Raw genomic sequence first — 46913 nt, 5'->3', positions numbered from 1 at the left:
CCCGGCCCCGTGCCCGGGCCCGACCAGGTGCTCGCCGGTCACCTCGCGACCGCTGCGGCGACCGGGATCGTCCACCACCGCGCTCAGCGCGAGGTCGGGACCGTCAACGAGCAGCTCAAGCACGCGCTGGCCAGCCGGATCGTCATCGAGCAGGCGAAGGGCCTCCTCGCCGAGCGCCACCGCCTGGACCTCGCCGTCGCGTTCCTCCGGCTGCGCAGCCACGCCAGGAGCAACAACCAGCGCCTGGCCAACGTCGCCCGAGCGGTCGTCGAGGGAACTCTCGACCTGCACTAGGGCGTTGCCCTCGTCCGCGCCGCCTGGCCCGCCTGACGCGGGCTCTGTCTCACGGCCCTCCGAGAAGTCCGCCGAGCATGTGCTCTGACCGTGCCTGGATGTTCACCATTCGAGGATCTCCGGGGCAACGGTCGGTGCGGCAGGTTTCGAGAAAGACGAATTGCGCGCCCGTCGGTCCTCCCTTTCGCCAAGCGTCCGTTTTATTGTGGGTCGGCTCGCCGGCGCCCCGTGGGGCGAAGGCGGGATGCACCGGCGTCGTTCCGGACCCCGACGACGTGTCCTCACCATTGCGACGCGTTCGGGGGAGAGCCGTGGTGACTGCACGCATCGTCACGATGTGGACCGACGACCACAAGGTGCACGTTCGGCTGGGCGGCGACGCCGACGCCGACCTGCCCGTCCGACTCGCCAGAACGATGGCCGGCCTCCTGCGGGCCGGCGCGACACATCTGGTCGTGCACCTGGACCTCCTCGGCGGTGACGAGACCGCGGTCCTCGATGTCCTCGCGACCACGTGTCGGCAGCTCTGGCTCCGCATGGGGGTCATGGAGACCGTGGGACTCCGCACCTCCCGCGACCTCGAGACCGGGAATACCGAACCGGCCCGGAGCTCCCATGGCTGAGGCTGCTCAGAACTGCGCGGAGAACGCGATGTGGGTGTGCGCGCTGATGGTGCCGGCGAGGGCTGTCGCGCTGTGGGAGACGGTGTCGTTGCGACGGCCGGAGACCTGCTGCACGGCACCTCCGATGACCCCGGCCGCCTGGGCGAGCTCCTCGAGGACGCTTCGCGCCCAGGCGGTCCGGTCGCTCCCGGCGGGACACAAGCGGTCACCGTGCTCGTCGAGGTCCCGGAGGACGTGGAGTGCTTCCCGGATCGACGCGGCACTGCGTTCTTCAGGCGCCATGACTCCTCCTTCGTGAGCGCTTCTTCCTGGGGTGATGTCGTCGCCGCGGCGCCGACCGCTGAGTGATCACGGGCTGCGGCGACGCCGTTCTTCGAAATGTCCCCGCGTGAGCCCCACCGCCGCGCTCATGAGCCGAGCCCGGTCGACAGCTCGGGGAGGCGGCGCCGGCGCGTCGCAGGGATTCCATCGGTTTCCTCCGGGCTCGGCTCTCGCGGTCGGGATCGTGGTCACGACAGGTTGACGATCCGACCGTCGGCGTCGATGTCGATCTCGTGGGCGGCGGGGTGGGTGCCCAGACCGGGCATCGTCCGCATCTCTCCGCAGAGCGGGTAGATGAACCCGGCACCCACCGACGCACGCACTTCCCGGACGGGCAGGCGCCAGCCCGTCGGTGCGCCCATGAGCGCCGGGTCCGACGAGATCGAGAGGTGGGTCTTGGCGATGCAGACCGGGAGCCGGCCGAACCCGTTGCGCTCGTACACGTCCAGGGACGCGGCCGCCGACGGGGCGACGTCGATGCCGTCCGCGCCGTAGACCTGACGGGCGACGACCTCGATCTTCTCCCGCAACGGGAGGTCGTCGGGATAGAGGAACCGGAAGCCGGACGGCTCGTCCGCCGCCTCGGTGACCGCCTCGGCGAGCTCCGCGGCACCCTTGCCGCCCTCGGCGAAGTGGGTGCACACCGCCGAGCGGGCGCCCGCGGTCGCGGCGATCTCGGCGATGGCGGCATGCTCGGAGGGGTGGTCGCCGGGGAACGCGTTGATCGCCACCACCGGGGGAACGCCGTGGAGCCGGATGTTCTCGATCTGCTTGCGCAGGTTCGACCCGCCGGAGTGCACCTCGTCGGGGTTCTCGACGAGCAGCGCCTCGGGCAATGCCCTCCCGGCGACGATCCGGTGGTTGCCGCTGTGGGCCTTCAGGGCGCGGACGGTCGTGACGACGACGGCCGCGTCGGGCACGAGGCCCGAGGCCCGGCACTTGATGTTGAAGAAGCGCTCCGCGCCCATGTCGGCGCCGAACCCGGCCTCGGTGACGAGGAAGTCGGCACCGCGGATACCGATGAGGTCGGCGACGATCGACGAGTTGCCGTGCGCGATGTTGCCGAACGGACCCGCGTGGACCAGGACGGGCGTGTTCTCGAGCGTCTGCATCAGGTTCGGCTTCAGCGCGTTCACCATGATCGCGGCCATGGCGCCGGCGCCACGGACGTCCTCGGCGGACACCGCCGTTCCGTCCCGGCGGTAGCCGACGACGATGCGCCCGAGGCGCGCACGCATCTCGCTCAGCGACCCGGACAGCGCCAGGACGGCCATCACTTCGGACGCCGCGGTGATGTCGAACCCGGTCTGGCGGGGGACCCCGTCGAGCCGCCCACCCAGCCCGGTGATGATGTTGCGCAGGGACCGGTCATTGGCGTCGATCACCCGCCGCCATGTGATCTGGTGGGGGTCGAGGTCCGAGGCGTTGCCCTGGAACAGGTGGTTGTCCAGCACCGCGGAGAGCATGTTGTGGGCCGCGGTCACGGCGTGGAAGTCGCCGGTGAGGTGCATGTTGAGGATGTCCATGGGGACGACCTGCGCGTGGCCGCCGCCCGCCGCCCCGCCCTTGATCCCGAAGGTGGGACCCATCGAGGGCTGGCGGATGGCGACGGTCGCGCGCTTGCCCAGGTGGGAGAAGGCCTGTCCGAGCCCGACCGTGGTGGTCGTCTTGCCCTCGCCGAGCGGCGTCGGGGTCACGGCGGAGACCACGACGTACCTGGCCCTCGGGCGGTCGGCGAGCTCCTCGATCGCGTCGAGCTTGATCTTCGCGACGTCGTCGCCGTAGGGCTCGAGCAGGTGGGGCGGGATGTCTATCGACGCGGCCACGTCGCGCAGGGGCACGAGCCGACCGGACCGGGCGATCTCGAGATCGGACGGGAAGGGCATGGGGGTGTCCTTTCGGGAGTCCCGGGCGCGGCATGCTCGGGCGTCGACCAGCAGGGGAGGGGCTCGTCCGTCCGCGGTCAGTCGACGTCGGTCTCGAGGCGGCCGTCGTCGGTGAGGCGGAAGCGTCCGGCGCTGATCGCGCTCGCCCAGGTCGCCGTCGGGACCACGGCGCCGAAGGGGAAGAAGTGGACCGTCGTGAGGAGGCTCTCGGCGTCGTCCGCCACCGCCCGCGCGAGGCCCGCGAGGGTCTGGGCGGGCCGGTAGACCTGCGTGGCGAGCTTGAGGACGCTGCCGCCCTGCTTGCGCAGCACCGACAGCGAGGGCCCGATCCCGCAGCTCAGACCGAACTTGAGGAGTCGGGCGGGCGAGGTCAGGCCGGGCAGCCCGACGTGCACCGGCAGCCGGTTGCCGGCGTCGCGCATCCGCCGCTCCCAGGCGACGACCGGGTCGGCGGAGAAGCAGAACTGGGTGACGAGGTGCAGGGGCAGTCCCGCGTCCGCCGCGATCTTGTTCTTCTGGACGACGGCGTCGTCGACGGCGCCCGGGTCGACCCCGGGGTTGCCTTCGGGGTGTCCGGCCACCCCGATGCTGGCGAAGCCCCGACGTTGCAGGGCGGGGGACTCGAGGACCTGGAGGGTCCGGTCGAGCGACCCGGCCGGCTCCGCGATCGACCCCGCGACCAGCAGGATGTCGGTGACCTCCTGGTCCGCGAGCTGCCCGAGGGTGCGGTCGAGCGCACCGAGGTCCGCGATGGCGCGGACGGCGAGGTGCACCACCGGCCGCAGCCCGACCTCGCGGGCCCGCCTCGCCGTGGCCAGGGACCGCTCGAACGGCACGTTGCCGAGGAACGTCACGTACACGGCCGTCCCCGGGGCCAGCACGCGGGCAGCCTCCTCGAGCTTGTCGGTCTCCCGCGGCGTCACCTCGATGCTGAAGCCCTCCACCAGCCGCCGGGCGGTCCCGAGCGCCGTTGTGGCGCTGCCGTGCTCGTCGGTCATGACTTCTCCTCCTGGCCGGTCGCGGCGACGAGCACCGGGGCGATCTCGTCCCGTAGAAGGACGCGATCTGGCAGGTCCTCGTCGCTGGTACACGTGAAACGCGCCGTGCCCGCCGTTGCCGACACCTGCACCGCGTCGCAGTCGACGCCGTGCGCCTCCGGCCATTCGCGGTACGTCGAGAAATCGGTTCCCGCGGCACCGACCAGCAACGGGTGGTGGCCGAGGACGCCCAGTCCGAACGCGATGTTCGCGCCGACCCCGCCCCGGCGGCACGTCGAGATCGTCGACCAGGAAGCTGAGCGAGAGGCGGTCGAGGTGTCCGGCGACGAGGTGCTCGGAGAATCGACCCGGGAAATGCATGAGGTGATCGGTCGCGATCGACCCGGTGATCGCCGTTCTCGTGACCGCCACGGGAGCTCCTGCATCGATGGTGATGGTCCACCGATCCTCCCCGGGGAGCGGGGAGGTCCTCATCGGTCAGGAGGACAACGCTCCGGCCACGCCTTTGTGCCGGGCCACAGGGCTTGCGTCGGCACCGGGCCGCGGCGTGACATGCAGAAATGCCGGGGCCCGGGCGAGGAGATCCTCGCCCGGGCCCGGGGACCGCGACGTGTCAGAGGCCGAGCTTCTCGGCGGCCGCGCGGACGCCCTCGACCCGGTTGTGGATCTTCTGGAACGCGACCTCGCGGGCGAAGTCCGGCGAGCCGTGGCTGGGCTTCTCGTCGATCGAGAACGGCGAGAACCCGCAGTCGTCCGTGGCCCCGAGCTGCTCGCGCGGGATGAAGTTCGACGCCCGCACCAGGGCGTCACGGACCTCCTCGGGGCTCTCCACCCGCGGGTTGAGCGGATTGATGACCCCGACGAACGCGGTCTGCGCCACGCCGTTCGCGTCGCTGCGGACGTGCTTGCCGATCGACTCGTACACCGGGTCCTTGTCCCGCTCGCTGGCCAGTTGGATCAGGAAGTAGCCGGCGTTCATCTCGAACATCTTCGGCAGCAGGTTGTTGTAGGGCACGTCCGCCGAGTGCACCGAGTCCCGGTCACCGCCGGGGCAGGTGTGCACGCCGATGTTGACGCGCTCCTCGGGGGTGAAGCGGTCGAGCACCCAGTTGTTGATCTCGATGAAGTGGTCGAGCAGGCCGGCCCCGGTCCACGGGTTGCGGGGGTCGTTGCGGGTCGCGAGCCGGCCCTCGGTGAAGTCGATCGACACCCGGGCGGCACCCGCCTCGAAGGCCTGGCGGATGTCGCGCTCGCACTCGTCGGTGAGGTCCTTCTCGAACTGCTCCTTGGGGTAGCCGGGGACCTCCTCCTCCAGCGGGTAGAGCAGGTAGAGCATCGAGGGTGCGATGACCGCCTGCTTCATCGGCCGGTGCGCGTAGCCGATGGACTTCTTGAGCGTGTCCGCGGCGTAGGTCTTGTAGTGGAACGGGCCGCCGGTCAGCCGTGGCAGCTGGCGGCCGTGGCCGTCGGCGAAGATGGCGAAGAACTGACCGCCCTCGCCGGAGAGGTTGTCCGCGAGGCCGGTGCCCGCGAGCGTGTCGGTGATCGGGTAGGTCGCGAAGCTCGACCACCGCTGCTCGCCGTCGGACACGATCGGGGACCCGGCCGCCTCCTGACCGGCGATGGAATTCTTGACCGCCTCGTCCTGGACGGATTCGAGCTCGTCCTTGCCGATCTCGCCGCGGTCGTACGCGGCGTAGGCGTCCTGCAGCTTCTGTGGCCGGGGAAGCGAGCCGACCTGTTCGGTCGGGATGCCCGTGGCCTGCCTGGGGTCGTAGTCGCTCACGGTGTGCGTACCCTCCGGTGTCCTCGTCGACCGTGCGGTGGGCGTCCGAGGCGGCCTGCGCGGCGAGAACTGACGTCGTGCGAGACAGACCGGTCTCATCAGCACTGCGACCGTAGGACGTGATCTGCCTCACGTCAAACGTCACGTCCGGTCCGGGCGCCGGCTGCTCGACCGCACACCCCGATCAGGTCCCGGACGAAGTCGATGTCCGTGGCCCCGTCGCCACAGACCACGAGGCCGTCGGCACGGGCGGCCACCCCGACCGCGAGCTCGGTCGCCAGGCGCCGACCGACCGTGCGGGCTTGCGGGCCCGCGCGTTCCAGCTCGAGCACCGTCTGGTCGGGGATGCGGACGTCGGGCACCTCGTGACGCAGGTAGTCGGCCTCCTCGAACGTCGTGAGCGGCCGGAGCCGGACCAGGACCGGCGTCCGCGTCCCGACCGCACGCAGGAGGCGATCGAGGCCGTCGGTTTCGAAGACGGTCTCCGTGACGAGGAACGACGCACCCGCGTCGATCTCGGTCTGTGCCTCCTGGACGGCGGCGTCCAGATCGTCACGCCCGAGGTTGACCCGTGATCCGATCTCGAACGCGGTCGGGGTCGTCAGCCCGACGCCGTGGTGGTCGCGGCCCTCGTTGAGCCCGCGCAGCAGCCGGACGAGTCCGAGGGCGTCGACCTCCCAGATGCCGTCCGTGCTCGGGTAGTCACCCAGCAGCGGCGGCGACCCGGTCTCGCACACGATGCGGTGGACGCCCAGGACGGACGCGCCGAGCAGGTCCGCCTGGAGCGCCATGATCGTGCGGTCCCAGGTGGGGACGGCGACGATGGGGTCGATGCCCACCTGGTCGCTCAGGTGGACGGCGAGGTTGATCGTGTTGACGCGCGCTCGGGGTGCTCGGGAGGCGGAGACGACGACCGTGTCGACGCCGACCTCGCGCAGGGCGCGGGCACCGTCGACCGTGGTCGCGGTCTCGCCCGGCGCCGGCGGGACGAGCTCGGCGGCGACGACGAACCTCCCGGGACCCTCCGCCTGCGCCGCCGCGGCCGGTGCCGTCCGCGCGGGCGACCGCGGCGACGTCGTCGGGCGCGTCCTGCGGTGATCGCGCACGATCTCGACCACGGCACCGATCTGGCTCGGGGTCGTCCCGCAGCAGCCGCCGACCACGGCCACGCCGGCCGCGAGCAACTGCCGGACATAGCGGACGAGGTAGTCGGAGTCGATCACGTACTCGAACCGTGACGGGCCGACGCGGCGGGGCAGCCCCGCGTTGGGCTGGGCGGCCAGGGGCGCCGAGGTGTGCTGGGCGAGCTCCCGGATGACGGCGAGGCAGCCCTGGGGTCCGAGGGTGCAGTTCATGCCGAGTGCGGCGACCTGCTCCGGCGGGATCGCGCGGGCGAGGTCGACGACGGTGTGTCCGCTGAGGGTCCGGCGGTCCTCGGCGAACGTCGCCTCGGCGATCACGGGGATCCCGGTCGCCGAGGCGGCGTCCACCGCCTCCACCAGCTCGTCGAGGTGTCCGAACGTCTCGAGCATCAGCAGGTCCACCCCGGCGCTCACCAGGACCTCGATCTGCTCCTGGAGGGCGTCCCGCCGGTCCTGGGCGGGGATCGCGCCGCGCTGGTGCACCGTGACCGCGGGCGAGACCGATCCGGCGACGACGACGGCTCTGCCCGTGGCCACGGCCGCCTGCCGGGCGATCTGGGTGCCCACCCGGTTCATCTGCTCGGTCGCGTCGGCCAGACCCGCGCCGGCCAGGCGGATCCGGCTGGCTCCGAAGGTGTTCGTCTGGACGATGTCGACCCCGGACGCGAGGTAACTGTCGTGGACCGCCCGCACGACCCCCGGGTCCGAGAGATTGAGGTAGGGGAGGTGCTGGTCGAGCGGATGACCTGCGGCGTGGAGCATCGTGCCCATGGCGCCGTCGCAGACGAGCACGCCGGCCCGACCCGGTATCACGGAGTCGTTCATCGGGCCTCCGAGGGAAGGAGGATCTCCACGGCCATCTCGGCGAGCAGCCGGTCTCGGTGCACGTCCAGCGAGAGGCCGGTGAGCTCCTCGATGCGCCGGATGCGGTAGCTGACCGTGTTGGGGTGGATGTGCAGGCTGGCGGCGGCGCGCCGCGGGCTGCAGTTCACGCCGAAGTAGGCCGAGAGGGTTCGCAGGTGCTCGGACCCCCCGGCGGCGTCGTGCTCGAGCAGGCCCCCGAGCACCTCCCGCGCGAACTCGCGCAGATCGGTGACGTCGGGGACCTTGAGCAGCAGGCGTTGTACCCCGAGTTCGGCGAACGCCACGACCCCGTCGGCCGGCGCGATCCGCAGCGTCGTCTCCAGCGATCGCCGGGCCTGGCTGTAGGACTCGCTGATCTGCGGGGCGTGACGGCACGGCCCGCCGACCCCGATGGCGACGACCACACCGCTGTGACGGTCCTGCGCCACCCGCCGGCAGCGGACGGCCAGGTCCTTGACCTCGCCGAGGGTGTCCGTGCCGCCCGGGCACCGCAGGATCCCCACCACCTCGTCCCCGCGCGTGGCGACGATCGCGCCCGGCGCGTGGCGGAGGAGGAACCCCTCGACGGTCGCGTGGGCGGCGGCCACCGGCCCGGACCCGGACTCGCCCCCCGGAGCCGGGTCCGCGGCGGGCCGCGCCTGCACGGCGAGCACGTGGTGTTCGCGTCCGTCGTCGAACCCGAGGTGGCGGGCCCACCGGTGTATCTCGCCGTCGTGGGGGCCGCGGCCCTGCAGGATGCCCTCGATGAGGTCCCGGCGCGCCCGCCCGGCCGCCGCGGCCACCACCTGTTCCCGTCCCAGGACGACGCCGCAGATCATGGCCGCGTGCTCGCTGAGCAGGAGTCGGACGTCGTCGCCGAGTCCCTCGCCGCCGGGCCCGAAGGTGACGAGGTAGGCGGTCAGCTCGTCCCCCGAGGTGATCGGCGCGACGACCACTGCCGACGACGGATCGGAGGACCCGGGCAGCGTCACCGCGCGCCGTGCGCGAGCCACCCCGGAGAGCACGGGCCCCAGCCCGCGTCTCCCGGCGTGCGACCGGAGGACCTCCACGACCGGCCGGTCGTCGTCCGTCTGGCCGGCGGTCGCCATCACGTCGAGCGCGGCGGACAGCACGGCGACGCGGGCCCCGACCGCCCCCGCCAGCTGGCGGGTGACGGCGGACAGGTCGGACCGGTCGGTCGCCAGCGCCGACAGCCGCCCGTACACGGTGACGATCTCGCGCAACGCGGTCGCCTCGGTGCGCTCCGCGGAGGGCGCGAGGGGCTCCGGCTCCTCCCGGTGACGCCGCGGGCGCATCGGACGTCCGACCACGGCTCCCTCCTTTGTGGCGTGGGCACAATCCGAGGGTCCAGTTCTTGTGACCCAGGTCCTATGGACCCTCGGTGCGACGGCGGGGACGCACGTGCTGACGGCTGGGACGACGGTAACCCCTGCTCACGGCCGCGTGGCCGGCGGTCGAGCGGAGCGCCGGCACCGGCGAGGAGCGGTTCTTCACGGTCCCACCTTTGTAGCCGGGCCACAACGGAGTCGGCGCAACCTTGACCTCGCCGACGATGACGGCTCGGGCGGGATTCCTCCACGCTGCTGGCGGGACCGTCACAGGAGGCCCGGATGCTCGTCGACTTCCGCCCGCACGCTCGGCTGCGCAGCACGAACCCGGTCACGGTGGAGGACTCGCTCGGCCCGGTCGTCGATGCGCTGAGCAGGAGCGCCATCGACCTCTCCCGGGTGCGGGTGGTCTGCGACTGGGTGCAGTACCGCCACAGCTTCCGGGACGCGGTCCAGATACGGCCGATCCTGTCGGGTGCGCCCGGCGACCCCGTACCGGGAGGGGCCCGCGAGGACGACCTCGAGGTCGCCGTCGATGTCCGTCGGGCTGCGACCACCGCGCTGCGCGACGTGACCGGTGAGCTCCTGCGCGCCCACGCGGCGGGGCCCGCGGCCGCCCCCGTGGCCGCTCCCGAGGCCGCGGACGTCGTCCTCGAGGACTGGGGACCGACCCGGCAGAGCTGCATCTGGGGCTTCAACGCCCTGTACTGGACGGCGCTGGACCTGTGGGAGAAGGCCACCGGCCAGGCCTACGAACAGGCCCTGCCCGGCGGCGAGAGCGACGCCCGCAACCAGGAATCGGCCCGGGACGTCATCCTCGAGCTGTTCTCGGTGTGGGACGGGCTGGCCGACCGCAGCGCCCTGCCCCCCGAGCTCTACGTGGTCGAGCTCGGGGTGGGCAACGGCGGCCAGGCGCGGGTGTTCCTCGACGAGTTCCGCGAGCTCGACGCCCACCACGGCCGCGGCTACTACCGCCGCCTGCATTACCTGATGTGCGACTACTCCGCGCACGTGCTCGACCTGGCCCGCGAGGCCGTCGCCGAGCACACCGACCACGTGAGCTCGTTCGTCCTGGACGCCACGAAGCCGCGCTCGGCGCTGGGCTTCCTGCAGTTCCGGGTCTTCCTGATCTACATCTCCAACGTCTACGACAACCTGCCGACCGACGAGGTGGCCCAGCTCGGCGGGCGCACCTACCTGGTCGAGTCCCGCGCACACATCCCCGCCGCCGACGCGGCCGACCTCGCCGCCTCGGTCGACGCGCGGCCCGACCAGCTCCCGGAGCTGGTGCACAAGCTGCTGCGCCTCGGCCCGACCCTGCTCGCCGAGGCGGCGCCGGCCCACGTCGACAGCCCGGAGGCCGCCGTGGAGTTCTGGCGCCGGACCTGGGCCGCGGTCCGGCTCGCCGAGCGCTACGTCGGGCTCGCCGGCCTCGACACCTACCAGCTCGCGCCCGCGGTCAACGGCGAGGTGCTGCGCCCGCTGCTCGAGTCGGGCGCCGACCTGCGCATGCACGTCAGCAACGGCGCGGTCGCCAGCTTCACCGAGACCCTCCCGCTGCTGCACCCCTACGGGAAGCTCGTCTGCCACGACATCTTCGCCCGCGACCTGGGGGCCTACCGCCACGGCTTCCGGGGCCCCGGCAAGTACGACGGCTCCGTCGTGAACTGGGTCAACGGTCCGCTGCTCGCCCACGTCGGGAGGCGGCGGGGCTTCGACGTCGCCTACACCCCGTTCGCGCACCGGGTCGGGACCAACATCGTCACCATGAGCGCACGGGTCAGGGACTGACCATGACACCGCCCCGCCGCGCGGACCTGCCCCTGCTTCCGACCACCGTCGTCGGGTCCTGGCCGGTGCCGGAATGGCTCGAGCGTCTCAAGACCGACCGGTTCAGGAACCGGGTCAGCGGCACCCAGCTCGCCGAGGTCCACGACTGCGCCGTCACCGCGGCGATCAAGGACCAGGAGCTCGCCGGGCTCGACATCGTCTCCGACGGCGAGCTGCGCCGCGACAACGACGTCGACTACCTGCTCTCCCGCATCCCCGGCATCGAGCTCCCGGTGACCACCAAGGACTTCTACTACGACTACTACGACACCCGCGTCGCGTCCTCGCCGCGGCCGTCGCCCACCGACCCCGGGCTCGGCCTCGACGACGACCTCGACTTCGCCCGGGCCCGCACCGACCGCCCGATCAAGTTCTCCTTCACCGGACCGTTCTCCCTCGCCCGGCGGGTGGTCGACGACGTCCACGGCGAGCCGGCCGACCTGGTCCGGGCGATCGCGCACGTGCTCGCGGAGGCGGCAGCCGCCCTGGGCGACGCGGGGGTGGACCTGCTCCAGATCGACGAGCCGTTCCTCGCCGGCTGTCCCGAGCAGGTCGGCCTCGCCGTGGAGGCGGTCAACATCATCACCCGCGACGTCGAGGTGCCCTGGGCGCTTCACGTCTGCTACGGCAACCGCTACGCCCGGCCACTCTGGGAAGGCCACTACGACTTCCTCTTCCCGGCCGTTCTCGACGCCCGGGTCGACCAGCTCGTGCTCGAGTTCGCCCGCAAGGGCGACGAGGACCTCCCGATCATCGAGCGCTCCGGGTGGGACCGCTCGATCGGGCTCGGCGTCATCGACGTCAAGTCGACGACCGTGGAGACCCCCGAGCTCGTCGAGGCCCGGATCCGTCGCGCGCTCGATCTCGTGCCACCCGACAAGTTGATGATCAACCCCGACTGCGGACTGCGGAACCTCCCCATCCCCGTCGCCACGGCCAAGCTCCGCGCGATGGTCGACGGCGCGGCACGGGTCCGGGCGGACCTCGCCTGCGCCGCGGCCGAGCACACGTCCCCGGAGACCAACGGGCACATCTCTTCCGCCGCGGTCCTCCCCGACGCGACCCGCGGCGACGGGGCGACCCACCCCCTCCGGCCCGACCCAGCAGCTGTCCCAGGAGGCCCCGGATGATCCAGGCACCGACGTCGGAATACCTGTTCACGTCAGAATCGGTGACGGAAGGACACCCGGACAAGATCGCGGACGCGATCTCCGACGCCGTCCTCGACGCGGCGCTGCGCGACGACCCCGGCTCCCGGGTGGCCTGCGAGACCATGATCACCACGGGCATGGTCGTCCTCGCCGGGGAGATCACCACCAGGAGCCAGGTCGACTACACCCAGGTCGTCCGGGACACGGTCAACCGCATCGGCTACGACGACGGGCGCTACGGGTTCGACGGGCACAACTGCGCGGTCCTCACCGCGCTCGACAAGCAGTCCCCGGACATCGCCCAGGGCGTCGACCGGGCCGCCGAGGCCAGGGCGCTCTCCGAGGACGAGCTGGACTCCGCCGGCGCCGGCGACCAGGGGATGATGTTCGGGTACGCGTCCGACGAGACCCCCGAGCTGATGCCGATGCCCATCGCGCTCGCGCACCGGCTGGCCCGCCGACTCGCCGCGGTCCGCAAGGACGGCACGCTGGACTACCTCCGCCCCGACGGCAAGACGCAGGTCTCGGTCCGGTACCGGGACAACGTGCCCGTCGGCGTCGAACGCGTGCTCCTGTCCACCCAGCACGCCGAGGACGTCACGACCGAGCAGATCCGTGAGGATCTGTGGTCGCAGGTCGTGACCGCCGAGCTGCCCGGCGACTTCTACGAGGCCGACGCCCTCCGGCGCGACCTCCTGATCAACCCGACCGGTCGCTTCGTCGTCGGTGGACCCGTCGGCGACGCCGGGCTGACCGGGAGGAAGATCATCGTCGATACGTACGGCGGTTTCGCCCGGCACGGGGGCGGGGCGTTCTCCGGCAAGGACCCGTCGAAGGTCGACCGGTCGGCGGCCTACGCCGCCCGGTACGTGGCCAAGAACGTCGTGGCCGCCGGGCTCGCGAGCCGCGCGGAGGTCCAGGTCGCCTACGCCATCGGCGTCGCCCGCCCGGTCTCGCTGTTCGTCGACACCTTCGGCACCGAGCAGATCGATCGCCCGGTCATCGAGAAGCTGGTGGCCGAGCACTTCGACCTCCGCCCGGCAGCCTTCCGGCGCTACCTCGACCTCCACCGTCCCATCTACTCGGCCACGTCGGCCTACGGGCACTTCGGGCGAGAGGACGGCGACTTCTCCTGGGAGCGCACGGACCGGGCCGACGGGCTGCGGGCCGCGGCCGGTCTGTAGGCGGTCGACGGTCCGATCAGCTCGTCACGTGGGCACGCAGGAGCAGGCCGCCCATCTCCTTCGCGGCGTCGGCGGCGTCCCGGTCACCCTCCTGAGCGGCGATGATCGAGCCCTTCATCAGGATGTGCCACTGCCGCGCCACCAGGGTCGGATCGTCGACACCCGCGGCCTCGGCCTGCTCCCGCAGGTAGCCCCGAATCCGCCGGAGGTGCTCGACCGCTGCCTGGAACACCGTGTCGGCGGGATCGTTGATCTCCATCATCGTCGTGAGGAAGACGCAGCCCTCGAAGTCGGGTCGAGCGAACCACTCGCCGAAGAGATCGAAGATCGACAGCAGCTGTTCCTGAGGGGTGCGTCCACGCTGTCGGCTCTCGTGGATGAGCCACTGCTCGGTCCAGCACCGCTCCCGCCGGGACAGGAAGTCCAGGATGAGGTCGTTCTTGGACGGGAAGTTGCGGTACAGCGTCATCTTCGCGGTGCCCGCGTGCGCAACGACCGCGTCGACCCCCACCTCCCGCACACCGTGACGGGTGAACAGCTCGTACGCCGCGCGGCCGATCCGTTCGCTGCCACGAAGCTGCGCCGACTCCGACGGAGTCCCGTCACCAGTTGCGTCCACGTCCTCACCTCCGCCACGACGATACGTCGGGACGCGTCCAGCTCCCCCGAGGAGTGGCGCCGACGCTGCTCCGGGGGCAGACCTGCTCTGCGTTGGGGACGCCGCCGACGGCTGGAGGTCCACCGCGTCGCTCGTCTCGGGCCGGTTCGGGGGCGAGGTCCGTGCCGGTTGGTGGCGGCCCGGGTTCTCAGATGCCGGGTCAGGTCTGACCCTGGAGCGGGAGACGGACGTTGAGTGTCGGGTTGCCGCAGGAGCTCAGGGGGAAGGTCCGGCCGATCCGCTCCGCACCGGGGGTGAGCAGCTGGATCGTGGTGGTCAGGTCGCGACCGATGATGGCGTCGACGTCGACCATCAGGTCGAGGTTGATCGTTCCTTTCTCGCGGCATCCGATGCATTCGCGGGGACGGATGGGTTGGAAGAACGCTTGCCGCGCGACCGGGACACCGTCGGCGGACAGAACGGCCTCGAAGGTGCCCGGGATGGCGAGGCGATCGATGCCCTTGAGCCGCACCGAGGCCTGCCGTTGCGGTTGGACGGTGATGGCTCGGGCCGCGGCGAGACTGCCGAATGTCAGAGGAGCGATCGAAGGACGGGGCGGGCCCGGGGGCGGTGTCTGGGCGAGGGCGTAGCCGACGCCGGCCGCGGCGAGGTCGATGGTGTCGGCGACCTTGGTGGTGAACGGGGGCAGATCGTCGAATCCACTCGTGAGGAAGTCGGACTGTCCGTCGGTGATGGTGCTCCGGAACGTCCACTCGGTGGTGGCCTGCATGGTCTGTTGCCATTCCCACCACAGCCGGTCCCAGTTGGCGTGGAAGAACCAGAAGATCGGGTCGTAGGTGGCGACCTCCGGGTTGGACATCGTGGCTCCGGTCGACGGGTGGCCGTTGTCGTGGCCCCCGCCTTCGAGGGTGTTCCTGAACGTGCCCCAGTCGAACTGGGACAGGGCAGCGTTGATGTTCGCCGGGATGTTGCGCTTGTTGACGTTGGTGAGCACGTCGGTGGCCGAGTTGCGCTGGGTGCTGTCGCCGGCGGCGAAACCATCGCCGATGTCGCGGGGCAGGGTGAAGGAACTGAAGGGCGCGGTGTAGAGGAACGCGGGGGGTTCGGCGGTGATGTCCCAGAAGGGCAGGGTGACGTGTTCGCAGCCGGGCACGCTGCGCAGGGCGTCCTCGAAGCCGATGAGCATGGGCCGGTGCCACGGCAGGAATCGGTCCTCGTGGTGCAGGCACTCGAACGGGTCGGGTAACCCGTGGACGCTTGCCCACCCGAAGTAGTTGTCGTCGGCCGTGGGTGCGCGATCAGTCACGGCGTCGCCGGGTCGGTCCATCAGTCCTTGGAACGCGGTACGCAACGTGGTGATCTCGTCATCGGTAAGATCCCGGGCGTCTTTCCGGATCCGGTCGCCGGTACCGGGCTGGACCGGTGCGGTGTCGGGGGTGCCGAGTGGGAGTCCGGTGGTGATCCAGTTGCGGAACGTGGTGGAACGTTCCTGACTCCATCTGCGGGCCGGATCGGGCGGCATGTCGGCGTTCGGTGGCCGCGTGTGCTGGAACACGCGGGTGGCCGCGGCCCTGAGTGCGGGATATGTGGTCAGGTCGATCCCACGCGCGAGCATGTGCTCGAGATCGACTCCGTCGAAGAAATGGCGGATGTCTCGCATGTAGGTGGGGGCGTCAACGACTACGTCGGCCATGTGGTGGTCTCCTTGATGTCGAAAGGACTGGGGGTGTCTCGGCGACGGCCCTCGCGGGCGGGGCGTGACCTGCCGCGCCAGTGAGCGGCTGGCGCGGTTGGGGCCGGGCCGTGCCGCATCAGGCGGTGGCGGGCGCGACGAGAGGCAGCAGCCCTGACACCCTGTGCTGCTGGGCCTGCTCCCCGGCCTCGGGTGCCCCGATGCGGTAGCTCACGTCGAGCAACATCAGGACCAGCCAGTAGTGCAGGTCGGCCGACCAGGCGAGCCGGCGCTGGCCGTGGTCGTCGGGGAGCTCGCGTGGGTGACCGGGAACGGCGCTGGGGTTGGCGCCAAGGGGGACGGACGGGTGGGCGGGGTCTGTGGGCGCCAGGCTCCACGGGTCGTGCATTCCGTGGAATCCCTGGTGGGTCCCGAGGAAGACCGATTTGAAGAACTCGAAGTGGCCGTGTTCGCCCTCCTCCAGGATTGCCGTGAGCTCGTCGGGCCACTCGCTCAGGTGGGGGCTGGCGAGAGCGAAGCCTCGTAGCTTCGGATAGGCCGTGCTGACCGAGAACATCGAGTACAGGTACTGGACCATCAGCGCATGCTCGATCTCGGAGGCCTCACGTAGTAGCCGGATCAGCTCGAGCAACGGATGGGCGAAGTCCCGGACGATTCCTACGGTCGCTGGTGCTGCCTGGTCGGTCGGGGGGCCGGCCTGGAGTTGAAGCACGACGATCCCGCCCCCCGCGATCACGAGCCGCGCTACTCGGGCGGCGATGTGATTATCGAGGCGCGGTCAGAAGGGTAGGAGCCGCCGTCCGTGCGATGGTGAATGCATCGAGCATCGCTGGGTTGCCGCAGGATGGGCGGGTGCGCACTCCGCTGGCAGGTCCGTCTGGCTGATCCGACGACTCTGATGATTCAGCCGGCTGCCCTCGCCGCCGGACTCACCTTCCGACACGCGAGGTCAGGATTGTGTGGGGTGGTCGATCAGAGAGGCTGCTGCCGTTTCCCTGCAGCAGCACCAGACGGACGGTGAGCCCGGCGGCGGGCAGGCACACCGCCTGAGGTTCCCCCGCTCACCACACCCCGGGGCGCTTCAGACCGTTTCTGGTGGGCTCGCGGCGTCGATGGCAGGAACCGGGCCGCGCCACTTCTCGATCTCCACCAGCGCCCGGGCGCCGGCGCAGCCCTGGGAGAGGCGGGAGGACCCGACGTCGCGCGTCAGGACGTTGACGTTGCCCGCCGCGCACAGGAGGGGTTCCACGTCCGGGACCGGGGAGAGCCAGGCACCCGTCGACATCTGCACGACGCCCGGGGAGAGGTCGGCGTCGACGACGACGCCGGCGAGGCACGCGCCACGATCGTTGAGGACACGGACCAGGTCGCCGGACCGCAGTCCGCGTCGTGTGGCGTCCGCCGGGTGGATGCGTACCGGCTCCCGGCCCGCGACCTTGGACTCCCGGCTGTGCTCCCCGAAATCGAGCTGACTGTGCAGGCGGGCGGCCGGGTTGTTGGCCAGCAGGACCAAGGGAAAGCGGCCGGCGCGCTCGGAGCCGTGCCACTCGACGGGCTCCAGCCACGTGGGGTGGCCGGGGCAGTCCCGGTAGCCGAACGACGCCACGACCGCGGACGACAGCTCGATCCGCCCGCTCGGGGTCGCGAGGGGATGCGCCGCGGGGTCACGGCGGAAGTCGGCCAGCAGCACGCCCGGCGGTGGCGAGGGGACCCGCACCTGCCCGGCCGCCCAGAACGCATCGAAGTCCGGTCGTGCCGCGTCGTCGGCGCGCCAGCCGTCGTAGAGGTGACGCAGCCAGTCGGCTGCACTGCGCCCCTCGGTGTACTCCTTCTCCGTTCCCAGCACGGCGGCGACCGCCGAGAAGGCGGTGTAGTCGTCCCGCGCCTGTTCGTAGGGCGCCGCGCCCGCGTGCATGGCGGTCAGGAAGGTGTCGGTGCGCGAGGCACCGATGTCGTCGCGCTCGAGGGTGACGGTCGCGGGCAGCACGATGTCGGCGTGCCGGGCGGCCGGGGTCCAGTAGGGCTCGTGGACGACGACGGTGGGCACACGGCGCCAGGCGGCGCGCAGCCGCGCGAGGTGCTGGTGGTGGTGGAACGGGTTGCCGCCGCACCAGTAGACGAGCTCGATGTCGGGGTAGCGCCGACGGGCGCCGTCGTAGTCGTACTCCGCGCCGGGGTGCAGCAGCATGTCGGCGATGCGAGCCACCGGGATGCGCTCGCGGACCGGGTTGTGGCCCTGGGGGAGGGTCGGCAGCGTCGTGGTGTGGGCGGGGTGCCCGTTGTCGCCGATCGAGCCGTACCCGTGTCCGAAGCCGCCGCCGGGGAGTCCGATCTGACCGAGCAGCGCGGCGAGGAGCACGCCGGCCCAGACCGGCTGTTCGCCGAACTCGGCGCGCTGCAGGGAGAAGGTCAGTGTGATCATGGTGCGCCGCGAGGCCATCCGATGCGCCAGCGCCGTGATCGCGTCGGCGTCGACCCCGCACAGTTCCGCCGCCCACCGCGGAGACTTGGGCGTCCCGTCGGACCGGCCGAGCAGGTGGTCGAGGACCTGGTCGCTGCCCGCGCAGTGGGTGGCCAGGAACGCCTCGTCGTACAGGCCCTCGGTCACGAGCACGTGGCAGAGGGCGAGGAGGAATGCGGCGTCGGTCCCCGGCCGCACCGGGAGCCATCGCGACGACACCTCCGCCGGCAGGTCCCGGCGGTCGGGGCCGACCAGGACGAGCTCGGTACCGCGGGCCGCCATCGCGGCCAGATGACCCTCGGTGGTGTGGGCGGTGACCCCGCCCGGAGCAACGGCCATGTTCTTGGCGGGCACCCCACCGACGCAGACCATCAGCTCGGTGTGCTCGAGGAGCACCGGCCAGCTGGTCAGCGATCGCAGGATCTCCGGGCCCGCGCCGAGGACGTGGGGCAGCAGCACCTCCGAGGTCCCCGCGCTGTAGGTGTTGACCGAGGCGACGTAACCGCCCAGCGTGTTGAGGAACCGGTGGACCTGGCCCTGGGCGTGGTGGAACCGGCCGGCGCTGGACCAGCCGTACGAGCCGCCGAACACGGCCTCGGGCCCGCGTTGCGAGTACACCCGCCGCAGCTCGTCGGCCAGCCGGTCGACCACCTCGTCCCACCCGACCGGGACGAAGGGCTCGTCGCCCCGTCGCGGGGCCGGTCCGGGTCCGTCGCGCAGCCAGCCCTCGCGCACCATCGGCCGGGGGATCCGCAACCGGTGCCGCAGCGACCCGACGAGGTTGCCGAGCAGGGGCGACGGGGCCGGGTCGAACGGCGAGGGGTGCACGGCGGTGACGTCGCCACGCTCGATCCCCGGGGTGAACGCCCCCCAGTGGGAGGTGTGGAAGTGGGAGGTGGAGGAGGGCGGTCCGGCGGTCACCGGGGCGCCCTGAGCACACCCAGCGTGCTCCACGCCCGGGTGGCGAGGTGCAGGTTGAACCAGATGTCGGGGTCGCTCAGGTCGAGGTCGGCGATCTGCCGGATGCGCTGGAGCCGGTACTTCAGCGTGCTGCGGTGCACGATCAGCGACTTCGCGGTGAGCTCGTAGTTGCCGCCGCGCTCGAGGTGGTGGGCCAGGGTGCGGACCAGTTCGGAGCCGCGCCGGGCGTCGTACTCGAGCAGCTTGCCGAGCCAGTGCTCGACGAACCGGTCGATCTCCCCGAGGTCCTCGATGCCGATCAGCAGGCGGTACACCCCGAGGTCGTCGAAGCGGATCGCGGCGGCGTCGCGCTCCCAGCGGTCCGGCAGCCGCAGCGCGAGCTTCGCCTGCCGGTAGGACCGCGGGAAGTCGACCACCTTCTCGCAGCGCTCGCCGATGCCCATGCGGGCCCGCCGGTCCCCCAGGTCGCGCACGACCGCGCGACGCAGGTGCTCCCAGTCGGACTCGGTGTCGGCGAGCAGCACCACCTCCGCACCCCGGGCCACGAGGAGGGAGCCGGCCGGTTCGTCCCGGGCGGCTCGTCGCACGGCCTGGAACAGCGCGTCGTTGTCGCCGGTGTTCTCGGGTCCCTCCACGACGACGACCCGGTGGGGGCGCTGCAGGTCGTAACCGAGGGCCATCGCACGGGCCAGGCCGCTCTCCTCGTCCGTGCCGTTGAGCAGCTCGTCGACGACGTCGCGGCGCAGGCGCAGCTTGCTCTCGGTGAGGCTCTGGACCCTCGCCAGCTCCATCGCGAGGATCGTCGCGCCGTGCTCGAGGGCCATCAGCTCCTGGTCACCGGCCCGGCGGTCCGGGTCGACGAGCACGATCACGCCCAGGGTGTCGCCCCGGGGCTGCGCCACCGCCAGCACCCGCGCGCCCTCGCGGAGCGGCCGGGCCTCCCGCTTCGCGCGGGCGATCAACCGGTCGCGGCAGGCCGCGGAGTCCTTGGGGTAGGGCTCGGGACGATGTGGCCCGGCCCACGCCTGCAGGTTGCCGTACCGGTCCTCGATCGCGACCTGCAGCCCGGTCAGCTCGTGCACCGCCAGCGCGATCCCTTCCTGCCCTTCACCCGAGACGGCGACGGCGGTCAGCCGGGTGTGGATGTCCATGCTGTGCTGCAGGGCCCCGACGGTGCCGCGCAATCGCTCGTTGAGCACCGACAGGGTGGCGGCTGTGGCCTGTTCCTGGGCGTGCAGGCGTCGGTTGGCCAGGGCACCACCGGTCTGTTGGGCCAGGGCCCGGAGCAGGAACTGTTCCTCGTTCGTCGGCTCGCACCCGGCCCCGACCACGAGATGGCCGAGGTGGCCGGACTGGCTGCTCAACGGGAAGGCCCACGCCCATCCGGTGTCGGGGAGTCCGACGGAGCCGCCGGAGGTACCGACGTGCGTGAGGTGATCGAGGAGCCCGACCGACGGCGTCTCGCCCGCCAGCTCGATGGTGACCGTCGTGCACCGGGCCAGCGACCGCGCGGCCGTCGTCGCCAGCATGAGGATCTGGTGCTCGTCGGCCCCCTCGGTCATCAGCTTGCCCAGCACCAGCAGGCTGCGCATGCTCGAGAGGAGCCCACGCTCGCGCGGTGTGGACGCGGCTACGGCGGTCACCGTGGTGCCCACGCCGCATCGAGCACGGCGGTCGGCGACGCCACCGTCGGCTCGGGGTGCCGGTTGAGGTACACGTCCGGCTCGATGTACCACGGGTTGTCCATCAGCTGCCCGCTGATCAGCACCGCGGGGTGCGTCCGCAGGATGTCCACCAGGATCTCGCCGTCGGTGAACCGCGCGAGGTCGTAGAGGCAGAGGACCACCTGCGGGTAGCGGGGGAGGAAGTCGTTGAGCCGGGACTCGTAGGTCAGGAGGTCCTCCGCCCCCGGGAGACCGCTCAGGGCCCAGGTCATCTCCCCGACCGCGCGCACGAACCCGAAGCCCTCGCGGTCCACGGCGCCACCGACGGCGCTCTCCCAGAACCCGATCATCCGCTCGATGCCGAAGAACCCGTCGAGGAGATAGCTCGACTCGCTGTACAGGTGCTGGAGGTGCCCGAACGCGAGATCGGGGTCGGTGGCACTCTCGATGGCGAGGGCCCGGACGGAGTCGCTCGCGAGGGGGTCGTCGGTGACGCAGATGCACTTGTCGCCGGCCCGGAGGCCTTCGCGGAGATAGGGGACGAGGATCTCGTCCCGCTCCGCGGACCCGCGGTAGAACGCACAGATGTGATCGCCGGGCGCGAGGCTCACGCCCGGAAGCCCCATCGACATCGATGTCGTCATGTGTGGCTCCCGCGTTCGAACTACCGACCGTAGCGTCGGGCGTGCTCGACGACCAGGGCGTCCGCATCGAGGGCGCGAGGCGCGACGGGGCCTCGGACGCTACGCGGACCGACGGCGCGCATCCTCGACCTGCGAGGACGGAGTGCGACTCGGCTCTCGTCCACTCAGGGCGAGAACTTCCAGTCGACGGCGATCGCCCCGTCCCGGGTGGACAGGACGGGGTTGAGGTCGAGCTCGGTGACGTCGTCCGCGGCTAGCAGCGCCTGGCCCGCGCCGACGACCACGTCCGCGAGCGCGTCGAGGTCGACCGCGGGTCCGCCGCGCGCCCCGCACAGGATCGGGTGGCCGCGCAGCTGGGCGAGGAGGTCGCGGGCGTCGGCGCGGTCGAGCGGGGCCAGCGCGAAGGCGACGTCGCCGAGCACCTCGACCCAGATGCCTCCCAGGCCGACCATCACGGTGGGGCCGAACACGGGGTCGCGGAGCGCGCCGACGGCGACCTCGATCCCGGCCAGCTGGGGCTGCACGAGCACCGGTCCGAGCGCCAGCAGCTCGGTCGCGGCCGTCCGGACGTCGTCGGGGCCGTCCAGCCCCGTCCGGACGCCGCCGATCTCGGTCCGGTGGGCGGCCGACCCCACCTTCACGACGGCGGGGTAGCTCGTCGCCGCCCGCACCGCCTCCTCCGCGGACGTGCACAGGACCGAGGGCGCGGTGCGGACACCGCAGCCGGCCAGGAAGTCGGCCGCGCCGAGCGGATCGGTCGGTCTCGGGGAGCCGCCTGGTTCCGGGCCGGGCGGGAGTGGGGTGATGCGTGCCCGGGCCCGCGCGTAGCGGTGCGCGTGTCCGATCGCCCGGGCGGTGCGCGCGGGCCACTCGAAGCAGGGCACCCCGCTCTCCTGCAGCAGGTCGGCGTGGGGTCGGGCGTCGCGCGGCGCGACCCAGCACACGGCCACCGGGACCTCGACGGCGTCGGCGCGCAGCCCGGCCACCGCGTCGCGCAGCGCCTCGACCGTCGGCAGGTCGGTCGCGGCGCGCTGCAGGAGCACCGGCACGACGACGTCGACCTCGCCGCTGCGCGCGAGGAGGTCGGTGAGCGCGGGATAGAGCTCGGCGTAGCGCGCCCATACCGGCGTGACGTCCACCGGGTTCACCGGGCTCGCGAAGGCCGGGAGCATCGCGCGGATGCGCTCCTGGAGTGCGGGGGAGAGCGCCGGCACCGTGAGGCCCTCGTCGGCGAGCAGGTCGCAGAGCTCGACGCCGACCCCGCCGGAGTTGGTCACGATCGCGACGCGGGGTCCGGCCGGGCGGGGCTGGCCGTCCAGGGCCCGCGCCACGTCGAGCAGTTCCAGCCCCGAGGACACCTCCACGATCCCGGCCTGGCGGAACACCCCGCGCCAGACCGCCTCGGTCGACGCCAGCGCCGCGGTGTGGGACGCGGCGGCGCGGGTCCCGGCGCTGGAGCGTCCGGTCTTCGCCACGACGACGGGCTTGTCCGCGGTCGTGCGCCGGGCCTGCTCGACGAACGCGCGCCCGTCGGCGAGGGACTCGAGCAGGAAGCACAGGGTCTGCGAGGCGGGGTCGTCCGACAGTTCGGTGAGCAGCTCGGCGATGGTCACGTCACAGGTGTTGCCGGGCGCGAGGATCTTCGCGAACCGGGCACGCTCGTCGGTGGCCGTGGTGTGGATCGCCATGCCGTAGGCGCCGGACTGGCTGACCAGCGAGATGCCGCCCCCGCCGCGGGGGAGCCCGGTGGCCATCGAGGCGTTGAGGGGCAGGTCGCAGTTCTGGAGGCCGAAGCAGTTCGGCCCCACCACGCGCACGGGGCCGGCCGCCGCGACGAGCTCGGCCTGCAGCGCCGCACCGTCCGGGCCGGTCTCGGCGAAGCCGCCGGTCAGCACCACCATCGTGGCGACGCCCTTGGCCGCGGCGTCGGCGGCCACCGCCGGGACCGCCTGGGCGGGCACCGAGACCACGGCCAGGTCGATCTCGCCCGGGACGTCGCGCAGCGACTCCCCGGAGCGCACGGGCACGACCTCGCCCGGGAAGGAGGCGAGGTTGCGGCCCAGGACGTCCCCCAGGGACCCGGCACGGTCGGAGGCCCCGACCAGGGCGACCCGCCCCGGGGAGAACAGCGCGGTCAGCAGGCGCATGCGGTGCTCGCGGGGTGGGTGAAGTGGCGGGCGAGGTCGTCGGGGGAGAACTCCAGGCGACGAACCCCGAGCGTGTCGATCGCCCGGAGCGCGGCGAGCTCGGCCGGGCTCGGGGGAGCGAGGAGGTCCGCCACGGGGCGCGGCGGCACCGGCACGCCGTCCCCGACCTCCGGGTCGAGCCCGGTGCGGAGCTCGAAGCCGGTCGCGTCCCGGACGTCGGACTCGGTGACGTCGGGCCAGCGGCCGCGGAGCCGGGCGTGGCCCTCGACGTCGTAGTCGAAGATCCCGAGCTCGGTGACGAGCCACTGCGGCCCGCCCCCGGTGTACCGGAGCGCGGACCGCGATCCCTCCGGGGTCACGTGGCCGATGTCGGTGAGGAAGTCGAGGTCGCGCACCAGCGTGCGTCCCGCCCGGTGCCGGGTGGTCCAGAGGGTGAGCGCCCCGATGCTGGCCGAGATGTTGCAGCCCCCACCGCCGCCCCCGAGCTTGATCTTCGGCCGGGTGGGGTCCGGTCCGACGGCGGTGACGTTCGTGTTGCCGTACCCGTCGATCTGGCCGCCGGAGAGGAACATCCGGTCGACCGCGCCCCGGCACGCGGCGTCGAAGAACTCCTCGAACCGCATCCGGTACACCGCATCGCGGTGCAGGGCGAGGTCGTTGCCGGTGGGCGGGATGAACGCCGGGTCGGGATCCACCGCGTACGTGGCGCCCTCGACCAGCAGGCTGGTGGGGGCGTGCGTGCGGCGGGCGACGTGCATGGCGACCTGGGCGCACGGGCTGGCGAAGCCGTGGAACACCACCTCGCGGTCGGCGATCGTGCGGGCCAGGGCCACCACGAACCACTCGTCGAACGTCCATCCCGGGCAGGTCGGCGCGCTCACCGGAACAGCTCCTGCCAGGCCCCGGTCGAGGCCGACCAGTCGGCCAGGCGCCCTGCCTCGACGTCGTGGCGGTACGCGTCCTCCCCGGCGTGCACGTAACGCTCGAGGTAGGCGGCCAGCGCCGGCCCGGCCGCGGTGGCCGCGGCGAGGTAGGTCGCCAGGTGCGGGCGGTCGTAGGCGTACCCCGGGTAGCACGAGGACGGGTGCGCGCCGAAGGGGACCTCGGCGACGGCGGCCACGAGGTGGGCGGGGACGACCACCCCGGCGGCGGCCACCTCGTCGGTCGGGGCGAGGCGGTCGACGGTGGCCACGACCATCCCCGCCGCCGACGCGAAGCGTTCGTCGAGCACGAAGGGCTGGTCGAGGTGCAGGTTGCCGTGCCGGTCGCCCAGCGGCGCGTGCAGGAGGGCGACGTCCGGGCGCAGCGGGGGCACCGCCACCAGTTCCTCGCCGGTGAACGGGCACCGCACCCGGGCGTACTCGCGGTGCACCCGCTCGATGTCGGTGCCCTTGACCCCGCGCACCGGGAGGAAGGTCAGCCCCATCTCGGCGGCGCGGAGCTGAGCGAGAACGGTCGCGCAGCAGCTCTCGCGGACCTCGATCGCCCCGGTCTGCGCCGCCCGCCGGAACGCGGGGGCGAGGCCGAGATCCTGTTCGAACCCGACGTAGCTCTCCTCGCAGATCCCCACCGCCCCCGCCGCGACCAGCAGGTCCACGTCGATGCTGTGCGCGGACCCGACCAGGTGCAGCCCCCGGCGGTCCTGGCGGACCAGCTCCCGCACCAGCGCCATGGGCAGCCGGGCGCACAGGCCGCCGCCGAGGGCCACGAGCGCGCCGTCGCCGACCCGCGCGGCGGCCTCGGCGAGCGAGGCCCGCTTGTCCGGGGCGAGGTGGAAGGTGGTCACGGTGTCCTCACTGGGCCGTCATGCCGCCGTCGGGAGTGATCACCGAGCCGGTCATGAAGGACGCCTCGTCGCTGGCCAGGAACAGCGCGACGTTCGCGATCTCGTCCGGGGTGCCCAGGCGCCCGATCGGATACTTGAGCAGCGTCTTCGCCAGGCCGGCCTCGAGATCGCCGCCGCCGCGGGCCCGCAGCATCGGCTCCATGAGCGGCGTGTAGACGGTGCCGGGGCAGATCACGTTGACCCGGATCCCGCGAGGAGCCAGGTCGACGGCCATGGACCGCGTGAGCGCGACGACCGCCCCTTTGGACGCGCAGTACGCGGCGAAGTTCGGCACGCCCACCAGGCCGGCCACCGAGCCCTGGTTGACGATCGAGCCACCCTCGCCCATGTGCCGCACGGCCGCCCGGGAGACGAGGAAGGTGCCCTTCGCGTTGACTCCGAAGGCACGGTCCCAGTCGTCCTCGGCCGCGTCGGCGACCGAGCCGGAGCTGTCGACCCCGGCGTTGTTGTACAGCACGTCGAGCCGTCCCCACTCGGCCGTCGCGAGCTCCACCGCCGTCTCGACCTCCACGGCGTCGGCGACGTTCCCCACGAGCGCGAGCGACTGCCCCTCGTGCTCCTTGTCGATCATCATGGCGGTGAGCGACGCGAGCTCGGGCTTGATGTCGAGCGTGGCGACCGAGGCCCCCTCCGCCGCGAACCGCATCGCCGCGGCCTGCCCGATGCCCGAGCCGGCCCCGGTGACCAGGGCGACCTTCCCCGCGAGTCGACCCGACTCCTGTGACGTCATACCGCCGTCCACCCTCCGTCGACCACCAGCGCGTGGCCGGTCATGTAGCCCATCCGGCCCGAGGCGAGGACCGCCACGGCCTCGGCGATGTCGTCCGCCTCGGCAACGCGCCCGACCGGGATGTGCGACTCGACCTGCGCGGCCAGCTCGGGGATGTCGAGGCGCCACTGCGTCATCGGGGTGCGCACGAAGCCCGGGCACACGGCGTTCGACCGGATTCCGGTGTGCGCGTAGTCGACGGCGAGCGACTTCGCGAACATGAGCGCGGCCCCCTTGGAGGCGGTGTAGGCGCACCGCGCGGGGAAGGCGACCTGGCCGGCCACCGAGGCGATCGTGATCACGTGTCCGGAGCCCTGGGCGAGCATCACCGGCAGGACCGCCCGGCTGCAGAGGAAGGGGCCCCGGGTGTTCGTCGCGAGGACCCGGTCCCATTCCTCCACGGGCGTCTCGTGGCACACCGTGGCCGTCGGACCGCCCGAGATGCCGGCGTTGTTGACCAGGACGTCGATCCGGCCGAGCGCGGAAGCCAGTTCGCTGAACGCCTGTGCGACGGCGGGGGCGTCGGCGACGTCGAGTGCCCGCGCCGTCCCGCCCGGACCGGCCGCGGCCCGCGCGGCGTCACCGTCGAGGTCGAGCACGGCGAGGGTGAACCCCTCGGTGAGCAGGCGGGCGCAGGTCGCGCGCCCGATGCCGGACCCGCCCCCGGTCACCACCGCCACCGGCGCGGTCACGCCGGCACCCGGTCGCGCTGCGCGGCCTGGGCGGCCAGGAGGACCGGGTCGTAGACCGGCGCGTAGGGCGGGGCGTAGGAGAGGTCGAGGTCGGCCAGGTCGTCGACCGAGAGGCCGGCGTGCAGCGCGGCGGCGACGACGTCGACACGCTTGGCGGCCCCCTCGGTACCCACCAGCTGGGCCCCGAGCAGGCGGCCCCCGGCCTCGTGCACGAGGCGGACGTGCACCGGGGCGACGCCGGGGTAGTACTTCGCGCGGCTGCGGCTCACGACGTCGGTGGCCCGGGCCGCGAGCCCGGCGTCCCGGGCCTCGGTGAGGGTGAGGCCCGTGCGGGCCACCTCGAGGTCGAACACCTTGACCACGGCGGTCCCGATCACCCCGGCGAAGCGCGCGTCGCCGCCGGCGGCCACCGTGCCGGCCACCCGCCCGGTCTTGTTCGCCGTCGGTCCGAGCGGGACGAACGCCGGTGCGCCGAGGACCCGGTGGTGGGGGGCGATGCAGTCGCCGGCGGCCCAGACGCCCGGCAGGTTCGTGCGCATCCGGTCGTCGGTCAGCAGCGCCCCGCCGGGGCCGGTCCGTGCTCCGGCCGCGACGGCCAGCCCGGCCGAGGGACGGACCCCGGCGCACACGACGACGACGTCCGGGGCACGCTCGGCCAGCAGCATTCCGGCGTCGGTCCCCAGGCACAGCTCGACGTGTGCCCGCACGTGCTCCTCGACGATCCCGGCCACGGGGCGGTCCACGGTGGTCGGGAGGACGCGGTCGACCCGCTCGGCGACCGTCACCCGCACCCCGCGGGCGTGCAGTGCCTCGGCCGTCTCGAGCCCGATGTACCCGGCGCCGACGACGAGCGCCCGGGACACCCCGCCCGTCTCCACGAGGGCGCGGAGCGCGACGGTGTCCTCCAGGGTGCGGACGGTGAAGCACGGTCGGTCGCCGACGCCGGGCAGGGGCACGGCGGCCGGGAACCCGCCCGCGGCGACGATCAGCGACGAGAAGCCGAGCTCGGCGGCCCCGTCGACGCCGCGATAGCGGACGATCCGCCGCTCGACGTCGAGCCCCACGGCCTCGGCGTGGAGGCGCAGGTCGAGGCCGCGGTGGTCGCGGAAGTAGGCCGGTGGATAGGCGAGCAGGTCGTCGGGCCGGGCGACGAGGCCGGCCAGGTGGTACGGCAGACCGCAGAGACCGGCTGCGGCGTACCCGCTGGTCTCCAGGACCACGATCTCCAGCGCTGGGTCGACCCGGCGGGCGGCGGAGGCCGCGGACATGCCGGCGGCGCCACCCCCGAGGACCACGAGCCGGCCGGACACCCGACGAAAGCTACGACGACCGCTGTGGCGGGGCACACATCCCGGGGCGGCGAAGCTGGGGACCCGGTTGGTCCTCCCGGGACGAGGTCACCGTGACGTCGCCGACCGTACATTCCGTCGGGTGTGGGACCGCCCCGATTTCCTGCGACTGCCGAAGCGATCCGGCAAGCCGAGATCGGCCGGGGTCACGCACGTACTGGACAAGGGCACCCCGCCGGTCGCCCTCGACGGGATCCTGACCTCGACCGCCGACCTCGCCGACATCGTGAAGATCGGCTGGGGGATCGGATACCTCGACCCCTCGCTCAAGCACCGGGTGGCCACCTACCAGCGGGCCGGTCTCCTGGTCAGCCTCGGGGGCACGCTGCTCGAGATCGCGGTGGCCCAGGGCGAGCTCGCCGCGCTCCGGCGATGGGCCGCGGCCACCGGCATCGACGCCGTGGAGGTCTCCGACGGGCTCGGGTGGTTGCCCGCCGGACGGCAGCGGGCGCTGGTCGCCGAACTGTCGGCGGACTTCGTGGTGCTGGCCGAGGTCGGTGTCAAGGACGCGGCCATCCCCGTGGCCGCGGAGGTGTGGGCCGAGGAGATGAACGCCGACCTCGCTGCGGGCGCCACCTGGGTCGTCGCCGAGGGACGCGAGTCCGGGACGGTCGGCCTCTACGACCCCGACGGTGCCGTGCGCACCGACCTCGTCGAGGAACTGGTCGGCGCCGTCCCCGCGGACCGGGTGATCTTCGAGGCGCCCACCAAGGCCCAGCAGGCCTGGTTCGTGCGCCGGTTCGGGGCCGAGGTCAATCTCGGCAACATTGCGGTGGACGACGTTCTCGCCCTCGAGACGCTGCGCCTGGGGCTCCGGGCGGACACGGCCGTCCGACCATGACCGACATCCCCGCGGCGCCGCCGAACACCAGGGCGCACCCGTACCGCGGGCTCTCGGTGCAGGAGGTCGACGTCCCCCTGACCGCCGAGGCCGTCGAGGAGCATCTGCGGGGCCGGGAGGTCTACCGGCGAACCGACTTCCTCGCGCTGCGCCGCGGCGACGCGACCGCGCTGGTGGAGGTACGCAAGGCGAGCACGGAGCCGCTGTTCTCCCCGGTCGTGGCCTGCCGGCTGCTGTCCGGCCCCGACGACACGGCGTGGGTGCACCGCCCGGAGGTCGACGTGGGCAACGCGACCGCACTCGCCGGCGCCGCGGTGCCCGGGGCCACGACGACGGTGGTCCTCGGCCGCTTCGAGCACGTCAACTTCATCCACCGGCCGGCCCCGATCCGCCTCCGGGTCACCGAGGTCGTCCCTCCGGAGCCGGCGAAGCTCCTGGCCCAGGCCCGCCAGGCCGTCGCGTACGACGAGGACCTCCCCCCGGTCGAGCTCGTCCTCGACGCCGTGCGCGTCGAGGACCTCGCCGCCGCGCACCCGGCCGGGTGCTATCTGCTGCCGTGCCGCGGGTCGGGGGCCGATCTCGGGGGCGCGCCGGTGGCCTACCTCGACACCCGACCTGCCGTGCGCGCCGACTGGCTGCTCATCGGGTGCGAGCGCTCCCTGCAGTTCCACCGGCACTTCTACGGCGACGAGCCGCCGAGCGTGGACCTCTGCCCGCGCCGGCGGAGCGCAGGAGCGGCCGGCCCGACGTTGACGAAGTGCTGCCTGCTCGAGCGAGGGCTGGAGATCGACGACGACACCGCCGTGGTGCCGTGGGGCGCGAATCTCGACGAGGTGCGCGAAGGTCTCCGGAAGCTCCTCCTGTGAGCTCCCATCTCGCCGACTCCGTCATCTACGGGCACCTGTGGACCACGCCCGAACTGCACGCCCTCTTCGACGACACGGGCCGGACCAGGACCTGGCTGGAGATCCTCGTGGCGCTGTCCCGGGCGCAGGCCGACGTCGGGCTCGTGCCGGCCGAGGCCGCCGAGGAGATCGCGAGGCACGCGCACGTGGAGCGCCTGGACCTCGCACGGGTGGGGGCCAGGACGCGGGCGACCGGCCACTCGACGCTCGGCCTGATCGACGCCCTGCGAGAGCTCCTGCCCGCGACGGTCCGCGAGTGGGTGTACTACGGGGCGACGGTGCAGGACCTGACCGACACCTGGTTCGGGCTCACGATGCGCACCGTGGCCGACGTCGTCGACCGCGACCTGGCCCGGTGCCAGGACGCGGCCGCGGACCTGGCGCGACGGCACCGGGACACCATCATGTGCGGGCGCACCCACGGCCAGCCGGGCCTCCCGATCACCTTCGGGTTCAAGGCCGCCGTGTGGGCCGACGAGCTGGCGCGCCACCGGGCGCGGCTGGGCGAGATGCGCGCGCGGGTGGAGGTCGTCCAGCTCGGCGGGGCCCTGGGCACCATGGAGTTCTGGGGCGAGCAGGCCCTGCCGCTGCTGGACGCCTTCGCGGACCGCCTCGGGCTGGGCGCGCCGACCCTGCCCTGGATCACCGCCCGCGACCGGGTGGTGGAGTTCCTCGTCCTGCTGGCCCTCGTGACGGGCACCCTCGCCAAGATCGGCAACGAGATCTTCGAGCTGCAGCGGCCCGAGATCGGCGAGGTCGGCGAGCCCGTCGTCGAGGGCACCGTCGGCAGCATCACGATGCCGCACAAGCGCAACCCCGAGCTGTCCGAGCACCTCGACACCCTCGGGCGGATCGTCCGGGCCGACGTGGGAGTGGTCCTGGAGGGCATGGTCGCGCTGCACGAGCGCGACGGGCGCGGCTGGAAGGCCGAGTGGTCGGTCCTGCCCGAGGCGTGCCAGCTGACGGGCGCGGCGCTCGGCTTCGCCGCCCGGCTGCTGGGTGGCCTCAGGGTGGACGCCCATCGGATGCGCGCCAATCTCGACTCGCACGGTGCCGCGATGACCTCCGAGCCGCTGATGGCCGCGCTCGCCGCCCGGATCGGCAAGCATTCCGCGCACGACGCGGTCTACGCGGCGGCGATGGCCGCGCGCGACGAGGGCGTCGATCTCGGGGTGCGGCTGGTCGCCGACGGGCTGCTCGACGCGGCGGAGGTCGCTGCCGCGTCCGACCCCGCACGGGCCCTCGGGGCCGCGACCGCCTTCGTCGACCGAGTCGTGCGCCGGGCCTGAGCCATGGGATCGCTGCTGGACCAGCCCCGGATCCGGCTCGGGACCTTCCCGACGCCGCTGCTGCCCGCCCCGCGGCTCTCGGCGGCGGCCGGGCTCGAGATCTGGCTCAAGCGCGACGACCTGACCGGCCTGGGGCTGGGCGGCAACAAGGTCCGTGGCCTGGAGTTCCTCCTCGCCGACGCCTGCGGTCAGGGCTGCGACCACCTCGTCACCGGCGGCGGGCCAGGCTCGAACTGGGCGATGCTCGCCGCGCTGGCCGCCCGCACGCGGGGCCTCGAGTCCGTCCTGGTCTGCTACGGGGAGCCGGTCCCGCCGGTCGGGAACATGCTGCTGGCCACCATGGCCGGGGCCGACATCCGGTTCACCGGCGACGCCGACCGGGCCTCGGTCGACGTCATGGTGGAGGCGGTCGCGGCCGAGCTCCGCGCCGCCGGGCGGCATCCGTACCCGTTGGGGCGCGGTGGGGCGACGCCCGTGGGGGCGCTCGGCTACGTCGCCGCGAGTCAGGAGCTCGCCGTGCAGTGCGCCGACGTCGGCCTCGTCCCCAGCGCGATCTGGCTGGCCACGGGTTCGTGCGGGACCCACGCCGGGCTCCGGGTCGGCGCGCACTGGCAACGCCTCGGCGACGTCGTCGGGGTGACGGTGAGCCGGCCGGTGGCCGAGTGCGTGACCCGGATCGAGGACATCGCGCGTGCCACGGCCGCACGGATCGGTGTCCCGCCACCGGACCGCGCGCCCACGGTCGTCGGGGGCCACCTCGGCCCCGGATACGGGCGCCGGTCCGCCGAGGGGGACGCCGCTGCCCGGCTGGTGGCCCGCACCGAGGGGGTGTTCCTGGACCCGGTGTTCGCGGCGAAGGCCATGGCCGGCCTGCTCGCCGCCGCCGGGCGCGGGGAGGTCGACGGCCCCGTGGTGTTCCTGGTGACCGGCGGTGCCCCGACCCTGTTCACGACGGGCCCGTGCGGCCCCGCCGCCTCATGAACCCCCGGGATCCCCAGCCTCCGGGAGCCGTTTCTCCCCGAAGTAGACCGCGATGTGGTTGCGGTTGTACGGCGGGATCTCCCGGTAGCCGGTGGCCGCGAACAGCATGCGACTGTGCTTCTGTTCGGCGCCGGCGTCGAGCCGGATCACCTGGTGGCCGAGCGCCCGGGCGGCCTCCTCGAGCGCCGCCAGCAGCGCCCGGCCGACCCCGCGCGAGCGCGCGTCGGGCACGACGTACATCCGCTTGATCTCGCAGACGCCGTCTCCCAGCGGCCGCAGGCCGCCGATCGCCACCGCCCGGTCGCCCTCGTACCCGACCAGGAAGGCCCCGGCCGGCGGCACCATCTCGTCCGGCGTGGTCACCGAGCCCGGCCGCGTGGACCGACCCGGATACTGCGCGTCGAGGAGCTCGTTGAGCGCGGCCATCAGGTCACGGGCCGGGGGCTCGTCGGACCGGCCGCGACGGAAGCGCAGGGCCTCGGGGGACACGGACCATCGTGGCCCGGCACGTCCCAGCGGGCCCTCGGCCGCACGGGACGAGGTAGGTGTCCCTGCAGGCCAACAATTCTGCTCGCCTCCCACCCGCGCGGTTACCGTCGGCGCCCTGCGTCTGTGATCCGTCTCACCACGGCACGAGGCGGGAGTCGAAACGAAAGGGAACCCCGATGCGCGTCGGCGACCAGGACATCCTCATCCCGACCTCGATGGTCGGGAACTATCCGAATCCCCGGTGGTGGGACGCGGGCCCGGCCCGGACGTGGAGCGGCGACCAGGAACCACCCGACTCGTTCAACCAGGAGTCGTTCCAGGACGCCATGAGTGCGCTGGTCTCCGACCAGGAGCTCGCCGGGCTCGACATCATCACCGACGGCAGGCTGCACGGCGACAACTACGCCGACCAAGCGCTCTATTACTACTACAAGCGGCTCGGGTTCGACCTGAAGGGCGGATTCCTCGGCTTCCCGATCTACAGCCGGCTGCATGCCGCGACTGCCACCGAGGAGATCCGGCGCCGCGGGGCGATCATGGTCGAGCAGGCCCGGGCGCTGAAACGGTCGACGCGCAAGGCCACCAAGGTCCAGTACACCGGGATCCAGGTGCTGGCCCAGGCCACCAACGACCTGCACTACGACGACCCGCGCGATCGGGCGATGGCCCTCGCGGCGGCGATCAACGAGGACATCCTCGAGGTCGACGCGATGGGGATCGACTTCATCCAGCTCGACGAGTTCACCTGGCCCTACTTCTTCGAGCCGTGGGCGATCGAGGCCTTCAACCGAGCGGTGCAGGGCGTGCAGCACGCGCAGATCATCTGCCACGTCTGCTGGGGGAACTGGGGAGGAACGCCGGCGTACATGCCCGACGACACCGCCCAGGCCGGGGAGATTTTCGATCTGACCGAGCGTCGGGGCGAGGCGCCGTCGGCCACCGCGTCCATCATCCCGAAGGCGTACGAGGGCGCCATGAACGTCCTGAACCTGGAGAACTGCGGGCGTCGCTCCGACGACCTCTCCGGCCTCGACGTCATCAAGAACCACCCGCTGCCGGCCGGGATGATGTTCTGGGCCGGTGTGATCGACGTGAAGTCGACGATCACCGAGACCGCCGAGGAAGTGGCCGACCGGATCCACCGGCTCCTCGAGTACGTCCCGGCCGAGCAGCTCGGCGTGACCACCGACTGCGGGCTCATCCTGCTCCAGCGCTACATCGCCATCGACAAGTTGCACGCCCTCGTGGCCGGCACCGAGCTGGTCCGCAAGCAGCTGCGCTGAGGTCAGGGTCGGGCGGGCCCCGGCCCGCCCGGCCCGCCTCCCTCACAGGTGGGTCAGGTTCGACTTCCCGGCGCGCAGGCGCGAGAGCTGCACGAAGTGCTCCGGGTTGAGGAATAGCTCGTTCATCCAGCCCAGGTCGTCGACGGTGAGCCCTTCGGGCCGGTGGATCAGGTGGTCGAGGTACTGGAAGGCGTCCTTGGCCCCGTAGCCGCAGTGGTGGGCGCCGAGGACCTTGCGCGTCGTCCCGTCCACGACGAGCTTCTGGAACCCGGAGAGCTTCGGGCGGCTGAACGCGTAGAGCATCGTGCCCTCGGCGCACGGCAGCGGGAGGTGCTGGGTATCCAGGCCCTCGACGTAGGGCGGCATCTGGATGACCACGACCTCGTCGCACGCCGCCCTGGCCTCGGCCTCGGTGAGCCCGACCCAGCTGACCTCGTAGGTCGTGTGCAGGAAGTCGGGGTACTCCGAGAAGTCGAACTCCAGCTCCTCGCCCATGATGTTGCGCGCCGCGGTCACGCCGGACTTGCGGGCCTTGAACATCTCCATCGGGCCGCCGATCAGGTCGCCGATCGCGTAGACGCCCGGCACCGTGGTCCGCATCCGGTGGTCCACCACGACTCGACCGGTCGGGCCGACCTCGATCCCCAGCACGGCCCGGGCCTCGGTGGTCTCGGGGCGCTCGCCGAGACCGAGGAAGACCATGTCGCACTCGATCTCGCGTTCCTCGCCCGACGCGAGGCGCACCGTCACCCCGGACACCGATCCCGATCCCCGGATCGCCACCGGCTCGGCGCCCTCGAGGATCTCCATGCCCCGCTCGCGCATGCCGCCGACGACGTACTGGCGGAGGTCCTCGTCGATGTGGTGCAGCGACGCCGAGCGCATCACCGGTGACCGCGACACCATCGTGGTGTCGCAGCCGGTGGCGTGGAAGAAGGAGCCGTACTCCATCGCGACCTTGCTGCCGCCGATCACCACGCACCGGGTCGGTTCGTAGTCGAGCTCCTCGACGACGCTGACGAAGTCGTACACCCCGTGCAGGTCCAGCCCTGGCACGTCGGGGGTCACCGGACGTGCCCCGGTGCCGAGTACCAGGTTCTCCGCCCGGAACGTCCGGCCGGCCGCCCGGACGGTGTGGGCGTCGACGATCGTCGCCCGGGCGTTGAGGACGTACGAGACCTCGAGCTGTTCCTTGGTCTGCCAGTTCATGAACGCGTGGGCGCTGCCGCGGCCGGCCAGGAACAGCCGGACCAGCTCGAGGATGCTGGCGCGCGAGGCGTCGAACTTCGGGAAGAACAGCTCGTCGGAGAACCACCGCATCCGATCGAGCTCCTCGGCCGCCTCCGAGAACAGATGGTGCGGGACGCACGCCTGGTGCGGGCAGGAGCCGCCCAGGAACGGCCACGCGTCGATGATGAGCGGCCGGCCGCCCATCGCGCTCATGTAGGCGGCCCCGAACCGCCCGCCCGCCCCGCCACCGACGAAGATCGCGTCGTAGAGGGGATCGGGATCGTCCGGGTCGAGGTTCAGGATCGGCTCCGAGTCGGGATCGGCGAGGCTGCGCTCGATCAGCGCGTTCCACTCGGCGAGGTTCAGATGCTGATCGCGGATGTCCATGTCCGTCCCGTCCGTCCTGCTGTCGATGGTCCTGGTCGGGCCGTCACCCGACGAGCTCGGTGGCCCGGCGCACCACGTCGGCCTCGGCGGCGTCCCAGACCGCGCGCCGGGCGCGGACCATGCCCAGTGCGGTGTGGGCCGCGCTCTCGCAGTCCTTCGCCATCCCGCGCACGACCTCGGGCGCGGCACCGCCGCGCGTCCGCCGGGAGCGCACGATCGACTCGGGGTCGAGCGCCGCGGCCAGCTCGGCCGCGGCGGGCGCGTTCAGGCCGGCGACGCCGAGCTCCGCGGCGGCGGCGTCGAGGCGGTCGACGGTGAGGTCGACCCCGCGCCGCCCCTCAGCGGCCGCCCGCCGCACGCAGGCCCCGACGACGTCGTAGGCGCACCGGTAGTCGAGCCCGGCGTGGACCATGAGGAGCTCGGCGAGGTCCGCGGCCTGCGAGAAGCCGGCGTCGAGCGCGGCGCGCATGGCTCCGGCGTCGACCTCCAGGCCGTCGACGACCCCCGCCATGAGCCGGGCGGCGCGGGTGGCGAGGTCGAGGGACCGCGGGACCTCCCCGTAGGAGAAGATCAGGTTGTCGCTGCGGGCGGAGGGGCTCTTGGCCAGGGCGAGCAGCCCCGTCGCGCGGCCGATGAGGATCCCGGCCTCGCCGCGGACCATGGTCAGCGCATAGGGGTTGCGCTTCTGGGGCATCAGCACGCTCGTCCGGGTGTGGCGCTCGGCCAGGCGGAGCCAGCCGAACTCCTCACTGCAGTAGATCTCCAGGTCTTCGGCGAGCCGGTCGAGTGCCGTGGCCAGGCGGGCGGCGCCCTGGACGACGGCGGTGAAGGCGTCCACCTGCCACATGGCGTCGCGGGTGTGCTCGATGACGTCGTCGAACCCCAGCAGGGCGGCCATCCGCTCGCGGTCCCCCGTCAGCGGACTGCCGTTGACCCCGCCCGCGCCGGCCGGGCTCCGGTCGATCCCGTCGAGTTCCGCGGCCAGGCGCTCGACCTCCCGGAGGACCGGATACGCCGCGGCGAGCAGGTAGTGGCCGAACGTGGACGGCTGGGCATGCTGCAGGTAGGTCTGCTCGACCATCAGCGTCTCGGCGTGCGTGTCCGCGCCGCGGGCGGCAGCGAGACAGAACCGGGCGGCCGCCTCGATCAGGTCGGCGGTATCCCGCCGCGCCCGGAGCCGCAGGGCGATGCGCACCGCCTCGCGACGCGTGCGGCCCGCGTGCAGCCAGCCGGCGTCACGGCCGATCCGGGCGGCGAAGCAGCGCTCACGGCAGTTGTAGACCTCGCCGTGGGCCGGGTCGTAGTCGAACCGCTCCGCCGGGGTGCGCACGGCGTCGAGCACCACGGACAGCAGCCGGCGCGCGGCGGGATCGGGGACGACCCGGCGCTCGTGCAGCAGGAGCACGTGGGCCAGGTCGGCCGTGTTGAGCCCGTCGTGCAGCAGCGGGGCGTCCGCAACCTCGACGGCGAATCCCGCCTCGACGAGCTCCTCGGCGTAGCGGCCCGACGTGCTCATGGCACGGCCAGCGTCGTCAGGAGGGCGCGGGTGCGCCGGATGCTCGCCTCCTGGTCGTCGCCGACGGGGTACACCGCCGGCCACAGCTCGGTGACGCCGAGGTCGGCGTAGCGGGCCAGCTGCGTCGCCACGGCGTCCTCGGTCCCGACGACAGCCAGGTCGCCCACCGAGGCGACGCCCTCGCGCTCGAAGAGGCGACGGTAGTTCTCCATGCCGTTGTAGCGCCCGAACGCCTGCTCGGCGATGGCGCGGGCGGCGTCCGGGTCGTCGGTGACCGCGACCGGGAGAGCGGCGACGACGCGGGGCGCCGGCCGGCCCGCCGCGGCTACCCGCAGCGTCGGGACGATCGTCGCGTCGAGCGTCCGCGGTCCGGCGAGCCATGTGATCACCCCGTCGGAGCACTCGCCCGCGGCACGCACCATCCGCGGCGACAGCGCCCCGACCAGCACGGAAACCGGCGACGTGCCCGGGACGCGGAACCCGCCGTCCACGCGGTAGTGCTCTCCCGCGACGTGGACCTCCTCTCCGTGCAGCAGCGGCACGAGAATGCCGAGGTACTCCCGCATGTGGGCGGCGGGGTTCGCGTAGGGGAGGCCGTGCAGCCCTTCGATCACGGGCCGGTGGGAGACGCCGACGCCGAGGGTCAGCCGTCCGCCGCAGAACACCTGGGCGGTGGCCGCCTGCTGGGCGAGGGCGAGCGGGTGCCGCGGGTAGGTCGGCACGATGCCGACGCCGAGCCCGATGCGCGAGGTGACGGTGCCTGCGACGGCGAGTGTGGTGAGGGCGTCGTAGGCGCGCGAGAAGTGCACCGACCACGCAGTGGCGTAGCCCTCCTTCTCGGCCTGCTGGGCGTCGGCCACGACCTCGCCGGGGGAGCTCGGGCGCGCGAGGACGTCGCCCCCGATGGTCATCCCGATCTGCATGGCTCCGCCGATCTACCGGGACAGGAACTACCGGGACGCGGCGTGACGGCCCAGCCCGGCCGAGGTCGTCCGACGCAAGGGAGCATCGGTCATCCCGGTACCACTGCGACATGTCCGCCCGGGGCGAATCCCCGCCCGGACCCTGCCCCCGTGGACGATGCCCCGTGCGACGTGCGTCACTATTTTCGGCGAGGTGGAAGCGCCCGACGTCACCGCCGTCCGAGCCGAGCGCGCCGCTCCGGAGCTGCGGGAGCTCTACGAACGGATGCTGCGGATCCGCCAGTTCGAGGCGAAGGTCGACGTCCTCTACCGACAGGGCCGCGTCCGCGGACCGGCGCACCTGGGGTTGGGGCAGGAGGCCATCGCGGTCGGTGTGGCCTCGGTCCTCGGCCCGGGCGACCACTCGCTGGGGACCTACCGCGGCCACGCCCACGCCCTCGCCCGCGGCGCCCCGGAGGAGGCGGTGCTGCGCGAGCTGCTCGGCCGCGTCGGGGGCATCTGTGGCGGCAAGGGCGGCTCGATGCACATCACCAGCGTCGAGCACGGCTACTACGGCTCCTACGCGATCGTCGGCGGGCACATCCCCACCGCGGTCGGTATGGCGTGGGCGAGCCGGATCCGCCGCGACGGCGCGGTCACGGCCTGCTTCTTCGGCGACGGCACGACGAACATCGGCGCCTTCCACGAGGCGGTGAACCTCGCCGCGGTCTGGAAGCTCCCGGTGGTCTTCGTCTGCGAGAACAACCTCTACATGGAGTACACGCCGATCGGTGACGTGATCCCGGTCGACCGGCCCGCCGCCGACCGCGCCCCCGCCTACGGGCTGGCGCCGATCGTCGTCGACGGCAACGACGTGGCCGCGGTCCGCGAGACGGCGCTGGCCGCGGTCGAGCGCGCCCGCAGGGGGGACGGGCCGTCGCTCGTCGAGGCCCTCACCTACCGGCTGGGCGGGCACTCGGTGGCCGACGGCGGGGCCTACCGCGATCCCGACGAGGTCGCCGCCGCCCGCACCCGTGACCCGCTGGTGCGGCTCGCGACCGAGCTGGCGCGGTCCGGCGCGATGACCGTCGAGGCGAGCGACGCCCTCGTCGCGCAGGTCAAGGCCGAAATGGACGCCCTGGCCGTGCGGGTGCTCGCCGAGCCCACCGCGGACGGCGCCGACGCCTGGACCGGCATGTGGAGCGACGGAGGTGCGACGTGGCGCAACTGACCTTCCGCGAGGCCGTGGCCGCTGCGCTCGACCAGGAGATGGCGCGCGACGAGACGGTGGTGCTGCTCGGTGAGGACGTCGGGTCGGGCGGGGTCTTCAAGACGACCGCCGGGCTCCGGGACCGCTTCGGACCGGAGCGGGTCTGGGACACCCCGATCTCCGAGCAGGCGATCGCCGGCGCCGCGATGGGCGCGGCAGCCGCGGGCCTCCGGCCCGTCGCCGAGATCATGTTCTCGGACTTCTACGCGACCTGCTGGGACCAGGTCGCCAACGAGATCGCGAAGGCCTGCTACATGACCGGGGGCCAGCTGCGGATGCCGCTGGTGATCCGCGGGAGCAACGGCGGCGGGCTGGGGTTCGGGGCGCAGCACAGCCAGTCCATCGAGAACTGGGCGATGTGCGTCCCCGGCGTCAAGATCGTCTCGCCCTCCACCCCGGACGACATGTGGGGCCTGCTGGCCGCCTCGATCCGCGACCCCGAGCCGGTGCTCGTCCTCGAGCACAAGGCGCTGTTCGGGACGAAGTCCGAGTGGCCCGGGGGCGATCACGTGGTGCCCCTCGGCGAGGCCGCCCTCCGACGGTCCGGCGAGGACGTCACCCTCGTCGGCCTCGCGCGCACCGTCGGGATGTGCGAGCAGGCCGCCGTCGCGCTCGCCGACGAGGGGATCGCCGCCGACGTCCTCGACCTGCGCTGCCTCGTGCCGCTCGACGCCGCCGCCGTGCTCGCCTCCGCGCGGCGGACCGGCCGGGTCGTGATCGTCGAGGAGAACCCCGGCCAGCTCGGCTGGGGTGCCGCCGTCGCCGCGATCCTCGCCGAGGAGGCGTTCGACGACCTGCGCGCACCGATCGTGCGGGTGTCCGGCGGCAACGTCCCGCTGCCGGTCGCCACGGCGATGGAGGCAGAGGTCATGCCCTCGCCCGAGAAGGTCGTGGTCGCCGCCCGGGGCCTTCTCGAGGGACGAGTCCCAGCCGCGAGTACAGCGAGAGTCTGAGGAGACTGACCATGCGGATTCGGAACGAGGATGTCCTGCTCCCGGTGTCGGCCGTGTCCGCCTTCCCGCGGCCGCACTGGCTGCAGGGACGGATACTCGGCTGCGGGACGGAACCCACCTACCGCAGCCACAACCTGCGCGTGGCCTACGAGGACGCCTGCAAGCTCACTGCCCGGGAGCAGGAGCTGGCCGGGCTCGACATCCTCTGCGACGGCGCCCAGTACTACGAGTGGGAGGCCCCGGGCTTCCAGCTCGAACCGATCTTCCACTTCATCCCGGAGAACCTCGGCGGCATCGACAACTTCGGGCCGCCCGGCGACGGCGCGAAGTACGCGCCGTTCTACAAGGGCACCGTGCGCAGCAAGGTCGAGTGGGTCCGCCCGATCTTCGAGGCCGTCGCCTATGCGATGCAGCAGGCCACCGACCGCCCGTTCAAGGTGGCGATGCTCGGCCCGGCCCAGCAGTCGATCATCCTGAACGACCAGCACTACGGCGACGGCGTCGCACTGGCCAAGGACATCGCCCGCGCGCTGAACAAGGAGCTGCACTACCTGCAGGACATGGGGATGGAAGCCGTCCAGCTGATCGACGTGCTGCCGCCCTACACCCAGGACGCCTGGCAGATCGAGTGCCAGCAGATCCTGTTCGAGGGCATCCACATGACCAAGTTCTGGCACGTCTGCTACGGCAGCGTCGACGGTCAGCGTGACATCTTCGACAACCACGCGGCGGAGATGATGCCGTTGTTCCGCGAGTCGCCCTGCGACGTGATCCACCTGGAGTTCACGAACAAGGACTTCGTCGAGCTCGAGGCGTTCGCCGACTTCCCCGCCGACAAGGTGCTCGGCGTCGGGGTCGTCGACGCGAAGAACACCATGGTCGAACCGGTGGAGCAGATCGCCGACCGCATCCGGCGCGCACTCAAGGTCATCCCCGCCGACCGGCTGCTCGTGGCCCCAGACTGCGGGCTCGGGTACTTCAGCCGCACCACCGCGTACGCGAAGCTGCGGAACATGGGCCAGGCCGCCCGGGAGGTCCGCGCCGCGCTGTGACGTCGCGACGGGGCACCACGGAGGGTCAGGGCGTGCCGGCGACCACGTCCTCGGCATCGTGGAGCTCGGCGACGTCGCGGTAGCCGGCCAGGGCGAGGGTGGTGTCGAGCTCGGCGAGCAGGCAGCGCAGGATGTGGTGCACGCCCGCCTGCCCGCCCAGGGCCAGCCCGAAGGCGAACGGTCGGCCGACCAGCACCGCGTCGGCACCGAGCGCGAGGGCGATCGCCGCGTCGGCACCGGTGCGGATACCGGAGTCGAAGAGCACCGGCGCCTGCCCAGCGACGGCGGCGACGACGCCGGGCAGGGCGCTCAGCGACCCGATCGCGCGGTCGACCTGACGGCCGCCGTGGTTGGACACGATCACCGCGTCCATCCCGAGCCGGAGCGCCGTCCGCGCGTCGTCGGGACACTGGATCCCCTTGACGACGATCGGGCCGTCCCACTGCGCGCGGATCGTCGCGAGCCGGTCCCAGCCCCACGCGGTGCCGGTGAACAGTCGCTGCCGGTGGCGGACGGCCGCGCCGAGGTCCTCCTCCGGGGCCCGGGCGAGGCCGGCGCGGAAGGCGGGGTCGGAGAAGGGGATCGCCGTGCCCACGCCGCGCAGGAACGGGAGGTAGGCGCGATCGAGGTCGCGGGGGCGCCACCCGAGGGTCCAGGTGTCCAGGGTGACGACGAGGACGGTGAACCCGGCAGCGTGCGCCCGGGCCAGCAGACTCGCGGTCACCTCGTCGTCGGTGGGCCGGTAGAGCTGGTACCACCGGGGTCCGTCCCCCGAGGCCGCCGCGACCTCCTCGGTCGTGTGCGACGACGCCGTCGAGAGCACCGCCGGGACGCCGAGTGCCGAGGCCGCGCGAGTGGTGGCGAGCTCCCCGTCGTCGTGCAGCAGGCTCTGCACACCCACCGGACCGAGAAGCAGCGGCGCGGGCATCGTCGTGCCCAGGAGCGTCGTCGACCAGTCCCGGACGTGGTTGCCGCGCAGCATCCGCGGTACCAGGCCCACCCGGTCGAAGGCTGCCCGGTTGGCGCGCATCGTCGCGCCGGACCCCGCTCCGCCCGCCACGTAGTCGAACACGTGCGCTGGGAGTACGCGGCGCGCGGCGGCCTCGAGCCGGGAGAGATCGGTGGGCAGGGCGGGCGACCGGCCGTGGAGCCCGTCCGCGTAGATCTCGACGCCGTAGCGGTCGGGGCCGGTCACGGCTCGATCGTCCGCGCGCGCGGACGTCCGGACCAGCGTGCGGGGCCGGGTTCGTCCTGGCCGGACATGAGCTCCATCCAGCCGAACAGCCACAGCAGCGCGTAGAAGGCGATCACGCCGACGTGGCCGATCGCGTAGCGCGTGCTCCGCTGATCGCGAGGATGCCCGGCGGCCTCGATTCAGGCGGTGGTCTTGGCCTTCCGACGCCACTGCGTGAGGGCACGCTCGGTGTAGCCGTTGGGCTCGGTCCCGCCCGTGAAGACCAGCTCGAGCGCGGCCTGGAACGACTCGCTGCCGTCCAGGTCCGGGGCCATGGGCGGGTAACCGTCCTGGCCCTCGTTCTGTTCGTCGACGAGTGCGGCCATGCGCGCGAAGGTCTCCCGCACGGTGTCGGCGTCGACGACGCCGTGCTCGAGCCAGTTCGCGATGAGCTGGCTGGAGATCCGCAGCGTCGCGCGGTCCTCCATCAGTCCGACGCCGTCGAGGTCGGGGACCGTCGAGCAGCCGATGCCCATCCCCACCCAGCGCACGACGTAGCCGAGGATCGACTGGGCGTTGGTCTCCAGTTCCCGGCGCACGTCGGACTCCGACAGGGTGCTCGGGTCGGAGAGCGGGAGCTCCAGCAGATTGCGGCGGTCGGCCGTCTCCCGCTGCGAGAGCTCCTCCTGGACGGCGTGCACGTCGATGCGCAGGTAGTGCAGCGCGTGCAGCGTCGCGGCGGTCGGCGAGGGCACCCAGGCCGTGTTCGCGCCCGCCTTCGGGTGCCCGATCTTCTGCTCGAGCATCTCGGCCATCGCGGCGGGCTTGGCCCACATGCCCTTGCCGACCTGTGCGTGGTGCTCGAAGCCGGCCGCCAGGGCGACGTCGACGTTGCGGTCCTCGTAGGTCTGCAGCCACACCGTCGAGCGCATGTCGCCCTTGCGCAGCACCGGCCCGGCGGCGAAGCAGGTATGGATCTCGTCGCCGGTGCGGTCGAGGAACCCGGTGTTGACGAAGATGACGCGGTTCGCGGCCGCACCGATGCACGCCGACAGGTTGGCCGTCGTCCGCTTCTCCTCGTCCATGATGCCGATCTTGAGCGTGTTCGCCTCGAGGCCGAGGGACTCCTCGACCGCCGCGAACAGCTCGACGGTCAGCGCGACCTCCTCGGGCCCGTGCTGCTTGGGCTTGACGACGTAGACACTCCCGGCGCGGGAGTTCGTGTGCGGCCCGCGCCCGCGCAGGTCGTACAGGCCCGCGACGGCGCACACCAGCGCGTCGAGCACGCCCTCGTTGACCTCTCGACCGTCCGCGGTGAGCACCGCGTTCGTGGTCATGTGGTGGCCGCAGGTGCGGACGAGCATCAGCGAGCGACCCGGCAGCGTCAGCGCCGAGCCGTCGGCGGCGGTGTACTCGCGGTCCGGGTTCACCCGCCGGGTGACGGTCTCGCCGCCCTTGGAGAACTCCGCGACCAGGTCGCCGGTCATCAGCCCGAGCCACGTGCGGTAGGCCAGGGCCTTGTCCTCGCCGTCGACCGTCGCGACCGAGTCCTCGAGGTCGACGATCGTGGTGACCGCCGACTCGAGCACGACGTCGCTGACGTCCGCGTGGTGCTGCCCGCCGACCTGGGTGGACGGGTCGAGCACCAGGTCGAGGTGCAGGCCGTGGCGGACGAGCAGCACATGACCCACACCGCCCCGGCCGTCCTCGGGCGTGGTGAACCCGGCGAACGCCGACGGATCGGCGAGGCCGACCGTGCCGTCCGCGGTGTCGGCCGCCAGCCCGCCGGTCGACGGGCGATAAGCGGTGACGTCGGCGTGGCTCCCGCGCTCGAGCGGGAACAGCTCGTCGAGCAGGTCGTCGGCGGCCGCGATGACCTGCGCGCCGCGCCGCTCGTCGTAGCCCTCCGCGAGCTCGTGGTCCTGCGGGAGCGCGTCGGTGCCGTAGAACGCGTCGAACAGCGAGCCCCAGCGGGCGTTCGCGGCATTGAGCGAGAAACGCGCGTTCGTGGACGGCACCACCAGCTGCGGGCCGGGGACCTCGGCGATCTCCGGGTCGACCCGGTCGACGTCGATCGTCGGGACGCTCGACGGCTCCGGTGCCAGGTAGCCGAGATCGGTCAGCAGCTTCTCGTAGTCGTCCCGAGAACCCGCGCCGTGCTCCTTGTGCCAGGCGTCGATCTTGGTCTGGAGGTCGTCGCGCTCCTCCAGCGCCGTCGCGATCCGGGGCGCGAACCGCTCCTGCAGGCGGGCCAGGATCGACCAGAACTCCTCGCCGGTGAGCTCGACCTGCGAGAGCAGCTCGTCCTCGACGAAGGCTCGCAGGTGCTCGTCGACCTTCAGCCCGGACCGCTCGGACATCTCGGACGTCTCGGACACTGACGGACCGCCTCCCTCGCCTGCGGGACTCACCAGGGCCGGCGAAAGGACGTCGCCGTCGCTTGTCGGGCCCTGCCTTGACCTCGGGGGACTTTAGGTGAGCAACCCTGGTGCTGCGCTTCGACCTGACCCACGGGGCGGTCACCGACGACGGGCCGCTCGGCGCCCGGTAGGCCGCCTCTTCGCCCAGGCAGAGGCGCCCGGTGGTGGACCGTCCTGACGGCGGGGGGTGCGGGAACTGTTGGCCGTGCGTCCGCGGACGATCCCGATGAACTCTTCCATCAGCTCGGTGTTGTCCGCGTCCGGCCAGGTGAGGACGACGCTGGACTGCGGCGCGTCGGCCACCGGCCGGTGGGCGAGGTCCCGGCGGTGGTGCAGGCGCGCCAGCGACTGGGGGAGGAGCAGCAGGCCGGCGCCTGCGGCGACGAGCTCGATCGCCTCGGCCGTCGTCGTGGGGTTGAACGCTGCCGCTCGGCCCGGCCTGTCACCGTGCCAGGAGAGGGTGTCGTCCTGCGGACGCAGGACGATCTCGTCGGCCAGATCGTCGAGCCCTGCCTCCTCGATCGCGGTGAGCACGTGCTCTTTCGGCACGACGGCCACGGTGGTCTCGGTGTAGAGCGGGATCGCGTGCAGCCCGGTCCGGTCGATCGGCAGCCGAACAACACCGGCGTCCACCGCACCGGCCCGGACCTGGTCCACCACCGCGTCCGTGGTCGCGCCGAGGAGCTCGAGGGGAACGTCGGGACGACGCTCGGCCCAGATCCGTGCCCACTTGCCCGGCGTGGCGCCCGGTACGTAGCCGAGTCGGAAGGACGCGGTCTCGCCGGGCTCGGTCACGGGCTCAGGCTATCGGCCGGTCGGGCCCGATAACCTGGGCCGATGACGCGGCAGAGGGCGACGCAGACGATGAAGCCCGCGACGGCGGCGAAGAAGCTGGGCGTGCACCTCGACGCGACGCCCGCCGAGTTCCGTGAAGGCGTGATTTCTCGCGACGAGCTCGACGCCCTGCAGGCCGACCCGCCCGCGTGGCTGCGCGAGCTGCGGCGCGACGGCCCGCACCCGCGGCCCGTCGTAGCGGACCGCTCGGTGTGTCGATCTCCGGTCTGGCCCGGGCCGACATCACCGAGCCGCTGACCACCGCCCAGATCACGGCGTTGAAGGAAGAACAGCCGGAGTGGCTGCGCCGCGAGCGCAGCCTCCGTGCCGATGTGCAGCGCGAGGACGCCCGACTGCGCGCCGGCCGGCCGGGCGACGGGAGCAGCAGGTAGGAGACCAGCGGCCGGTCAGGATGTGTTGTACCGGCCCAGGACGCCGGGTGGGTCGGAGTTCAGGAGTCAACGATGCCTACGGTGCACGCTGTAGGCCTTCTCTGGTAAACACCCATCGGCGCCGCCGTTTGACGTAAGCGGTCCGCAAGGTGGTCCCACTGATGAGTCCACGGAGCCGGGTGTTTGGCTGGGAGTCGCGGGCGGGGTTCATGACGGTTGCGCCCGCGAGGTCTTCGCCCACGACACCAGCCGGCTCGCCCGTCCCGGGGCGGCGACCACCCAGCGGTGCGCGGCGTTCATCCTGCCCCGACTCACGCTGGACAAAGCCACTATCGCCGCGGTGGCCCGTGCGACTCGAGATCACCGCATCACCGCATCACCGCACAACCGTTTCCGGCAAGGGTCGCCACAAGGTCGGGGCTGACTCCCAAGCCCCTCACCGTCAGAGCACATGGGCCTCGCCAGCTCGCCGTTCTCGTTTCCCGCGGCCGCCCGCGTGGAGCTCGACGAGTTGCTGGACCCAGCTGATCGACCGGTCAGGCCATTGCAGATTCGACCGGCTTGAGGCCGCCCCGGATGCCCTCTCGCAGTTCTGGACCTTCCTCGTGGCCGTGCTTGGTGATGGCGTGCTGGGTCGCGGCGTCGAGCAGGTCCTCGAGGTCGTCGCCAGCGATGGCGAGTGTGCAGTTGCTGTCGCTCGGCATGTCGCGGCAGTCGATCATCATCCTGGCCATGGCAGAGCCTCCGGCTCACGAGAGGAATGGGCGTCACCGTCCGCGGTGG

Annotated in this window: 39 protein-coding genes and 2 pseudogenes; 14 read left to right on the top strand and 27 right to left on the bottom strand. The window is 72.4% G+C overall.

Features of this window, described 5'->3' with window-relative positions:
- Both VGH76_RS07315 and VGH76_RS07310 read left to right on the top strand, forming a co-directional pair.
- A partial coding sequence (locus VGH76_RS07315) for an ANTAR domain-containing protein (RefSeq protein WP_331555963.1) occupies positions 1 to 294 on the top strand: 294 nt, incomplete at its 5' end.
- Between the two features lie 314 nt (positions 295 to 608).
- Positions 609 to 917 (top strand): hypothetical protein, encoded by a 309-nt coding sequence (locus tag VGH76_RS07310; protein ID WP_331555962.1) that lies wholly within the window; start codon positions 609 to 611, stop codon positions 915 to 917.
- A 6-nt stretch (positions 918 to 923) separates the two neighbouring features.
- On the opposite strand, the gene VGH76_RS07305 is transcribed toward VGH76_RS07310, so the two are convergent.
- The 7 genes and pseudogenes from VGH76_RS07305 to VGH76_RS07275 form a co-directional block, all read right to left on the bottom strand.
- Positions 924 to 1199 (bottom strand): hypothetical protein, encoded by a 276-nt coding sequence (locus VGH76_RS07305; protein ID WP_331555961.1) that lies wholly within the window; start codon positions 1197 to 1199, stop codon positions 924 to 926.
- A 227-nt stretch (positions 1200 to 1426) separates the two neighbouring features.
- A complete protein-coding gene (locus VGH76_RS07300) occupies positions 1427 to 3124 on the bottom strand; it encodes a formate--tetrahydrofolate ligase (RefSeq protein ID WP_331555965.1) in 1698 nt (565 codons plus the stop codon).
- 77 nt (positions 3125 to 3201) lie between these two features.
- Entirely contained in the window at positions 3202 to 4122 is a 921-nt protein-coding gene (locus tag VGH76_RS07295; protein ID WP_331555960.1) for a hypothetical protein, read from the bottom strand.
- 52 nt (positions 4123 to 4174) lie between these two features.
- Positions 4175 to 4482 (bottom strand): annotated as a pseudogene (locus tag VGH76_RS07290) (PfkB family carbohydrate kinase); the annotation flags it as partial.
- Between the two features lie 253 nt (positions 4483 to 4735).
- Complete coding sequence (locus VGH76_RS07285) at positions 4736 to 5908, bottom strand: 5-methyltetrahydropteroyltriglutamate--homocysteine methyltransferase (RefSeq protein WP_331555959.1); 1173 nt, start codon at positions 5906 to 5908, stop codon at positions 4736 to 4738.
- Between the two features lie 134 nt (positions 5909 to 6042).
- The gene (locus VGH76_RS07280; RefSeq protein ID WP_331555958.1) at positions 6043 to 7875 is read right to left on the bottom strand and encodes a bifunctional homocysteine S-methyltransferase/methylenetetrahydrofolate reductase; all 1833 of its coding nucleotides are present in this window, start codon (positions 7873 to 7875) and stop codon (positions 6043 to 6045) included.
- Positions 7872 to 9224, bottom strand: coding sequence for a helix-turn-helix domain-containing protein (locus VGH76_RS07275; protein WP_331555957.1), 1353 nt, complete (start codon positions 9222 to 9224; stop codon positions 7872 to 7874). The genes VGH76_RS07280 and VGH76_RS07275 overlap by 4 nt, the downstream gene beginning before the upstream one ends.
- A gap of 300 nt (positions 9225 to 9524) precedes the next feature.
- On the opposite strand from VGH76_RS07275, the gene VGH76_RS07270 reads away from it, so the two are divergent.
- Genes VGH76_RS07270 through metK form a run of 3 tightly spaced genes read left to right on the top strand, consistent with a single transcriptional unit; the run spans position 9525 to position 13407 of the window.
- Positions 9525 to 11033 (top strand): hypothetical protein, encoded by a 1509-nt coding sequence (locus VGH76_RS07270; protein WP_331555956.1) that lies wholly within the window; start codon positions 9525 to 9527, stop codon positions 11031 to 11033.
- Between the two features lie 2 nt (positions 11034 to 11035).
- On the top strand, positions 11036 to 12202 hold the full coding sequence (locus VGH76_RS07265; protein ID WP_331555955.1) for a hypothetical protein: 1167 nt from the start codon (positions 11036 to 11038) through the stop codon (positions 12200 to 12202).
- Entirely contained in the window at positions 12199 to 13407 is a 1209-nt protein-coding gene (gene metK / locus VGH76_RS07260; RefSeq protein ID WP_331555954.1) for a methionine adenosyltransferase, read from the top strand. The genes VGH76_RS07265 and metK overlap by 4 nt, the downstream gene beginning before the upstream one ends.
- 16 nt (positions 13408 to 13423) lie before the next feature.
- Here metK and VGH76_RS07255 read toward each other — a convergent pair whose 3' ends face one another.
- The 12 genes from VGH76_RS07255 to VGH76_RS07200 form a co-directional block, all read right to left on the bottom strand.
- Entirely contained in the window at positions 13424 to 14026 is a 603-nt protein-coding gene (locus VGH76_RS07255; RefSeq protein ID WP_331555953.1) for a TetR/AcrR family transcriptional regulator, read from the bottom strand.
- A gap of 199 nt (positions 14027 to 14225) precedes the next feature.
- Positions 14226 to 15719 (bottom strand): tyrosinase family protein, encoded by a 1494-nt coding sequence (locus tag VGH76_RS07250; protein WP_331555952.1) that lies wholly within the window; start codon positions 15717 to 15719, stop codon positions 14226 to 14228.
- 118 nt (positions 15720 to 15837) lie between these two features.
- Positions 15838 to 16455 (bottom strand): hypothetical protein, encoded by a 618-nt coding sequence (locus tag VGH76_RS07245; protein WP_331555951.1) that lies wholly within the window; start codon positions 16453 to 16455, stop codon positions 15838 to 15840.
- A gap of 345 nt (positions 16456 to 16800) precedes the next feature.
- Entirely contained in the window at positions 16801 to 19101 is a 2301-nt protein-coding gene (locus VGH76_RS07240; RefSeq protein WP_331555950.1) for a molybdopterin-dependent oxidoreductase, read from the bottom strand.
- Positions 19098 to 20693, bottom strand: coding sequence for a PucR family transcriptional regulator (locus tag VGH76_RS07235; protein WP_331555949.1), 1596 nt, complete (start codon positions 20691 to 20693; stop codon positions 19098 to 19100). Before VGH76_RS07235 ends, VGH76_RS07240 begins: the two co-directional genes overlap by 4 nt.
- A gap of 47 nt (positions 20694 to 20740) precedes the next feature.
- On the bottom strand, positions 20741 to 21409 hold the full coding sequence (locus tag VGH76_RS07230; RefSeq protein WP_331555948.1) for an MEDS domain-containing protein: 669 nt from the start codon (positions 21407 to 21409) through the stop codon (positions 20741 to 20743).
- A 164-nt stretch (positions 21410 to 21573) separates the two neighbouring features.
- Complete coding sequence (locus tag VGH76_RS07225; RefSeq protein ID WP_331555947.1) at positions 21574 to 23556, bottom strand: acetate--CoA ligase family protein; 1983 nt, start codon at positions 23554 to 23556, stop codon at positions 21574 to 21576.
- Positions 23544 to 24437: a hypothetical protein gene (locus tag VGH76_RS07220; protein ID WP_331555946.1), complete on the bottom strand. Its 894-nt coding sequence runs from the start codon at positions 24435 to 24437 to the stop codon at positions 23544 to 23546. The genes VGH76_RS07225 and VGH76_RS07220 overlap by 13 nt, the downstream gene beginning before the upstream one ends.
- The gene (locus VGH76_RS07215; protein ID WP_331555945.1) at positions 24434 to 25342 is read right to left on the bottom strand and encodes a CoA transferase subunit A; all 909 of its coding nucleotides are present in this window, start codon (positions 25340 to 25342) and stop codon (positions 24434 to 24436) included. Before VGH76_RS07215 ends, VGH76_RS07220 begins: the two co-directional genes overlap by 4 nt.
- A gap of 7 nt (positions 25343 to 25349) precedes the next feature.
- The gene (locus VGH76_RS07210; protein WP_331555944.1) at positions 25350 to 26132 is read right to left on the bottom strand and encodes an SDR family NAD(P)-dependent oxidoreductase; all 783 of its coding nucleotides are present in this window, start codon (positions 26130 to 26132) and stop codon (positions 25350 to 25352) included.
- A complete protein-coding gene (locus VGH76_RS07205) occupies positions 26129 to 26863 on the bottom strand; it encodes an SDR family oxidoreductase (protein ID WP_331555943.1) in 735 nt (244 codons plus the stop codon). The genes VGH76_RS07210 and VGH76_RS07205 overlap by 4 nt, the downstream gene beginning before the upstream one ends.
- A complete protein-coding gene (locus tag VGH76_RS07200; RefSeq protein ID WP_331555942.1) occupies positions 26860 to 28173 on the bottom strand; it encodes an FAD-dependent oxidoreductase in 1314 nt (437 codons plus the stop codon). The genes VGH76_RS07205 and VGH76_RS07200 overlap by 4 nt, the downstream gene beginning before the upstream one ends.
- A 121-nt stretch (positions 28174 to 28294) precedes the next feature.
- On the opposite strand from VGH76_RS07200, the gene VGH76_RS07195 reads away from it, so the two are divergent.
- From VGH76_RS07195 to VGH76_RS07180, 4 genes are read left to right on the top strand one after another with little or no spacing between them, the layout of a single operon-like run.
- The gene (locus VGH76_RS07195) at positions 28295 to 29053 is read left to right on the top strand and encodes a phosphosulfolactate synthase (protein WP_331555941.1); all 759 of its coding nucleotides are present in this window, start codon (positions 28295 to 28297) and stop codon (positions 29051 to 29053) included.
- Positions 29050 to 29919, top strand: a complete 870-nt coding sequence (locus VGH76_RS07190; RefSeq protein WP_331555940.1) for a DUF7714 family protein — start codon at positions 29050 to 29052, stop codon at positions 29917 to 29919. Before VGH76_RS07195 ends, VGH76_RS07190 begins: the two co-directional genes overlap by 4 nt.
- The gene (locus tag VGH76_RS07185; RefSeq protein WP_331555939.1) at positions 29916 to 31247 is read left to right on the top strand and encodes an adenylosuccinate lyase family protein; all 1332 of its coding nucleotides are present in this window, start codon (positions 29916 to 29918) and stop codon (positions 31245 to 31247) included. The genes VGH76_RS07190 and VGH76_RS07185 overlap by 4 nt, the downstream gene beginning before the upstream one ends.
- Positions 31248 to 31250: 3 nt before the next feature.
- Entirely contained in the window at positions 31251 to 32228 is a 978-nt protein-coding gene (locus VGH76_RS07180; RefSeq protein WP_331555938.1) for a 1-aminocyclopropane-1-carboxylate deaminase/D-cysteine desulfhydrase, read from the top strand.
- Here VGH76_RS07180 and VGH76_RS07175 read toward each other — a convergent pair.
- On the bottom strand, positions 32223 to 32717 hold the full coding sequence (locus VGH76_RS07175) for a GNAT family N-acetyltransferase (RefSeq protein WP_331555937.1): 495 nt from the start codon (positions 32715 to 32717) through the stop codon (positions 32223 to 32225). The two genes, VGH76_RS07180 and VGH76_RS07175, sit on opposite strands and share 6 nt — an antisense overlap.
- A 176-nt stretch (positions 32718 to 32893) precedes the next feature.
- On the opposite strand from VGH76_RS07175, the gene VGH76_RS07170 reads away from it, so the two are divergent.
- Positions 32894 to 34000: a cobalamin-independent methionine synthase II family protein gene (locus tag VGH76_RS07170; protein WP_331555936.1), complete on the top strand. Its 1107-nt coding sequence runs from the start codon at positions 32894 to 32896 to the stop codon at positions 33998 to 34000.
- A 42-nt stretch (positions 34001 to 34042) separates the two neighbouring features.
- On the opposite strand, the gene VGH76_RS07165 is transcribed toward VGH76_RS07170, so the two are convergent.
- From VGH76_RS07165 to VGH76_RS07155, 3 genes are read right to left on the bottom strand one after another with little or no spacing between them, the layout of a single operon-like run.
- Positions 34043 to 35617, bottom strand: a complete 1575-nt coding sequence (locus tag VGH76_RS07165) for an NAD(P)/FAD-dependent oxidoreductase (protein ID WP_331555935.1) — start codon at positions 35615 to 35617, stop codon at positions 34043 to 34045.
- A gap of 43 nt (positions 35618 to 35660) precedes the next feature.
- Positions 35661 to 37133, bottom strand: coding sequence for an argininosuccinate lyase (locus VGH76_RS07160; RefSeq protein WP_331555934.1), 1473 nt, complete (start codon positions 37131 to 37133; stop codon positions 35661 to 35663).
- A complete protein-coding gene (locus VGH76_RS07155; RefSeq protein ID WP_331555933.1) occupies positions 37130 to 38044 on the bottom strand; it encodes a TIGR03564 family F420-dependent LLM class oxidoreductase in 915 nt (304 codons plus the stop codon). Before VGH76_RS07155 ends, VGH76_RS07160 begins: the two co-directional genes overlap by 4 nt.
- A 205-nt stretch (positions 38045 to 38249) precedes the next feature.
- On the opposite strand from VGH76_RS07155, the gene VGH76_RS07150 reads away from it, so the two are divergent.
- The 3 genes from VGH76_RS07150 to VGH76_RS07140 are packed head-to-tail and all read left to right on the top strand — an operon-like array spanning position 38250 to position 41310.
- On the top strand, positions 38250 to 39266 hold the full coding sequence (locus VGH76_RS07150) for a thiamine pyrophosphate-dependent dehydrogenase E1 component subunit alpha (protein WP_331555932.1): 1017 nt from the start codon (positions 38250 to 38252) through the stop codon (positions 39264 to 39266).
- On the top strand, positions 39254 to 40258 hold the full coding sequence (locus tag VGH76_RS07145) for a pyruvate dehydrogenase complex E1 component subunit beta (protein WP_331555930.1): 1005 nt from the start codon (positions 39254 to 39256) through the stop codon (positions 40256 to 40258). Before VGH76_RS07150 ends, VGH76_RS07145 begins: the two co-directional genes overlap by 13 nt.
- A gap of 11 nt (positions 40259 to 40269) precedes the next feature.
- Positions 40270 to 41310 carry a hypothetical protein gene (locus VGH76_RS07140; RefSeq protein WP_331555929.1) on the top strand — a complete coding sequence of 347 codons (1041 nt, stop codon included), beginning with the start codon at positions 40270 to 40272 and terminating at the stop codon, positions 41308 to 41310.
- Positions 41311 to 41335: 25 nt separating this feature from the next.
- Here VGH76_RS07140 and VGH76_RS07135 read toward each other — a convergent pair whose 3' ends face one another.
- The 3 genes from VGH76_RS07135 to VGH76_RS07125 all read right to left on the bottom strand — a co-directional run bounded on the left by VGH76_RS07135 (position 41336) and on the right by VGH76_RS07125 (position 45699).
- Positions 41336 to 42505, bottom strand: a complete 1170-nt coding sequence (locus VGH76_RS07135) for an alpha-hydroxy-acid oxidizing protein (protein WP_414637686.1) — start codon at positions 42503 to 42505, stop codon at positions 41336 to 41338.
- Positions 42506 to 42684: 179 nt separating this feature from the next.
- Positions 42685 to 44862, bottom strand: coding sequence for a malate synthase G (locus VGH76_RS07130; protein WP_331555928.1), 2178 nt, complete (start codon positions 44860 to 44862; stop codon positions 42685 to 42687).
- A 141-nt stretch (positions 44863 to 45003) separates the two neighbouring features.
- Positions 45004 to 45699 (bottom strand): LysR family substrate-binding domain-containing protein, encoded by a 696-nt coding sequence (locus VGH76_RS07125; RefSeq protein ID WP_331555927.1) that lies wholly within the window; start codon positions 45697 to 45699, stop codon positions 45004 to 45006.
- A 42-nt stretch (positions 45700 to 45741) separates the two neighbouring features.
- On the opposite strand from VGH76_RS07125, the pseudogene VGH76_RS07120 reads away from it, so the two are divergent.
- Positions 45742 to 46130: pseudogene (locus tag VGH76_RS07120) on the top strand (DUF5997 family protein).
- A 536-nt stretch (positions 46131 to 46666) separates the two neighbouring features.
- Here the strand turns inward: VGH76_RS07120 and VGH76_RS07115 are convergent.
- Positions 46667 to 46855 (bottom strand): DUF1059 domain-containing protein, encoded by a 189-nt coding sequence (locus VGH76_RS07115; RefSeq protein WP_331555925.1) that lies wholly within the window; start codon positions 46853 to 46855, stop codon positions 46667 to 46669.
- Positions 46856 to 46913: the final 58 nt, after the last annotated feature.

This window comes from Actinomycetospora sp. (assembly GCF_036497585.1).
Classification (GTDB): domain Bacteria; phylum Actinomycetota; class Actinomycetes; order Mycobacteriales; family Pseudonocardiaceae; genus Actinomycetospora.
Note: the sequence above shows the minus strand (reverse complement) of the source record. Positions and strands in the feature narration are given on the sequence as shown.

Excerpts from the sequence above, each read along its gene's own strand:
- VGH76_RS07305 (WP_331555961.1), bottom strand. The coding sequence starts at position 1,199 with ATGGCGCCTGAAGAACGCAGTGCCGCGTCGATCCGGGAAGCACTCCAC.
- VGH76_RS07300 (WP_331555965.1), bottom strand. The coding sequence starts at position 3,124 with ATGCCCTTCCCGTCCGATCTCGAGATCGCCCGGTCCGGTCGGCTCGTG.
- VGH76_RS07295 (WP_331555960.1), bottom strand. The coding sequence starts at position 4,122 with ATGACCGACGAGCACGGCAGCGCCACAACGGCGCTCGGGACCGCCCGG.
- VGH76_RS07280 (WP_331555958.1), bottom strand. The coding sequence starts at position 7,875 with ATGAACGACTCCGTGATACCGGGTCGGGCCGGCGTGCTCGTCTGCGAC.
- VGH76_RS07270 (WP_331555956.1), top strand. The coding sequence starts at position 9,525 with ATGCTCGTCGACTTCCGCCCGCACGCTCGGCTGCGCAGCACGAACCCG.
- VGH76_RS07265 (WP_331555955.1), top strand. The coding sequence starts at position 11,036 with ATGACACCGCCCCGCCGCGCGGACCTGCCCCTGCTTCCGACCACCGTC.
- metK (WP_331555954.1), top strand. The coding sequence starts at position 12,199 with ATGATCCAGGCACCGACGTCGGAATACCTGTTCACGTCAGAATCGGTG.
- VGH76_RS07250 (WP_331555952.1), bottom strand. The coding sequence starts at position 15,719 with ATGGCCGACGTAGTCGTTGACGCCCCCACCTACATGCGAGACATCCGC.
- VGH76_RS07235 (WP_331555949.1), bottom strand. The coding sequence starts at position 20,693 with ATGCGCAGCCTGCTGGTGCTGGGCAAGCTGATGACCGAGGGGGCCGAC.
- VGH76_RS07230 (WP_331555948.1), bottom strand. The coding sequence starts at position 21,409 with ATGACGACATCGATGTCGATGGGGCTTCCGGGCGTGAGCCTCGCGCCC.
- VGH76_RS07225 (WP_331555947.1), bottom strand. The coding sequence starts at position 23,556 with ATGCGCCTGCTGACCGCGCTGTTCTCCCCGGGGCGGGTCGCCCTGGTC.
- VGH76_RS07210 (WP_331555944.1), bottom strand. The coding sequence starts at position 26,132 with ATGACGTCACAGGAGTCGGGTCGACTCGCGGGGAAGGTCGCCCTGGTC.
- VGH76_RS07190 (WP_331555940.1), top strand. The coding sequence starts at position 29,050 with ATGACCGACATCCCCGCGGCGCCGCCGAACACCAGGGCGCACCCGTAC.
- VGH76_RS07180 (WP_331555938.1), top strand. The coding sequence starts at position 31,251 with ATGGGATCGCTGCTGGACCAGCCCCGGATCCGGCTCGGGACCTTCCCG.
- VGH76_RS07170 (WP_331555936.1), top strand. The coding sequence starts at position 32,894 with ATGCGCGTCGGCGACCAGGACATCCTCATCCCGACCTCGATGGTCGGG.
- VGH76_RS07165 (WP_331555935.1), bottom strand. The coding sequence starts at position 35,617 with ATGGACATCCGCGATCAGCATCTGAACCTCGCCGAGTGGAACGCGCTG.
- VGH76_RS07160 (WP_331555934.1), bottom strand. The coding sequence starts at position 37,133 with ATGAGCACGTCGGGCCGCTACGCCGAGGAGCTCGTCGAGGCGGGATTC.
- VGH76_RS07155 (WP_331555933.1), bottom strand. The coding sequence starts at position 38,044 with ATGACCATCGGGGGCGACGTCCTCGCGCGCCCGAGCTCCCCCGGCGAG.
- VGH76_RS07140 (WP_331555929.1), top strand. The coding sequence starts at position 40,270 with ATGCGGATTCGGAACGAGGATGTCCTGCTCCCGGTGTCGGCCGTGTCC.
- VGH76_RS07115 (WP_331555925.1), bottom strand. The coding sequence starts at position 46,855 with ATGATGATCGACTGCCGCGACATGCCGAGCGACAGCAACTGCACACTC.